Annotated in this window: 52 protein-coding genes (1 of these 52 running past the window's edge); 21 read left to right on the top strand and 31 right to left on the bottom strand. The window is 62.2% G+C overall.

What is annotated here, in order from left to right:
• Position 1, bottom strand: a 1-nt sliver of a protein-coding gene (gene phnG, locus ACFQX9_RS29395) for a phosphonate C-P lyase system protein PhnG (protein ID WP_204514012.1). It extends 464 nt beyond the left edge of the window; only 1 of the gene's 465 nt is visible here; its start codon straddles the left edge of the window (only 1 of its three bases is visible, at position 1); the stop codon falls past the left edge of the window.
• 118 nt (positions 2-119) lie between these two features.
• On the opposite strand from phnG, the gene phnF reads away from it, so the two are divergent.
• Entirely contained in the window at positions 120-851 is a 732-nt protein-coding gene (gene phnF, locus ACFQX9_RS29390; RefSeq protein ID WP_018453077.1) for a phosphonate metabolism transcriptional regulator PhnF, read from the top strand.
• A gap of 164 nt (positions 852-1,015) precedes the next feature.
• On the opposite strand, the gene phnE (ACFQX9_RS29385) is transcribed toward phnF, so the two are convergent.
• The 4 genes from phnE (ACFQX9_RS29385) to phnC all read right to left on the bottom strand — a co-directional run bounded on the left by phnE (ACFQX9_RS29385) (position 1,016) and on the right by phnC (position 4,630).
• On the bottom strand, positions 1,016-1,903 hold the full coding sequence (phnE, locus tag ACFQX9_RS29385; protein WP_377791258.1) for a phosphonate ABC transporter, permease protein PhnE: 888 nt from the start codon (positions 1,901-1,903) through the stop codon (positions 1,016-1,018).
• Complete coding sequence (gene phnE, locus ACFQX9_RS29380; RefSeq protein ID WP_204512550.1) at positions 1,861-2,745, bottom strand: phosphonate ABC transporter, permease protein PhnE; 885 nt, start codon at positions 2,743-2,745, stop codon at positions 1,861-1,863. The genes phnE (ACFQX9_RS29385) and phnE (ACFQX9_RS29380) overlap by 43 nt, the downstream gene beginning before the upstream one ends.
• A gap of 76 nt (positions 2,746-2,821) precedes the next feature.
• Positions 2,822-3,757 carry a phosphonate ABC transporter substrate-binding protein gene (gene phnD, locus ACFQX9_RS29375; RefSeq protein ID WP_085351553.1) on the bottom strand — a complete coding sequence of 312 codons (936 nt, stop codon included), beginning with the start codon at positions 3,755-3,757 and terminating at the stop codon, positions 2,822-2,824.
• Between the two features lie 63 nt (positions 3,758-3,820).
• Complete coding sequence (phnC, locus tag ACFQX9_RS29370) at positions 3,821-4,630, bottom strand: phosphonate ABC transporter ATP-binding protein (RefSeq protein WP_085361140.1); 810 nt, start codon at positions 4,628-4,630, stop codon at positions 3,821-3,823.
• A 183-nt stretch (positions 4,631-4,813) separates the two neighbouring features.
• Between phnC and ACFQX9_RS29365 the strand changes: the two genes are divergently transcribed.
• Genes ACFQX9_RS29365 through ACFQX9_RS29355 form a run of 3 tightly spaced genes read left to right on the top strand, consistent with a single transcriptional unit; the run spans position 4,814 to position 7,380 of the window.
• Positions 4,814-5,473, top strand: a complete 660-nt coding sequence (locus ACFQX9_RS29365; protein WP_377791257.1) for a chloramphenicol acetyltransferase — start codon at positions 4,814-4,816, stop codon at positions 5,471-5,473.
• The gene (locus ACFQX9_RS29360; RefSeq protein WP_018453071.1) at positions 5,470-6,663 is read left to right on the top strand and encodes an alpha-D-ribose 1-methylphosphonate 5-triphosphate diphosphatase; all 1,194 of its coding nucleotides are present in this window, start codon (positions 5,470-5,472) and stop codon (positions 6,661-6,663) included. The genes ACFQX9_RS29365 and ACFQX9_RS29360 overlap by 4 nt, the downstream gene beginning before the upstream one ends.
• A gap of 18 nt (positions 6,664-6,681) precedes the next feature.
• On the top strand, positions 6,682-7,380 hold the full coding sequence (locus tag ACFQX9_RS29355) for a DUF1045 domain-containing protein (protein WP_018453070.1): 699 nt from the start codon (positions 6,682-6,684) through the stop codon (positions 7,378-7,380).
• Between the two features lie 3 nt (positions 7,381-7,383).
• On the opposite strand, the gene ACFQX9_RS29350 is transcribed toward ACFQX9_RS29355, so the two are convergent.
• From ACFQX9_RS29350 to ACFQX9_RS29325, 6 genes are all read right to left on the bottom strand, one after another.
• Positions 7,384-7,977, bottom strand: coding sequence for a hypothetical protein (locus ACFQX9_RS29350; protein WP_018453069.1), 594 nt, complete (start codon positions 7,975-7,977; stop codon positions 7,384-7,386).
• Between the two features lie 77 nt (positions 7,978-8,054).
• Positions 8,055-9,455 (bottom strand): selenium-binding protein SBP56-related protein, encoded by a 1,401-nt coding sequence (locus ACFQX9_RS29345; RefSeq protein WP_085351558.1) that lies wholly within the window; start codon positions 9,453-9,455, stop codon positions 8,055-8,057.
• Positions 9,456-9,713: 258 nt separating this feature from the next.
• Positions 9,714-10,655: a dihydrodipicolinate synthase family protein gene (locus ACFQX9_RS29340; RefSeq protein ID WP_377791256.1), complete on the bottom strand. Its 942-nt coding sequence runs from the start codon at positions 10,653-10,655 to the stop codon at positions 9,714-9,716.
• 124 nt (positions 10,656-10,779) lie between these two features.
• Positions 10,780-12,861 (bottom strand): methyl-accepting chemotaxis protein, encoded by a 2,082-nt coding sequence (locus tag ACFQX9_RS29335; protein WP_377791255.1) that lies wholly within the window; start codon positions 12,859-12,861, stop codon positions 10,780-10,782.
• Positions 12,862-12,994: 133 nt separating this feature from the next.
• Positions 12,995-13,765, bottom strand: a complete 771-nt coding sequence (locus ACFQX9_RS29330; protein ID WP_018453065.1) for an enoyl-CoA hydratase — start codon at positions 13,763-13,765, stop codon at positions 12,995-12,997.
• A 17-nt stretch (positions 13,766-13,782) separates the two neighbouring features.
• Positions 13,783-14,250: a MarR family winged helix-turn-helix transcriptional regulator gene (locus tag ACFQX9_RS29325; protein ID WP_085351560.1), complete on the bottom strand. Its 468-nt coding sequence runs from the start codon at positions 14,248-14,250 to the stop codon at positions 13,783-13,785.
• A 209-nt stretch (positions 14,251-14,459) separates the two neighbouring features.
• Here ACFQX9_RS29325 and ACFQX9_RS29320 point away from each other — a divergent pair, with 209 nt between their 5' ends.
• Positions 14,460-16,178: an ATP-dependent Clp protease adaptor ClpS gene (locus ACFQX9_RS29320; RefSeq protein ID WP_377791263.1), complete on the top strand. Its 1,719-nt coding sequence runs from the start codon at positions 14,460-14,462 to the stop codon at positions 16,176-16,178.
• 21 nt (positions 16,179-16,199) lie between these two features.
• Here ACFQX9_RS29320 and ACFQX9_RS29315 read toward each other — a convergent pair whose 3' ends face one another.
• The 6 genes from ACFQX9_RS29315 to ACFQX9_RS29290 form a co-directional block, all read right to left on the bottom strand.
• Positions 16,200-17,858 (bottom strand): tannase/feruloyl esterase family alpha/beta hydrolase, encoded by a 1,659-nt coding sequence (locus ACFQX9_RS29315; protein WP_377791254.1) that lies wholly within the window; start codon positions 17,856-17,858, stop codon positions 16,200-16,202.
• A gap of 77 nt (positions 17,859-17,935) precedes the next feature.
• Complete coding sequence (gene serA / locus ACFQX9_RS29310; protein ID WP_085351563.1) at positions 17,936-19,180, bottom strand: phosphoglycerate dehydrogenase; 1,245 nt, start codon at positions 19,178-19,180, stop codon at positions 17,936-17,938.
• A gap of 99 nt (positions 19,181-19,279) precedes the next feature.
• Positions 19,280-20,512, bottom strand: a complete 1,233-nt coding sequence (locus tag ACFQX9_RS29305) for a rhodanese-like domain-containing protein (protein WP_085351564.1) — start codon at positions 20,510-20,512, stop codon at positions 19,280-19,282.
• A 78-nt stretch (positions 20,513-20,590) separates the two neighbouring features.
• Positions 20,591-21,784 (bottom strand): PepSY domain-containing protein, encoded by a 1,194-nt coding sequence (locus tag ACFQX9_RS29300; RefSeq protein WP_085351565.1) that lies wholly within the window; start codon positions 21,782-21,784, stop codon positions 20,591-20,593.
• Between the two features lie 63 nt (positions 21,785-21,847).
• Positions 21,848-24,172: a TonB-dependent siderophore receptor gene (locus ACFQX9_RS29295; RefSeq protein ID WP_377791253.1), complete on the bottom strand. Its 2,325-nt coding sequence runs from the start codon at positions 24,170-24,172 to the stop codon at positions 21,848-21,850.
• Between the two features lie 205 nt (positions 24,173-24,377).
• A complete protein-coding gene (locus ACFQX9_RS29290; protein ID WP_377791252.1) occupies positions 24,378-25,262 on the bottom strand; it encodes a dihydrodipicolinate synthase family protein in 885 nt (294 codons plus the stop codon).
• Between the two features lie 178 nt (positions 25,263-25,440).
• Between ACFQX9_RS29290 and ACFQX9_RS29285 the strand changes: the two genes are divergently transcribed.
• Positions 25,441-26,853 carry an FAD-binding oxidoreductase gene (locus ACFQX9_RS29285; protein WP_377791251.1) on the top strand — a complete coding sequence of 471 codons (1,413 nt, stop codon included), beginning with the start codon at positions 25,441-25,443 and terminating at the stop codon, positions 26,851-26,853.
• Positions 26,854-26,861: 8 nt separating this feature from the next.
• Positions 26,862-27,527 (top strand): GntR family transcriptional regulator, encoded by a 666-nt coding sequence (locus ACFQX9_RS29280; RefSeq protein WP_377791250.1) that lies wholly within the window; start codon positions 26,862-26,864, stop codon positions 27,525-27,527.
• Positions 27,528-27,533: 6 nt separating this feature from the next.
• On the opposite strand, the gene ACFQX9_RS29275 is transcribed toward ACFQX9_RS29280, so the two are convergent.
• Entirely contained in the window at positions 27,534-27,698 is a 165-nt protein-coding gene (locus ACFQX9_RS29275; protein ID WP_162847272.1) for a hypothetical protein, read from the bottom strand.
• Positions 27,699-27,964: 266 nt separating this feature from the next.
• Here ACFQX9_RS29275 and ACFQX9_RS29270 point away from each other — a divergent pair, with 266 nt between their 5' ends.
• From ACFQX9_RS29270 to ACFQX9_RS29250, 5 genes are all read left to right on the top strand, one after another.
• The gene (locus ACFQX9_RS29270; protein ID WP_377791249.1) at positions 27,965-29,986 is read left to right on the top strand and encodes a YgiQ family radical SAM protein; all 2,022 of its coding nucleotides are present in this window, start codon (positions 27,965-27,967) and stop codon (positions 29,984-29,986) included.
• Positions 29,987-30,357: 371 nt separating this feature from the next.
• Positions 30,358-31,296: a tetratricopeptide repeat protein gene (locus ACFQX9_RS29265; protein ID WP_085355343.1), complete on the top strand. Its 939-nt coding sequence runs from the start codon at positions 30,358-30,360 to the stop codon at positions 31,294-31,296.
• Between the two features lie 61 nt (positions 31,297-31,357).
• Positions 31,358-31,675, top strand: a complete 318-nt coding sequence (locus tag ACFQX9_RS29260) for a hypothetical protein (protein ID WP_085351573.1) — start codon at positions 31,358-31,360, stop codon at positions 31,673-31,675.
• A gap of 48 nt (positions 31,676-31,723) precedes the next feature.
• The gene (locus tag ACFQX9_RS29255) at positions 31,724-32,182 is read left to right on the top strand and encodes a hypothetical protein (protein ID WP_085351574.1); all 459 of its coding nucleotides are present in this window, start codon (positions 31,724-31,726) and stop codon (positions 32,180-32,182) included.
• Positions 32,183-32,341: 159 nt separating this feature from the next.
• Positions 32,342-33,364: an LLM class flavin-dependent oxidoreductase gene (locus ACFQX9_RS29250; RefSeq protein WP_377791248.1), complete on the top strand. Its 1,023-nt coding sequence runs from the start codon at positions 32,342-32,344 to the stop codon at positions 33,362-33,364.
• Between the two features lie 43 nt (positions 33,365-33,407).
• Here ACFQX9_RS29250 and ACFQX9_RS29245 read toward each other — a convergent pair whose 3' ends face one another.
• The 5 genes from ACFQX9_RS29245 to ACFQX9_RS29225 all read right to left on the bottom strand — a co-directional run bounded on the left by ACFQX9_RS29245 (position 33,408) and on the right by ACFQX9_RS29225 (position 39,908).
• Positions 33,408-34,988, bottom strand: a complete 1,581-nt coding sequence (locus tag ACFQX9_RS29245) for a hypothetical protein (protein WP_018453044.1) — start codon at positions 34,986-34,988, stop codon at positions 33,408-33,410.
• 78 nt (positions 34,989-35,066) lie between these two features.
• Complete coding sequence (locus tag ACFQX9_RS29240) at positions 35,067-36,230, bottom strand: glycoside hydrolase family 5 protein (RefSeq protein WP_377791246.1); 1,164 nt, start codon at positions 36,228-36,230, stop codon at positions 35,067-35,069.
• A gap of 2 nt (positions 36,231-36,232) precedes the next feature.
• Positions 36,233-38,386, bottom strand: coding sequence for a GumC family protein (locus ACFQX9_RS29235; RefSeq protein ID WP_377791245.1), 2,154 nt, complete (start codon positions 38,384-38,386; stop codon positions 36,233-36,235).
• A 256-nt stretch (positions 38,387-38,642) separates the two neighbouring features.
• Entirely contained in the window at positions 38,643-38,801 is a 159-nt protein-coding gene (locus ACFQX9_RS29230) for a hypothetical protein (RefSeq protein WP_018453041.1), read from the bottom strand.
• Positions 38,802-39,497: 696 nt separating this feature from the next.
• Entirely contained in the window at positions 39,498-39,908 is a 411-nt protein-coding gene (locus ACFQX9_RS29225) for a hypothetical protein (protein ID WP_231190860.1), read from the bottom strand.
• A gap of 302 nt (positions 39,909-40,210) precedes the next feature.
• Here ACFQX9_RS29225 and ACFQX9_RS29220 point away from each other — a divergent pair, with 302 nt between their 5' ends.
• Entirely contained in the window at positions 40,211-40,435 is a 225-nt protein-coding gene (locus tag ACFQX9_RS29220; RefSeq protein ID WP_018453038.1) for a hypothetical protein, read from the top strand.
• Between the two features lie 489 nt (positions 40,436-40,924).
• On the opposite strand, the gene ACFQX9_RS29215 is transcribed toward ACFQX9_RS29220, so the two are convergent.
• Positions 40,925-41,326 carry a hypothetical protein gene (locus ACFQX9_RS29215; RefSeq protein WP_377791244.1) on the bottom strand — a complete coding sequence of 134 codons (402 nt, stop codon included), beginning with the start codon at positions 41,324-41,326 and terminating at the stop codon, positions 40,925-40,927.
• A gap of 1,271 nt (positions 41,327-42,597) precedes the next feature.
• On the opposite strand from ACFQX9_RS29215, the gene ACFQX9_RS29210 reads away from it, so the two are divergent.
• Both ACFQX9_RS29210 and ACFQX9_RS29205 read left to right on the top strand, forming a co-directional pair.
• On the top strand, positions 42,598-43,326 hold the full coding sequence (locus tag ACFQX9_RS29210) for a Crp/Fnr family transcriptional regulator (protein ID WP_377791243.1): 729 nt from the start codon (positions 42,598-42,600) through the stop codon (positions 43,324-43,326).
• Between the two features lie 458 nt (positions 43,327-43,784).
• Positions 43,785-43,931 carry a hypothetical protein gene (locus tag ACFQX9_RS29205; protein WP_377791242.1) on the top strand — a complete coding sequence of 49 codons (147 nt, stop codon included), beginning with the start codon at positions 43,785-43,787 and terminating at the stop codon, positions 43,929-43,931.
• Between the two features lie 15 nt (positions 43,932-43,946).
• Here ACFQX9_RS29205 and ACFQX9_RS29200 read toward each other — a convergent pair whose 3' ends face one another.
• Complete coding sequence (locus ACFQX9_RS29200) at positions 43,947-44,216, bottom strand: DUF1488 family protein (RefSeq protein ID WP_204512574.1); 270 nt, start codon at positions 44,214-44,216, stop codon at positions 43,947-43,949.
• Positions 44,217-44,595: 379 nt separating this feature from the next.
• On the opposite strand from ACFQX9_RS29200, the gene ACFQX9_RS29195 reads away from it, so the two are divergent.
• Positions 44,596-44,865 (top strand): hypothetical protein, encoded by a 270-nt coding sequence (locus ACFQX9_RS29195; protein ID WP_204512575.1) that lies wholly within the window; start codon positions 44,596-44,598, stop codon positions 44,863-44,865.
• Between the two features lie 486 nt (positions 44,866-45,351).
• Here ACFQX9_RS29195 and ACFQX9_RS29190 read toward each other — a convergent pair whose 3' ends face one another.
• Together ACFQX9_RS29190 and ACFQX9_RS29185 are read right to left on the bottom strand one after the other, a co-directional pair.
• The gene (locus ACFQX9_RS29190) at positions 45,352-45,597 is read right to left on the bottom strand and encodes a hypothetical protein (protein WP_204512576.1); all 246 of its coding nucleotides are present in this window, start codon (positions 45,595-45,597) and stop codon (positions 45,352-45,354) included.
• A gap of 298 nt (positions 45,598-45,895) precedes the next feature.
• Entirely contained in the window at positions 45,896-46,699 is an 804-nt protein-coding gene (locus ACFQX9_RS29185) for a dienelactone hydrolase family protein (RefSeq protein ID WP_204512577.1), read from the bottom strand.
• A 489-nt stretch (positions 46,700-47,188) separates the two neighbouring features.
• On the opposite strand from ACFQX9_RS29185, the gene ACFQX9_RS29180 reads away from it, so the two are divergent.
• The 3 genes from ACFQX9_RS29180 to ACFQX9_RS29170 all read left to right on the top strand — a co-directional run bounded on the left by ACFQX9_RS29180 (position 47,189) and on the right by ACFQX9_RS29170 (position 50,196).
• Positions 47,189-47,395, top strand: a complete 207-nt coding sequence (locus tag ACFQX9_RS29180; protein ID WP_204512578.1) for an ABC transporter substrate binding protein — start codon at positions 47,189-47,191, stop codon at positions 47,393-47,395.
• Between the two features lie 131 nt (positions 47,396-47,526).
• Positions 47,527-48,501, top strand: coding sequence for an ABC transporter substrate-binding protein (locus tag ACFQX9_RS29175; protein ID WP_204512579.1), 975 nt, complete (start codon positions 47,527-47,529; stop codon positions 48,499-48,501).
• Positions 48,502-48,759: 258 nt separating this feature from the next.
• Positions 48,760-50,196: an alpha/beta fold hydrolase gene (locus ACFQX9_RS29170; RefSeq protein ID WP_204512580.1), complete on the top strand. Its 1,437-nt coding sequence runs from the start codon at positions 48,760-48,762 to the stop codon at positions 50,194-50,196.
• Here the strand turns inward: ACFQX9_RS29170 and ACFQX9_RS29165 are convergent.
• Positions 50,186-50,443, bottom strand: coding sequence for a hypothetical protein (locus ACFQX9_RS29165; protein ID WP_204512581.1), 258 nt, complete (start codon positions 50,441-50,443; stop codon positions 50,186-50,188). The genes ACFQX9_RS29170 and ACFQX9_RS29165 overlap by 11 nt on opposite strands.
• Positions 50,444-50,522: 79 nt before the next feature.
• Positions 50,523-52,118 carry an MASE4 domain-containing protein gene (locus ACFQX9_RS29160; RefSeq protein ID WP_377791241.1) on the bottom strand — a complete coding sequence of 532 codons (1,596 nt, stop codon included), beginning with the start codon at positions 52,116-52,118 and terminating at the stop codon, positions 50,523-50,525.
• A 571-nt stretch (positions 52,119-52,689) separates the two neighbouring features.
• Here ACFQX9_RS29160 and ACFQX9_RS29155 point away from each other — a divergent pair.
• Both ACFQX9_RS29155 and ACFQX9_RS29150 read left to right on the top strand, forming a co-directional pair.
• Positions 52,690-53,316, top strand: coding sequence for an NYN domain-containing protein (locus ACFQX9_RS29155; protein WP_204512583.1), 627 nt, complete (start codon positions 52,690-52,692; stop codon positions 53,314-53,316).
• A gap of 1,439 nt (positions 53,317-54,755) precedes the next feature.
• The gene (locus ACFQX9_RS29150) at positions 54,756-54,980 is read left to right on the top strand and encodes a hypothetical protein (protein WP_204512584.1); all 225 of its coding nucleotides are present in this window, start codon (positions 54,756-54,758) and stop codon (positions 54,978-54,980) included.
• A 463-nt stretch (positions 54,981-55,443) separates the two neighbouring features.
• On the opposite strand, the gene ACFQX9_RS29145 is transcribed toward ACFQX9_RS29150, so the two are convergent.
• Together ACFQX9_RS29145 and ACFQX9_RS29140 are read right to left on the bottom strand one after the other, a co-directional pair.
• Positions 55,444-56,130: a DUF3800 domain-containing protein gene (locus ACFQX9_RS29145; RefSeq protein WP_204512585.1), complete on the bottom strand. Its 687-nt coding sequence runs from the start codon at positions 56,128-56,130 to the stop codon at positions 55,444-55,446.
• 238 nt (positions 56,131-56,368) lie between these two features.
• Positions 56,369-56,978, bottom strand: a 610-nt coding sequence (locus ACFQX9_RS29140) for an efflux RND transporter permease subunit (RefSeq protein WP_377791240.1), incomplete at its 5' end; no start/stop codon positions are given.

Here is a 56,978-nt window from a genome sequence, read left to right as displayed (position 1 = left end):
CCGACTTCTCTGCAGAACTTGCCGAATCTAAGTTGTCTATGATACTAGACAACTTGATAGCGGAGCGCCATGACTGTTTCGTGACAAAGGCGTGATTTCTGGAGTAGCTTCCCGGCCACATGAGCATGCAGGACACAGCCTCCTCCGGCGTCGCGTTGTGGCGTCTCGTTGCCGACGGCATCGAGCGCGGCATCGCCGACGGCCGCTTTGCGGCGGGCGACAAGCTGCCGGGCGAGGTGGAGATCGCCGAAACCTATCGCGTCAACCGCCACACCGTGCGACGCGCGCTGGCCGCGCTTGCCGAGCGCGGCATCGTGCGGGCAGAACGCGGCAGCGGAACCTATGTCGAGGCGCAGAAGCTCGCTTATCCACTGCGCTCGCGGACCCGTTTCTCCGAGATCGTCGGCGCGGACGGCCGCGAACCGCATGGCCGGCTGATCGAGGCGTCCGCTGACGTTGCGACCCGCGAACTCGCGCGGGAGCTTGGCCTCAAGACCGGCGCACCGCTGGTTCGGATCGAGGCGATGCGCCTCGCCGACCGCACGCCGATCTGTGTCTCCACGACGTGGCTGTCGGCGCAGCTATTCCCGGCTGCGGGCGACGTCTTTGCCGCGACCCGCTCGATGACGAAATTGCTCGAGCATTACGGCGTCCGGGACTATCGCCGCGGCGCGACCCGGATCACCGCCGGTATCGTCGACGCAACCGACGCCGCACGGCTCGATCTGGCGCTGGGACGGCCGATCCTGGTGGTCGACGCCACCGATCACGATCTCGACGGCAAGCCGCTGGTGACCAAGCATTCGCGCTTTGCCGCGGAGCGGGTGGAATTTCTGGTGGAGAACGGGTAAACTGGCTGCCCTCTGCCCCTCTCCCCTTGCGGGAGAGGGTGGCTCGCCGCGCTAGCGGCGAGACGGGTGAGGGGTTGCCTCCGCGCACTGATCTGAATTGAGGATGCAGACTCCTCATCCGGCGCTTCGCGCCACCTTCTCCCACAAGGGGAGAAGGAAGAAGGTTACGCCACCGCCCGCCGCCCGATAATCGCAAAACGCAATTTGCCCGAAACGAAATCGATCGCGGCGACTGCGACCAGGATCATCAGGATCAGGAACGACACCTTCTGCCATTCCAGCACGCGGATCTGCTCGGCGAGCTGGAGGCCGATGCCGCCGGCGCCGACGATGCCGATGATGGTGGCCGAGCGCGTATTCGACTCGATGAAATAGAGCACCTGCCCGGCAATCACGGGCAGGACCTGCGGCAGCAGGCCGAAGCGAATCTCGTGCAGCGCGCTGCCGCCGGAGGCGCGGATGCCCTCGACCTGCTTCTGATCGGCGCCCTCGATCGCCTCCGAGAACAGTTTTCCGAAGGCGCCGAAATCCGACACGGCGATGGCGAGCACGCCGGCAAACGGGCCGAGCCCGACCACGTTGATCCACACCAGCGCCCAGATCAACGTGTCGACGCCGCGAATCGAATCCAGGAAACGTCGGACCGGAAAGCGCAGCAGCTTTGATGGCACGACATTACGCGCCGCAAGAAGACTGACCGGCAGTGCGAACAGCGCGGCGAGCGTTGTGCCGAGCAGCGCGATCGACAGCGTCTCGCCCAGCGCCTTCAGATAGACCGGCAGCGACGAGCCGGGATCCGGCGGGATCATCATCAGGCTGATCCAGCCGAGCTGGTTGAGGCCCGCGACGAACCGCGACGGCGAGAAGTCGAGATCGACGAGGCCGTAAATCAGGATCGCGAGCGTCGCGACGCTCATCGTCGGCATGGCGAGCCGCGCCGAGGCCGGCCGGTCGAACACGTCAGGATAGCGCGCGCGAAGCGCCGCAGTGTCGGTCTCCTGCGGTCCCGTCACGTCCGCGCCTCCTTGCCGAACAGACGGCCGCGCAGCCATCCGGTGCTGATGTCGATGATGAAGACCGTGACGATGATGGTGAGCAGGATGGCGCTGACGTCGGAGTAATAGAACTTGCGGATGGCGACGACGAGCTCCTGGCCGATGCCGCCGGCACCGACGAAGCCCATCACGGAGGCCTCGCGGACGTTGATCTCGAACCGCAGCAGCGCGTAGCTGGCATAGCCTGCCGTGACCTGCGGCAGGATGGCGAAGCGCATGCAGGAGAGCCAGCTTGCGCCGGTCGAGCGGACGCCTTCGACCGGCTTCATGTCGGCATTCTCGACGATCTCCGAGAACAGCTTGCCGAGCGCGCCGGTGGAGTGGATCGCGATCGCAAGCACGCCGGCCATCGGACCGAGCCCGAAGGCGATCACGAAGATCAGCGCAAACACGATGCCGGGCACCGTGCGCGCGAATTCGAGCAGGCGCCGCACCATGAAACGCAGCCAGGGCGCGGGCGAGGTGTTTTCAGCGGCGAAGAAGTTCAGGCAGAACGCAAGAGTCGCGCCGATCAGCGTGCCGACATAGGAGATCAGCAGGGTCTCGCCCAGCATCCTCAGCCATTTGCGCCAGCCCCAGAGCCACTCGCCGACATCGGTCCAGACCCGCTGGCCGGTGTCGAGTGTGAGGATGCGGTCGAAATAGCTGATGAAGTTGCCAAAGTGGGCGAACAGCGTGCGCAGATTCACTTCAGCGCCGATCGCGGCCAGACACAGTGCTGCGGCGAAGATCACGGCTCCAGACAGGATTCGGAGCCGCTTGCGCGCCACCGCCTGGCGATAGGCGGCGTTGAGCACGGCGAGCTGCTGCTCGGGGAGAATCGAAACCGCGACGGTCATCTGATCAGGAAAGGTGGTCGATCAAAGAGAAAGAGCCGGGTCCATCGACCCGGCTCCAGTGGCATCGTCCCGAAACTCAGGACGCCTTCTTCTTACGCAGCGCATCGACGAACTTGATCAGCTCGATCGTGCCATCCCAATCCTTGCTGGTCGCGGGATGAAAACCTTTCTTCTGGCCGTCCTGTAGGCGGTCGAAGGCAGCCTTGTCCTTGGCCGGCGCGTCGAAGAACGCCTTCGCGATGGCGGCCTTGGCCTCTTCCGGCAGGTCGGAATTGTAGGCATACGGACCGTTGATGATCGGCGCCGACTTGTGGATGATGCGGAAATCGTCCTTTTTCATCGCCGAGCCGTCGGCATTCTTCAGCATGCCCTTGGTCAACATCTGCGCCAATGTCGAATCGTCGTCGCTGGTCCACTGGTTGGCGGCGACGTCGACGGTGCCCTGCGCCAGTGCCAGGATCGCGTTCTCATGGCTGCCGGTGAAGACGACCTTGCTGAAATAGGTGTCGGCGTCCGCGATGCCCATCTTGTCGAGCTCGAAGCGCGGCACGTTGTTGCCGGAGGTCGAGTTCGGATCGACCAGGCCGAGGTTCTTGCCCTTGAGCTGATCGATGCTCTTGTAGGGGCTGCTCGCCTTGACGAAGAACACCGAGTAATAACCGGTGGAGCCGTCGGAGTTGATGTCGTTGGCGAAGGCGTCGGTCTTGACGCCGGTCAGGCGGGCGCGAGCGAACGAAGCCGAGCCATAGCTCGCGATGTGGATGTTGCCGGCACGCTGGCCTTCGATCACGGCAGCGTAGTCGTTGGCGATGCGCAGCGTGACTTTCACGCCCAATTCCCTGGAGAGATAGCTCATGAACGGCGCCCAGCGCTCGGTCACGCCCGAGGCGTTTTCCGCCGGAATGACCGCGAAGGTCAGCTCGGGATATTTGGCTTTCCAGTCTTCGGCGGAGGCCGAAGTCGTCAACGCGAGCGCGGCGGCGCCGGCGAGAATCAATCTGCGAGTAATCATGATAGCCTCTTCATTGGTTGAGGTCGGTTGACGCAAAATTGGTAAGTCCTGATGCGGCGCAGCTCAGGCGGCGGCCGCCGTTCCAAGCGCCGGAATGCCCTGTCGCACCGGTGCAGGCGTGCCGCCCATGACTTCGGCGGCTTCGAGATCGTAGAGCTCGCGCGCAACGTGCTCGGTCAACTCGGCCGGCGCGCCGTCGAACACCACGCGACCCTGCGCCATGCCGATCAGGCGGTCGCAATAGCTGCGCGCCAGGTCGAGCGAATGCAGATTGCAGAGCACGGTGATGCCGAAATGCTTGTTGATGCGCAAAAGCGCATCCATCACGATCTTGGTGTTGCGCGGATCGAGCGAGGCGATCGGCTCGTCGGCAAGGATGATGTCGGGCTGCTGCACCAGCGCGCGGGCGATCGCGACACGCTGCTGCTGGCCGCCGGAGAGCTGGTCGGCGCGCTGGGCTGCGAGTGGGGCGATGTCGAACTGCTCGAGCGCGGACATCGCCAGCGCCTTGTCCTGCTCGGGCCAGCTCTGCGACAGCGAGCGCCAGGCCGGCATCGTCGCGAGCCGTCCCATAAGAACGTTGGTGAGAGCATCGAGCCGGCCGACCAGATTGAACTGCTGAAAGATCATCGCCGAGCGCGCCCGCCACTGCCGCAGCTCCTTGCCGCGTAGCGCGGTGACGTCGAGACCGTCGAACAGGATGCGACCCTGCGAAGGGGTCGCGAGACGGTTGATGGTCCGCAGCAGGGTCGACTTGCCGGCGCCGGACCGTCCGATCACGCCGACGAAGCCGCCGGGAGAGACTTGAAACGAGGCGTCGTCCACCGCGGCTTTCACGCCGAAGCGACACGTCAGACCTTCAACCACCAGCATGCAGGGCTCCAGAGTAGCTGGGACCCACCGCTAACGCCGGCGCTTGACACTTGTGTGACACGGACGTTGCGATGCGGCGATCCTACACACCTCATCCCCTGTTCATCCCCTGTCATCGCGCCGTCATGACATTGTCATCAAGCCGCTCGAAGAGAAACACTCGCCCTCTCGTTCGGATACAACATGGCCGCCAAAGCTCTTTCGCTCCAGCCGACTGTCGATTCCTCGGCGAAGCTGCACGACACCAGGCTTGGGGCCTACACAGAGGTCGGCGCCCGCACGATGCTGCACGAAGTGACGATGGGCGATTACTCCTATGTCGTGAACGACGCCCAGATCACCTACACCACCATCGGAAAATTCTGCTCGATCGCGGCGATGACGCGGATCAATCCGGGCAATCACCCGATGCACCGCGCCACGCAGGCGCATTTCACCTATCGTTCGAGCGCCTATTTCGAAGGCGAGAGCGACGACACCGAGTTCTTCGACTGGCGGCGCCAGCATCACGTCCATATCGGCCATGACGTCTGGATCGGCCATGGCGCGATCGTGCTGCCGGGCCGCAACGTCGGCACCGGCGCGGTGATCGCGGCCGGCGCCATCGTCACCAAGGACGTGCCGGCCTACACCATCGTTGCCGGCAATCCGGCGCGCATCGTTCGCCGGCGGTTCTCGGAAGAGGTTGCGGGGCGGCTTGCGAGGCTCGCTTGGTGGGACTGGGATCACGACAAGTTGCGTGAAGCCCTGCCCAATTTCCGCAAGCTCGGGATTGAGGATTTCCTCACGGCATACGAAGCAGGGGCACCCTCTTCTGCCAGCAAACGAAGCGCGGTCGCGTGACAGACATATTCCTCGAGGGCGGGCGGGCCCTGATCGGCTCCGAGTTCGCCGAAACGTCGCTTCTCGTGTCCGGAACGGACATCGCAGAGATCAATGCCTCGCGCAGCCGGGCGCGGCTGGCGATCAAGGCGCGCGATCTGCTGGTCCTGCCGGGCATCGTCGATCTGCATGGCGATGCCTTCGAGCGACAGATGATGCCGCGCGCCGGGGTCGATTTCCCGATCGACGTCGCGCTCGCCGACAGCGACCGCCAGGCGATCAGCAACGGCATCACCACGGTTTTTCACGCCACGACCTGTTCGTGGGAGCCGGGCCTGCGCAGCGCCGGCAATGCGCGCAGCCTGATGGAGGCGATCGAACGGCAGCGCCCGCAATTCGCCGCCGACACCCGCTTTCACCTGCGCCACGAGACCTACAATCTCGACGCCGAAACCGAGATCAGCCAATGGCTCACTGAGGGCCGCGTCGACCTGTTCGCCTTCAACGACCACATGGACGGCACGGTTGGGGACATGGCCAAGCCGCGCAAGCGCAATCGCATGGTGGAGCGCACCGGCCTGTCGAGCGAGGAATTCGACCGGCTGGTCGGACACATAATGTCCCGCGCCGCGGATGTGCCGGCTTCCGTGTCACGGCTGGCCGCGACGGCCCGCGCCGCCGACGTGCGGATGCTCTCGCACGATGATGCGACGCCGGCGATGCGCGAAGGCTTTCGCGCCATGGGCGTGGCGATTGCGGAGTTTCCGATCAACGAGGAGACAGCGCGGGCGGCAGCAAGCCACGGTGACGCCATCGTCTACGGCGCGCCGAACGTCGTGCGCGGAGGCAGCCACACGGGCTGGACCAGGGCATCCGACATGATCGCCAAAGGGCTCTGCTCGGTTCTGGCCTCGGACTACTACTATCCCGCGCAGCTGCTCGCTGCGTTCCGGCTCGCCGCCGATGGCGTGCTGCCGCTGACCGAGGCCTGGAATCTGGTCTCCGCCGCGCCCGCGCGCGCGACCGGTCTTGCAGATCGCGGCGTGCTCGCGGAAGGCCGGCGCGCGGACATTCTGCTGGTCGACGACAGCATGCCGCTGCGGCCGCGGCTGATCGCCGTGATATCAGGCGGCAAGCTCGTGCATCTCACCGAGGCGACGCGGTTGCTTGGCATGCCAGCTACCCCGCGCCAAGCTGTCGCCGCGGCATAAACCCGCTATGCTCGGACGATGACGAGTTTCCCCCGCTACGCGATCTATTTTGCCGCAGGCAGCGACAGCGCGCTCACCCGCTTCGGCGCGGAGTTGCTCGGCTACGATGCCTATACCGGCAACGAGCTGCCGTTTCCCGCCGACGCATCGCGTCTCGCGCCGGACTGGCGTGATGTTACCGCCGATCCCCGCAAATACGGCTTTCACGCCACGCTGAAGGCGCCGATGGCGCTGGCGTCCGACAGGCGCGAGGTCGAGCTTGTTGCGGCCTGCGCGACATTCGCCGGCAGGGCACGCGCAATTCCGGTGATCCGCCCGGTCGTCGATTCCATCAGCGGCTTCATCGCCGTCATTCCCGGGGAGCCGGTCGGCGAACTCCAGCAGCTCGCCGCCGATTGCGCGCGCGACTTCGACTCCTTCCGCGCGCCGCTGAGCGCGGAAGACCGTGCGCGGCGCAAGCCGGAGAAGCTGAGCGAACGGCAGCGCCACTATCTCGACCGCTGGGGCTATCCTTACGTGATGGAGGAATTCCGTTTCCACATGACGTTGACGGGCCGGCTCGACGTGGAGCGGCGCGGGCCGATTCTGGAAATGCTGCAGGGAAGGTTTGCTGCGCTCGGCCTCAAGACGCTTGCGATCGATCGCGTCGCGCTGTTCAAACAGGACCACGCCAAGGCTCGCTTCCGCATCATCGGCGAGTGGGCTTTGACCCAGTAAGCGTCAGTGCCAGCTCGCGAGATTGAAGCCGAAGGCCACAACGCCAACCAGAATGAGGCTGGTGGCCCAGATTACATCCAGATTGAACCAGCTTCGCGAGACGAACCTCAATCCCAGATGGCGGTAGACCAGCCACGCCAGACATCCGCCGGCGCTGACCATGGCAGCGACGTGCACCAAAGACACCAGAACCGCCATCCCGAGACTCGCCTTCATCAGCGCGCCGGCGGCCTCATGGCCGGCATCGAGTTCGAAGGCCTGGCAGAGCCCGAGATAGATCGGCACGAGCATCAAGGCGGCGCCGTGAGCAATGGCAACGGCAAATGACCAGAGCGCCAATTGCGTCGGCGGAATTCGTGCCAGCGCGCGCGGATGGCGCCGCTCGACCAGCCGATAGACGCCGAAGCCGATGACGAAAAGGCTCGCGCCGAGCTGGATCGAACGCTGCCACTCGGCCAGCACGAGCAGGAACGCGAATGGCAGCAGCACGAGAAGCGTTGCCAGGAGATGTCCGGCGGCCAGAGCCCACAACGCACGAAAGAGCGCGCGCGGGCTCTTGTCCATGAGCCCGGCCGAAACGGCGAGCGGCCAGCCCATTCCCGGATTGACCCCGTGATAGAGACCGCTCGCAACAAGAGCGAGCCACAGCCAGCCGAGGCTCGCGTGTGCCCAATCTAGGCCGACGGGTAGCAAAAGGAGTCCGTCGAACAATCGCCGCCCTCCAGCCTGATCTGGTGCGCACGATATCCGTCGGGGAAGCTCACGAAGTAGTTCTTGTCGAGCTCGAGGCCACCATTGCGACCGACATTGGCCATGACTTCCAAACCCGGAACGCCATCGGGATAGAACTGGTCATCCCAGGTGGAATAGAGCGAATTGGTCCAGTACACCCGCCTGCCGTCCCGGCTGATCTCGACCATCTGCGGACCGGCCGCAAATGCCTTGCCGTTCGGATGGGGGGTGCGGCGCGCGATGCCGCCGATGTGAACCGAGCCCGCAAGCTTCGGCTTTCGCGGATCACTCACGTCGTACTGGCGCATTTCACCCGTGCCCCAGCACGAGACATAGAGAAAACGATCATCCATCGACAGGTCGATGTCGGTCACCAGCGGCGGCACGGCGCCAAAGCCCTGAAGCAGCGGCGGGAGCTTCTCCTTTGGCGCAGGCTCGGGCGGGATCGTCGCCGTCTTCTCCGCATGGAATTTTCCGCCTTCGCGCCACCAGGTCCAGATCGAGGCTTCGAGATTCGTGGTGTCGACCACAACGCCTACAAAGCCGTATTCGCGAACCGGATCGTGCGCCGGCCGTACCTCCAGCGCCATCTGATGATTGGCGCCGAGGTCGATGGTCTGCACGTTGCGACGGGCGCGGAGATCCCAGAAGTGGAGACGATGGCCATATTTGTTCGCCAGCAGATCTTCCGGGACGATCCCGTTCTCGAACTGCGGCGGCAATGCCCATTCGCTCGTCACCATGTAGTCGCGCGGCAGGTTCCACCAGAAATCATAGTGCAGCGTCTGCGGACCGCGGTCGATCTCCCATCGTCCAAGGACCTCGAACGTCTCGCAATCCATGATGAAGACGCCTGGAGGCCCGTTGGTGCCGTCCTTGCCGCCGCCGCCGAGCGTGCTCACATAGACGCCGTCCGGCCCGCAATGGATGGTGTGCGGCCGCGAATAGCCGGTCTTTTTGAAGACTTCCTCGGGCTCGATGATCTTGTGGATTTTGGCTTTGGTCGGATCGGGCTTGGTATCGATGATGTAAATCCGCGACGAGCGCAGCCCGGGGATGATGAGATAGCGCCGCTCGATGAAGGCATGCCCAGTGAGCGGCGACAAGGCGGAGGAGCAGGCATTCCAGCCGAAGTGATGAAACTCATCGCCCTTGTTGGGCATCGTCACGGTGTGGACGATCTGGCTGTAGGTCGGCGATCCCGGCTTGGCGTCGATCACCGCGAGAGCATCCGGTTTCGAGAAATCCGGACTGAGCAGCAACGTGTAGGCAAAGTTCTCCGCAGGAGCTTCCATCGCAAGCTTGGGCGATGCGTGAAAGGTGGGATCCGGCCTCATCGTCATGGCACTGCCTCCCTGTTTCGTTGGTTCGCACCAACCTGGTTCGGAATAGCGGCATAATGAAGAGCTGTTGCGCGATGTCTTGAGTTGCTCCGCGGGCCAGGTTGGCGAGCGTACAATATGTCATCGCCGGGCTGCGGGAAACCGCCCGAACCGCGTTAATTCGACGCCTTCAGCCAGATGGAAGCTGGCGGGATCAGGCCAGGGTGCGCACCTCACACTCAGCGTCGTCCCGGCCTTCGCCGGGACGACAGCGTTGCGCTACTTCCCCCACCTCAACGCCAGCGCATCGCGCTCCTTGGCCAACTCCAGCAGCCCGGCCCGCGTCGCCGGGTGCAACGGCTGGAGCGGATGCCGCACCGTGTCCGACTTGATCACGCCGCCGGCCTGCATCATCGCCTTGCAGGCGATCAGGCCGCATTGGCGGTTTTCGTAGTTGATCAGCGGCAGCCAGCGTTCGTAGGCGGCTTTGGCCTCTTCACGCTTGCCGGCGAAATAGGGATCGACGATCTGGCGGATGCCGTCGGGATAGCCGCCGCCGGTCATCGCGCCGGTGGCGCCGGCATCGAGATCGGCGAGCAGCGTGATCGCTTCCTCGCCGTCCCAGGGACCCTCGATATCGCTGCCGCCGGCGTCGATCAGGCTGCGCAGCTTTGCAGCCGCGCCCGGCACCTCGATCTTGAAATAGCGGATGTTGGCGAAATCGCGCGCCAGCCGCGCGAGCAGTTCGACCGACAGGGGGGTGCCGGCGACAGGCGCATCCTGGATCATGATCGGAATCTTGATCGCGCCCGACAGCACCTTGAAGAATTCGACGACGCCTTTTTCGGGCACGCGGAAGGTGGCGCCGTGATAGGGCGGCATCACCATGACCATGGCGGCACCGGCCGCCTCGGCCTGCCGGCTGCGCGCGGCGCAGACGGCCGAGCTGAAATGCGTGGTGGTGACGATCACGGGAACGCGGCCCGCGACATGCTCCAGCACCGCATGCATCACGGTCTCGCGCTCGGCATCCGTGAGCACGAACTGCTCGGAGAAATTGGCGAGAATGCACAGACCGTTCGAGCCTGCGTCGATCATGAAATCGATGCAGCGGCGCTGTCCCTCAAGGTCGAGTTCGCCGCGCTCGTCGAAGATGGTGGGCGCGACCGGGAACACGCCGCGATAGGGGCGCTGGGCCTTGTGTTGGGGCGTGACCGGCATCGAACTCTCCATCCCTGATATCTCTTACATCTGCCGCGACGCTCGCGCAGCGCCACAGATGTACCCGCCGCGCGCATCGGCGGCAATGCCGATCGCACGACGTAAGGACGGAAGATTGTCGAAGCTATGCGGTCCTCACCGCGCCCAAAAAGCCCTCGACCGCGACGCGGAGACGATCGGCGTCGGCGGACATTTTCGTCACGGACACCGACAGGACCGAACCGGCATTGCCCGTCTCCTGGTTCAGCCTGGCGACGCTGCCGATGGTGTCGGTGACCTCGCGGGTTCCCTGCGCGGCCTGCTGGAAGTTGCGGGAGATCTCGGTGGTGGCCGCACGCTGCTGTTCGACCGCTGCCGCGATCGCCGTCATCTTTTCGTCGATGCCGCTGATCGCGCCGCCGATCGCGCGGATGGCCGCGACCGCCTGGCCCGTCGCGCCCTGGATCTCCGCGACCTGGCGGGAGATTTCTTCCGTCGCCGTCGCCGTCTGCGAAGCGAGGCTCTTGACCTCGCCGGCGACCACGGCGAAGCCGCGGCCGGCCTCGCCCGCGCGCGCGGCTTCGATGGTGGCGTTCAACGCCAGGAGATTGGTCTGCCCTGCGATGGCGTTGATCATCTTCACGACCTCGCCTATGCGGCCAGCGGTCTGATCGAGGATTTCGACCGTCGCATTGGTCTGCGCTGCCTGCGACACGGCTTCGCGGGCCTCGCGGGCGCTGGCCTGCACCTGCGCGGAGATCTCGCCGACGGACGCCGAGAGTTCTTCGGTCGCCGCTGCGATGGTCTCGAGATTGTTGGTGGCCTGCTCGGCGGAGGAGGAGACCGCCGCGGTCTGGCTGCTCGATTCCGAAACCAGTGAGCGGACGTCGGTCGCGGTGGCATCGAGCTCCTTGGTCGACGCCGCAACGCTGTGAATGACGGCTTGCACGGTGTCGTCGAAACTGCGGCAGGCCGCATCGACGGTGCCGGAGCGGGCGAGCTGGAGCGCCTGCTGCGATTCGCGCTCCTGGCCCAGGCGTTCCGCGGTCGCCGCGCTCTCGCGCAGGCTTTCGAGTGCGGCCGCCATGGTGCCGAACTCGTCGGGATACCTGGATTGCGGGACGGGCGTCGCGTAGTCGCGGGCGCTGATCTTGGCGATCGCGTCCAGGATGGCGCGCACCGGGCGCATCAGGCGATTGCGCACCACGTACACGCCGGTCAGGGTCACGGCGAGCGCGAGCAGGAACGCGAGCGACTGCACGACGAGATTGGTGAGCGCCTTGGCCTGCACCGTTTCCGCCCGGACGATTGACTGGTCGAGCGCCTTGTTGGCCACCGCGACGATGGACGCAAAGGGTGACTGACACAGCGTATTCCACTCCGCGGCGGGCATCGCGGGCTTACCGCTGCCGTCGAAATTCTTGGTGAGGTCGCCGATCTGCTTGAGGGCACCGTCGGTCTTGGCCTTCGCGTCCGCCGCTGCCGTCACCAGCTCCGCCGCCACGCCGGGCGCGGCCAGCAACTCGGCCATGCCCGCCCAACCGGAGGCGATCGTGCCATCCCATTGCGCCACTGACCGCTTCTGAGCGTCGTCGAGCGGCTTGCTGCTGTTGACGTTGGAGCGAAGCGACGAACAATGGATCCCATAACGGTCGCGCACCTGCCAGGCGAAGCGCCGGACCTGGATCATGCGGGCGATGAAGGGGTCGTCCATCCAGGCGCGGTTCGACACCGCGGTGGAAGCGAGGTTGGCCGTTTCGATCACCTTGGTGACGCCATCATACCAGGAGTTGGTGCGCTCGATCTTGCGCTCCGCGCGCGGGCGCTTGGCCTCGTCGTAGAACAGCTGGAACTGCGGCGCGGCGGCGCTCCAGCCCTGCTTCAATGTGCCGGCGAGTTCGTCGCGGCGGGCGAAATCGACGGTGGCGAGCGCGGCGCCGATGGCGTCATAGCCGCCCTGCTCGGCCTTCTCCGCCGCCTCGAGTTTTGCTCGCGGATCATCCTCGCCGAGGATCGCGCTCTGGGCATCGCCGCGATTGTTGCGCAGCGCCAGCACGCCATGGAAGATCGCCTTGTCGGCCGCGGCAAGCCGCGCGGTCTCGAGGCTGTCGCTATAGCGGCCGAACGCCCCAACCATCTGGATCGCCGTGGAGGCCAGCGCACCCGCAGCCAGCAGGGCCATCAAGGTCAGAAGGAGCGAACTTACCGATTTCTTAAACATTGCCATGGTGTCGGGGGCCTGGGTCGGGGGCCTATTCTTTCGAGCGCCACCTTGCCCGCGACATGCCAATGTTCCGTTAAGGTTTTAATCGAATGGGCGTGAGTTTCCGGCCCGACGAGCCTCAGCGCAGTCCCGGATATCACGCAACCTTGGTGAAATCCGGCGGGCGGCGTTCCGCGAACGCCGTGAAGGCCTCGCGCGCCTCAGCGGTGCGCAGGCGCAGCCCGAACTGCTCGCCTTCGGCATTCATCTGCGCGACCAGCGTCTCGCCGTTGCGCATCAGCTTCTTGGTGGCGGTGAGTGCGCCGGCCGGCTGACGGGCAAGACGCTGCGCCAGCGCGAGCGCCTCGGCATCGAGCTTGTCGAGCGGCACGACGCGGTTGGCGAGCCCCCATTCCAGCGCGGATTTGGCCGGCACCGTCTCGCCCAGCGCGAACATCTCGTAGGCCCGCGCATAGCCGATGCGCGCCGGCATCAGCAGGCTGGAAGCTGCTTCCGGCACCAGTGCGAGGCTGACGAAGGGCGTCGACAATTGCGCGTTGGCGGCAAGCACGACGAGGTCGCAATGCAGCAGCATCGTGGTGCCGACGCCGACGGCGCGGCCCTGCACCGCGGCCACCAAGGGCCGGGAGCAGCGCGCCAGCGACTGGATGAAGCGCACGACGTTGCGGCTTCCTTCCGACTTGCCCGCCGCGACCGCCGCGAACTCGCCGACATCGTTGCCGGCGGTAAACATGTCGCCTTCGCCGCGGATCAGGATCACGCGGACCGACGGATCGTGCTCGGCTGATTCGATGGCATCGGCGAGCTTGCCGTACATCGCATCCGTCAGCGCATTCTTCTTGTCGGGGCGTGCCAGCGTGAGCGTGAGAATTCCGCCGTCGTTCCGGATCCGGACGTGCTCGGTCATGGGTCTCTCCTCTATTCCTATGGATCTCTAGAAAGCTCTGTTGAAAGCTGTCTTGGAAACTTGTCCTGAATGCTGGTCAGCCAGCGCGCGACGATATCGATCTCCGCACTGGTGAATCCGTCCGTCAACGCCGCGTTGACCTGTGCCGCGCTGGCCTTCGCCTGCGCCAGTGCCGTCCGCCCCTTCGGCGTCAGCCAGACGCGCCAGGCGCGACCATCCTCGTGATCCGCGCGCCGCTCGACCAGTTTAGCCGCCGCCGTACGGTCGACCAGCCCCGAGATGCCGGCCGGCCCCATGTCGAGCGCCGCGCCCACCTCACCCATCAGGACGCCGTTCTGCTTGCCGAGGATGAACAGCAGCCCCGCTTGCGCCGGCGTGACCTCGCTCGAAGGCTGCGCCGCCATCCAGCGCTGCACGCGCCGCTGCGCCACGCTCAACAGGTAGATCAACCGATGGTGTCTCGCGCCCGCGTCTTTATTTCGCATGCGAAATAGATAATCGAGGCGGATCAGATTGTCAAAGGACGGCAGCTGGACATGTGCCGCGGCAGTCGTCGAGGAACAGGGCCGCCCCGGCGCACCAGGACCTCACCCACCAATCGCAATTAGCCGCCGCCGTCACGCTTGACGGCCGCTTCCTTTTGTGTTCTCTATTCGTTCTATTCAATCATAGATTGTCCCGGAGACCTTTCGTGATGAACAGTATGCGTGGCGAGAACCAGCCGACCCAGCTCGTAATTCATAATGACGATGATACGCCGGACCAATTCGTGATGGATCTGCTTCGGCAGGTTTTCGGCAAATCAGACCGTGAAGCGACCGCGCTGATCACCCAGATCGAGCAGAAGGAAAAAGCGGTTTGCGGACCTTACCCGCAATCGGTTGCCGAAGCCCTTTTCAAATCTGCGCAACAATCCATCGAATTGGCCGGCCACCAACTGCAGGTCACGCTAGAGGCGGTCAAGACTCCTTGCGAACTCTGTGGCAAGCCTGAGGGACAGACCGACGTTCGTATCGGCGACCGAACGGTCTGGCTGTGCAGCGACTGCATGCGTGCGGCGGATGAACCCTCGAACGAACAAGAGGAAGATTTCGACTTTGCTTGCGACGTTCTCGATTGGCACCTTGCCAGCACCGCGCGCAGCAAACTCGTGACCACGATCCGCCAGTTTCCTGGCCACATGCGGGTCGATCTCCAGGCCGCCGTCGACCGGCTCTTCGGCAAGGCCATCCGGCTGGTGGGACTGAACGAGGAGCAGCGCTACGAAACGCTGTCGATTCCACGACTGCTCAAGGAGGGCCGCTATGCGATCGCGATTGCCCCGCTGCAATATTCCGACGTCGACGTAGGCGAGAAGAGCCCGGTCAAGTGTCTGGATAACGGGCTGTGGCTGTGTGAGCAGGATCATCTCCGCTATGCGGTTTTGCTCTGCGCACACCGCGAATACAGTCGCGAGCCCGGAATTCGGATCGAAATCCTGGTACCCTCAGGTTCCGCAGGCGCGGCTCTCGTCCAGCAATGCTTCAGTGAATTGGAAGAAGCCGTACAGGCTGCGCGGACCTATCGCGGCAAGATCCTGTCGCTCGATGCCGATTCCGACTATCGCGGTCGCTCGCGCGGCATCACGGTGCATCGCTTGCCGCAGGTCACGCGCGACGAGGTGATCCTGCCGGAGCAGACCCTGCGGCTGCTCGATCGCAACGTTCTGACCTTCGTCAACACCCGAGACCAATTGCGCCGGCTGGGCCAATCGACACGCAAAGGCATCTTGCTGTACGGGCCGCCGGGCACCGGCAAGACCCACACGATCCGCTATCTGGCAACGCATTTGCCCGGGCATACGACGCTGATCATCACGGCCGAGCAGATCGGTTTGCTCGGCGCCTATATGAGCCTGGCACGGCTGCTCCAGCCGTCGATGGTGGTGATCGAGGATGTCGATCTCATCGCCCGTGACCGCGATGACATGGGGCCGTGTGAGGAATCCATGCTGAACAAGCTGCTCAACGAGATGGACGGGCTGAAGGAAGATGCCGACATCCTGTTCGTCCTGACCACCAATCGGCCGGAGGACCTCGAGGGAGCTCTCGCGGGTCGTCCCGGCCGCATCGATCAGGCCATCGAAGTGCCGCTGCCCGACGAGACCGGCCGCGGCAAGCTGGTCCGGCTCTACGGCAAGGGACTGCCCCTCGATGGGGCGGTGATCGCAGAGGCTGCCCGGCGCAGCGCGGGCACAAATTGCGCCTTCATCAAGGAATTGATGCGACGACTGGCGCAAGGAAGCATCGCGCGGGACGGCGGCAACACCGTGATCTCGGCCGATATCGACGAGGCGCTTGACGACATGCTGTTCTCCGGCGGCCGGCTTAACGCGCAGCTGCTCGGCGGCGCGCAGGCAATGGCCACCGGGTGACGCTCCGAAGTGGCGCGCCTGCTACGGCGTGCACATGAAGCTCGACGCCTCCGTCACTGGGCCGCTCTTGTAGTGCGGCCAGGCCGGCCAGCGGCACAGCGGCAGCGCGCGAAGCGTCGCAAACGACGGCGCCTCGACCTTCTGCTCGGTAACTTCCAGATCGCCGGGCGCCCTGCCCTTTTCGACCCAGTCGACCAGCACGCTCAGCATGTCGACATTGGCCGGCGCGCCGGAGCCGACATGGTCGACCCCTGGCGCGGTGTAGAGCCGCGCGAACTCGGCCGTCTCGGCTTTGCCGACCTTGCGTTCGACGTTCTCGAAATAGCGGATGCCGGCATAGGGGCTTTGCGCGTAGTCCGCCATATGTTCGAGCATGATCAGCCGGCCGCCGCGAGCGCGGAAGCGGCTGAGGTCGGGGTCGGTGGAATCCATCAGGCTGGAGACCTCGAGCAGCCGCGCCTTGTGCGCTTCGGGCTTATACGTCGTCACGTCGAGCTTGGGATCGCGCGCGAACACGTATTGGATGCCGCCGGCGCCGTAGATCCAGGCGATGCCATTATTGGGCGCGGGCGGCTGCGCGGGAGGCGCCGTGCCAAGCCACCACGCGACCCAGCCGCCGGTCGGGCCGACCGCCGGCGTGTCCTCGCCCGACACGCCCCAGCCCGGATAATCGTCGAGGCCATTGGCGAGCGCGAACGGGAATTTGTAGGTCGCATGCAAGGTCTCGATCGCCTTGATCTGTGCGTCGGTGAGGCACTGATCGCCCGTCTTGCCGCTCTCGCAACGCAGCGTCTCCGCCTTGAAGGCCGCCTTGCAGGAAACGGGATCTTGCACCAGCGCGTCATCGGAGCCGTCGGCCTTGTCGCAAGCGGCCCGCACGGCATCGCCGACTAGCTTCACCTGCGCCGGATTGATCCAGCCGTCACCCATGGTCACGAGCCCCGAACGCGTGCCGGCATGCTGCAGGCCGACCCAGTTGATGACGGGCACGCGGGCAAAGATGCCGTCGAAATCATCAGGGTAGCGCTGCGCCATGGTGAGGCCTTCGCGGCCGCCTTCGGACGCCCCCATGAAGTACATTTTCTCCGGCGCCTTGCCGTAAGCGCGCTGCATCAGCGCGACGGCGGCATCGCGCACCTTCTTGTAGGCGCGATGGGCGAAATTCTCGAAGGCTTCGTCGTTGAGCGCGAACAGCTGCGGCGGCTCGCCCGGCTTGGACTCGTGACCGGAATCGGTGCCGTAGGTGACGAAGCCGCGCGCGAGCGGCGACGGCTTGTCGAAGGGATAGGCCGGCGGCAGCGCCAGGCCCGTGATCAGCACGCCATTGAATCCGCCGCCGCCATATTGCAGCGAACGGCCGTTCCATTCGACGGGCAAATTGACCTGAAACTTGATCGGCGGCGCCTTGGGATCGGTGGGATCGATGTGGCCGAGCACCTTGCAGAAGCCGGGATTGGCGGGCGTGACGCGCCCCGACGGCGTCGGGCCGCGTTCGGCGACGGCCAGTTGCGAGGGCGCCAGCAACGTCGCCGAATCGATCACGGCGTCGGCGCCGCCGACGAGGCCGTTGCAGACAGTGTCCGCATCCTCAGTCAGCGTCACCGCTGAAGCGGAATTCGCGCCCAGCGCGCCCGCTGCGCCCACCAGCAATGCGCACAGCTTCACATGGATTTGCGCCATCGTTTCCCCCTGAGTTTCTGTTCGTTCTGCCAGCAGGCCGCATTCAAGGCGCCCTGCGGCCGCTCGTCAATGCAGTGCTAGTGCTCAAACACCAGCCGCGCGCCGACGGTGCCCTCGAGGCTGCGGATCTGCTGCAGCAGCGCGCCTGAATCCTGGCCGCCGAGGTCGGCATCGAGCACGACGTAACCGAGGTCGCCGGAGGTCTCCAGATATTGCGCGGCGATATTGATGTCGCGCTGGAGGAAGACCTCGTTGAGCCGGCGCAGCATGCCGGGCACGTTGCGATGGACGTGGCTGAAGCGCGCGCCGGAGGGACGCAGATGCAGCTGCACTTCCGGAAAATTCACCGCGCCCGTGGTCGATCCGGTGATGAAAAAGTCGACCAGCTTGCGCGCCACCTCGCCGCCGATGCGCTCCTGCGCCTCCTCGGTCGAGCCGCCGATATGCGGCGTGAGGATGACATTGCCGAGGCCCTGCACCGGGCTGTTGAAGCGGTCCGAATTCGAGGACGGCTCGACCGGAAACACGTCGATGGCGGCACCCGCGAGATGGCCGTCGCGCAGAGCCCCCGCCAACGCATCGAGATCGACGACGGTGCCGCGGCTGTTGTTGATCAGGAGCGAGCCGGGCTTCATCGCCCGCAGCTCCTTCTCGCCGATCATCCCTGATGTCTCCGGCGTCTCCGGCACGTGCAGGCTGACGACGTCGCTCTGCGCGAGCAGCTCCTCCAGCTTCTCGACTGGCTCGGTGTTGCCGTGGCGGAGCTTGTCGGTGCGGTCGAAATAGATCACGCGCATGCCGATCGCCTCGGCCAGGGTCGAGAGCTGCGAGCCGATATTGCCGTAGCCGATGATGCCGAGGGTGCGGCCGCGCACCTCGCGGCTGCCGGTCGCCGACTTGTCCCAGCCGCCCTCATGGGCCGACACCGAGCGCGGGAAAATGCGCCGCAGCAGCATCACGATCTCGCCGATCACGAGCTCGGCGACGCTGCGCGTGTTGGAGAACGGCGCGTTGAACACCGGAATGCCGCGCTTGCGCGCCGCCAGCAGATCGACCTGGTTGGTGCCGACGCTGAAGCAGCCGACGGCGAGAAGCTGGTCGGCGGCCTCCAGCACCTCATCGGTGATCTGGGTGCGCGAGCGGATGCCCAGCAATGACACGCCCTTGAGCGCCCGCCGCAAATCCTCGCCGTCCAGCGCCTTGGTCAGGCGCTCGACATTGGTGAAACCCGCCGTTCTGAACAGGTCCACGGCGCTGTCATTGACGCCTTCGAGCAGCAGCGCCTTCGCGCTCCGCTCAGGGCTTCGGCCTGGGACTGACATGAAATCTCCGTGGGTCACAGCTTCGCCGCAGCTCATAGACCGCGGGGGATGCGCAGCACAATAGGGTTCGGATACGGGGAGAAGATGGCGGAGCGGTCGTCAGATCACGTAAAACCCGTGCGTCCCGTCCAGACGCAATTGTTCGACCAGGCCATATTCCCAGTCGAGATAGGCCTGCATCGCGCGTTCGTCGACGCCGGTGCCTTCATAGGGGCGGCGGTAGCGGTGAGCGGGGTCCGGCTTGGGGAAGACGTGCGGCGGCCCGATTTCGAGCGCGCCGTCGTAGCCGCCTTCCTGTACATAGACCTCCCAGCCCATCTGCGCGAGCCAGGACGCCGTCATGTCGGCGCGGACGCCCTTGTCGTCGGTCAGCGCGATGCGCGCGCCGCGTACCGGTGCGGCCATGTCGGTTTCCTGGACGAGCTGGCCGCCGGGATAATGGCGAAAGCCCGGGAGATGGCCGGCTGCATATTCCTCGGCGTCACGCACGTCGAAGCGATAGAGCGTGCGATCGGTCTGCGCGACAAGCGCAGCCATCTCGCTCGCACCGATGTGGCGCACGCCGGCGCGATAGGCGACATCGCGCGCATTGGCCGGACCGCCCTCGAACGGCCCGATCGCGCCACGCCTGTTAGCACCGTGGTCGAGCGTATGCCGCGCCAGCGTCCAGCCGATAGTGCCGTTGCGCAGCGCCCGGACCTTGTTCGGCACGCCGGCATTGATCAGCGATTGGGTGCCGATGATCGAGCGGGTGCGGCCGGCGCAATTGACGATGATGGTGGTGTCGGCATCGGGTGCCGCCTGTCCTGCCCGCAGCACCAGCTCCGCGCCGGGCACGCTGACCGAGCCCGGAATGTTCATGGTAGCATATTCGTCGAAGCGGCGGACGTCGAGGATGGCAATGTTGGCCTTGTCCGCGATGAGTTTTGCCACCTCGTCGGCACTGAACGAGGGCGTGTGCCTACGCGACTCGACCAGCTCGCCAAAGGCTTTGGAGTAGGAGTTGACGTCCTCGAACATTTGATAGCCCGCGTCGCGCCAGGCCTTCAGTCCGCCATCGAGCGCGCGGACGTTGGTATAGCCGAGCGCGGCCAGCCGCTCGGCACCCGCGGTGACGAGCCCTTCGCCGTCATCATAGAGCACGATCGGCACATTCTTGCGCGGCAGCCTGACGTCCGCTTCGATCGCAATCCGATCGGCAGCCATGTTGGCGGCGAACAGCGGATGTCCCGTCGCGAAACCAGCCTCGTGCCTGAGATCAAGCAACGCGATCTCCTCGCGGAGCAGCAGTGCACGGCGGATGTCGGCGGGAGTGACGGTGGTGATCTTCATGGCGTAAACCCTGACGAGGATTGGCCATGGGCTTTTGAACGATTGCAGAAGTGTTGGCTAGCCTTTGCGGCAGCCCGTTCATTCGCCGGGAACAAGCCGCCCGAGCCGTGGCTGCGCCAGCCGCCTCAGCTTTCGACGCGACAAATAAAGCAAAACGCCGGTGACCGCGAACAGCGGCATCAGCACAGCCGCGAGCATGAACGCGAGCTTGCCGGGCCAGCCCAGAAATGCGCCGCGGTGGATATCGAGCACGTTCGCGATGGTCTTCTCGCCGAGGGTCTTATCGGAATAACGCTCCGCAGACACGAATTGGCCTGTGATGGCATCGACGCGGAATTCGTCACGGGTGGTGTCGAGGGTCGAGTCTTTCCCCCAGGAGCGGATCCGTATCACCGTGCCCGGACCGGCGGGCAGCGTCAGCAACGCCTTGGAGAAACGGCCGCCCTCTTCGTGCAGGAAGGCGGCCCACGCGCGATCAAAGCCGATCGGCTGTGCCGTCTCGCTGACACCGGCAGCACGCGACGCCTTTGTGGGCATCTTGGGCTGCATCTTCGCCGCGGCGATCTGCGGGCGCGACAGCAACCAGACGACGCCATCCTTGTACCAGTCGAACGAGTACCAGAGCCCGGTGAACGTCATCACCAGATAGACCGGCAGGACCCAGGTGCCGATCACCGCATGCAGCGACCGATGCAGACCGCGGCCACTGAGCCCGAGATTCGGCTTCAGCCACATCTTCACGCTGCCTGCACGACGCGGCCAGCGCAGCACGAGGCCCGAGATCAGCATCACGATCAGGCCGAGCGCGGCCACGCCCGTGATCTGGCGCCCCCAGCCCTTGGCGTCGCCGGGAATCAACAGCCAGCGATGCAGCTTGCGCACGGTCGCGAAAAACTCTTCGCCGTCCGGTGTGCCCAACACGCGCGCGTCATAGGGATCGACATAGAGCGAGGACGGCCGCGCGCCTCGTTCGTCGCGGGCGAAGCGCACATGCACCGCGGCGGACGGATCACTCGCCAGCGTCACGGCGGAGATTTTGCCGACGTCCTGCGCCGCAGTCAGGCGCGCAACCAGTTCGTCCGGCATCAGCGCCGGTGCCTGGCGCGGCGCGACCTGCATGATGCCGGCGTTGAGATGATCGACGATCTCGTCCTCAAAACTCATGATCGCACCGGTCAGTGCGATCACGGCGAGCAGCAGCGCCAGCACGAGGCCCGCGATGGAATGGACATGAAGCAGAGCGGCCTTGATCGTGCGCCAGGACTCACGCATCGGCGCGAGCCCTCCTGCTCGGCGCGATCATCCGAAGGGCGTCCCTGCGCGACATGCCCATCGCTAAAACTTCACCGTCGCCGACAGCGAGACCCGCCGCGCGTCGCCGAGGGCGACGTTCAGATTATTGACGGCGGAGGGATAGTAGACAGTGTCGAACAGGTTCTTGACGTTGAGCTGGTAGATCACCGGCGTGTTCTGGTATTTCATCTCATAGGTCGCGAAAATATCGGCGACCACATAAGGGGGCAGGAAGAAGGAGTTGATCGAATCGCCGGGACGATCACCGACATAACGCGCGCCGCCGCCGAGGCGGAGCTGACCCGGCAGGGCTGTGCCGAAGTCATAGACCAGATAGAGCGAGGCCGTGTTCAGCGCGACGTTCTGCAGCTTCCTGTCGAGCAGCGTGACATCCTCGGATGCCGTCACGCGGGCATCGGTGTAGCCGTAACTGCCGATCAAGGCCCAGCTGTCGGTGAGCCTGCCGGTGACATCCAGCTCGACGCCGCGCGAATGAGCACGGCCCACGGTGTGGAGTTCCACGACGCCTGCGCTGTTCGTCTTGGTCGTCTGCACGTTCTTCTTGTCGAGATCGTAGAGCGCCAGCGTTCCGGAGATGCGCTTGTTCAAATCGAACTTGACGCCGGTCTCGTATGACACGCCTTCTTCCGGCGCGACGTTGGAGCCGATCGTGACGCCGATCGGCGCAATGGTCGAATTCGGCTTCAACGATTCAGTATAGCTCGCATAGAGCGATATCTGGTCGGTGAGCTTGAAAATGGCGCCGCCGAGCGGAAGCACCTTGTCCTGGGACACATTGGTGTTGGTGAAAAACGGCTTCCCGCGCCCGGCGATCTGGTCGTAGTCCATGTAGCGCACGCCGCCGACCAAGGCGAACCGCTCTGTCAGATGCAACGTGTCCTGGACGAATATCGACCACTGGCCAAGCTTGTCGGTCTGCGCACTGTCTGGATTGGACACCGTCGTTCCCGGCCCGATCAGGCCGTAAACGGGATTGTAGACATTGAAGGCGGGCGTTGTCTGCCGGATCAGATTGTCCCGGTAGATGGTGCGATACTGGCCGTCGCCACCGAACACCACGTCATTGCGCATCTCGCCGAGCCAGAAGCCGCCAGAAACGTAGGACGTTCCGTAGCTTGCGTTGCTGAGCGAACCCTGCGTGCCGTCGTTGCTGCGGGTCTCGGCGCCTGTCGTGAAGTTGATGCCGGTGATACGAAGCTGGTTGGCGCTGAAGGTCTCGGTGTTGTAGCTGTAGCCGGCGTAGAGCTTCCAATCCTGATTGAAACGGTGCTCGACAGACGCCTGGATCAGGTCCGACGTGCCCCACGTGTTATTGAAGGGCTCGTCGAGCCGGCGCGTCTTGGGCACCGCCAGCGGCGCCTTCGTCACCGGATTGAACGCCGTGCCGCGATCGAACGGATAGATGAACTCGCGATGCTCGTAGTTGAGCTGCACCGTGGTGTCCTGGCCGTACCAGGCCAGTGACGGCGCGACCAGCATCTCGCGATGGCGGCCGAAATTGCGCCAATAATCCTCGCTGACGCCGTAGCCGATGAAGCGATAGGCCAGGCCTTGGTCACCGATCGGACCGGTGACGTCGAGCAAACCGTCGGCGCCGTTGCGATTGTTCGCGAAAGCTGAGCCGAGCAGCGTGACCGAGCCATGCTGGTACAGCTCCGGCCGCTTGCTGATGGTGTTGACGATGCCGCCGGGATCCATGATGCCATAGAGCAGCGAGGCCGGCCCCTTCAGCACCTCGACGCTTTCGACTGCGGGATTGAAGCTGCGCCCCTGCACCAGCGGCATGCCGTTGCGCATGATCGAGCCGTCGCGGTTGTCGCCGAAGCCGCGGCGGATGACCGCGTCCTGGCTGCCGGCGAGCGTGTTTGTCTGGGTGATGCCGCTGACATTGATCAGCGCGTCGTCGATGTTGCGCGGGAGCTGGTCCTTCAGCACCTGCCCCGGCACCACGTTGACGGCCTGCGACGTATCGAGCGGCGAAGCGCCACTGCGCAGCGTGGTCGCGCTCGGCATCGCGCGGTAGCCGAGCTTGGCGGCCTGTTGCGCGGCGGCTTCAGCCGCGGCGCGCTCCGAGAGCGTCGGCGCTGCGGGTGCGGGATTGTGATTGCGCTGGCGCGCGGCGGTTTGCGTGCGGGGCGGAGACTGGTCCGATGCACGCGCCGCTTTCGGCCGCGGTGCCGGCGCCTCGACCGTCACCGGCGGCAGAGCCGATTGCGCTTGGGCGGCCGTCGCGCTGAAGAAAGGTGCGCCGAGCAGAACGGCTGCTCCAATGAGGAGGACTGCGCAGCTCGTGCCGGCAGGAGTTCGACGGCCGCTGACGCGCTGGCCATCCAGATGAGCACGCACTTTCGATTCACTTCCAAGTCAGACGCAGAAGCTGGCGCGTCTAACAGCCGTTGTTCGTGAAGAGAACCGCAAGCGGCCTTGAATCGCTCTAGTGTTGAATGGTTCTAGGCTTTGATCGCGCTATTTCCTATCCTCGATGGATTGCGCAGCGACCGCGACACGCAGCGCGCGAATTCGCGGCAACGTGTCGCGGCTTCGCGCGATCTCACGCGATCGCGGGAGCCATCAGCTCGTCGAGCTTGCGCTTGAGCGCGGTGCCGTCGGACAAGGCCCGGAGCGGCGGCCGCACGCGTAGCCAGCTCGCGTCGCCCGTCTGTGCCGCGAGGATGGCTTTCAGCGTCGTGAGGAAGGATGGTGATTTCACCACGATGTCCACGGCAGCCTGCATGCGTGCTTCGACATCCTTGCCGTCGATCATTGCCTTGACCAGCTCCGGCGCGATGTTGGCCATGCCGCAGATGGTGCCGGCACCGCCGGCGGCGATCGCGCGGGCGATGTCAACTTCGTTGCCGACGGTGATGGCGAGCTCGGGAGCGGCGGCACGGAACGCCTGGAACTGCTTGAAGTCGCCGCTGGAGTCTTTCAGGCCTGCAACGACCTTGCCGTAGCGCTTGCGCAAATTCGCGGCGACGCCGGTCGGGATCGCGACACCCGAGATCTGCGGGATATGATAGAGGTAGGCACGCAGGCGATCGTCGGCGACGCCGTCGAGGATCGCCGCAAAGGCATCCTCGATGCCTTCAGGGCTGACGCTTCGGTCAAAGTAAGGCGGCAGATACAGCACGTGGCGCAGGCCGAGACCGAGCACGGCACGCGTCAATGCGATGCTGTCGCCGATCGCGGGGAAGCCGCCGCCGATTCCAATTCGGTCCGGCGCAACGCCGGCCTTGAGCACGGCTTCGATGGTCGCGACGCGTTCGGCGACATTGAACGAGGTGCCCTCGCCGGTGGTGCCGAACAGCACGACACCGTCGATGCCCTTACCGAAGAGTTGCTTGGCGTGGGCGGCGAGCTTGGCGGAGTCCACGCTGCCGTCCGTCGCCAGCGGCGTCGCCGAAGCCACCCAGAACCCGCGAATTGCCTCCGTCATCGCACCATCCGTTGCTGTGGCTTCGCACCACGTCTGATCTCGGACGATCAAACCCAGAGCTTGGCAAGCCTTGTTTTTGCTTTACTTTGCGGCTTGTACCTTACATACAACAAAGGCGCAAATCCTTTCCGCCGTCATGGCGCGCATAACACGCAGCCAGATTCCGAGGAGGTCTCGCATGGACATGGTGACCCCGGTCGAGCGGCCCACCCAGTTGCTCGGCGCCTTGCGCGACAGGCTCGGCGCGGCTGCCGTGCTTGTCGGCACCGACGTGCCCGCGCGCAATTGCAACGACTGGAGCGCGAGCCTGCCGCAAACGCCGCTCGCGGTGATCCGCCCGGTCGATGCGCAAGGCGTGGCCGACGCGATTCTGACCTGCCGGCAGGCGCATCTGCCGTTCGTGCCGCAGGGCGGATTGACCGGGCTGTGCCGCGGCGCATCGCCTGAAGCAGGCTGGGTCGCGATCTCGCTCGAGCGCATGAGCGGGATCGAGGAGATCGATCACGCCTCGATGACGATGACGGTGAAAGCAGGCACGCCGCTGCAGACGATTCAGATGGCAGCCGACGAAGCCGGCTTCTTCTTTCCGCTCGATCTCGGCTCGCGCGGCTCCTGCGCCATCGGCGGCAACCTCTCGAGCAATGCCGGCGGCAATCGCGTGATCCGCTATGGCATGACGCGCGAGCTGGTGCTCGGGCTCGAAGTCGTGCTGCCCGACGGCACCATCATCACTAGCCTCAACAAGCTGATGAAGAACAATGCCGGCTATGATCTGAAGCATCTGTTCATCGGCTCGGAAGGCACGCTCGGCATCATCACCCGCGTGGTGCTGCGGCTGTTTCCAAAACCGCGTTCGACCATGGCCGCGCTCTGCGCGCTCGAGGACTATGCCGCGGTGATCGCGCTGCTCGGCGCCGCGCGAAGCGGGCTCGGCCCGCTGCTGTCGGCGTTCGAGGTGATGTGGCCGGATTACTGGGACGTGATCACGTCGCGCGCAGGCGTCAAGCCGCCGGTCGCCGCAGGCCATGGCCTCTACGTGCTGGTGGAAGCGCAGGGCACCGACGAGAGCCTCGACGCACCGCGCTTCCAAAGCTGGCTCGAAGAGCTGATGGAGCGCGGGCTTCTCGCCGACGCCGCCGTGGCGCAATCGCTGGCGCAGACGCAAAGCTTCTGGCGCGTGCGCGACATCTGTGCCGAGTTCGGCCAGGTGCTGGGGCCGCACATCTCCTACGACATCGGCCTCGCCGTGGCGCGGATGGACGAGTTCGTCACGCGCTGCAAGGCGGCGCTGGCTGATGGCGTCGAGGGATGCGAAAGCGTCTATTACGGCCATATCGGCGACGGAAATCTGCATCTCGTCTCCTGGGTCACCGGCCTTGCCGTCGAGCAGCAGCCGAAGGAAGAGATGGACGCGATCATTTACGGTCTCGTGCGCGAGATGGGCGGCAGCGTCTCGGCCGAGCACGGCATCGGCACGTTGAAGAAGAAGTGGCTGGGTCATGCCCGCAGCGAGGCCGAGATCGCGCTGATGCGAACGCTGAAGGCCGCACTCGATCCCGATCATCTGCTCAACCCCGGCAAGGTGATCTGAGAGAGCCGATGCGATCGCTGAAGCTCGATGCACCGAAATCGCTGTCGCAACGGGTCGTGCAGCGGCTGCGCCAGGCCATCATCGACGGCGAGTTCGCGCTCGGCGCCGCCATCTCCGAGGAGATGGTGGCAAACTCCTTCGGCGTCAGCCGCACCCCGGTGCGCGAGGCGATGGGTCAGCTGCAGGCGCAGGGCCTCGTCGTGATCCGGCCGCAGGTCGGCAGTTTTGTCTTTACGCCAAGCGCGGAAGACATCACCGCGCTCTGCACGTTCAGGATCGCGCTGGAGCCCAAGGCCGCTGAGCTCGCCTTCCGCCATGATCGCGCCGGTGCGATCGCGACGATGAGCGAGGCGATCGCGGCGATGGAGCCGGCGATTGCAGCCAGGGACAACATCGCCTATGGCCGCGCCGACGCTGCCTTTCACGAAGCGCTGTTCAGCCATTGCGGCAACCACTATCTCGCCGAATCCTATCAGCTCGCATCCAGCCGCGTCGCGGCACTGCGCACCAATTTGACTTCGCCGATCGACGTGCGCACCCGCACGTCCTTCGACGAGCATCGCAAGCTGCTCGATCTGTTCGCGCGCGGCGAGTTCGCCGCCTTCGCGACGCTGATGACCACGCACGTCACCAATTCTGGCGTGGTCTACGCCAAAGCGCTGCAGGTCGATTGAGCGCTGCTACCGCGCATTTTTCGTGCCGGGCCTGTCCAGAAAATCCAGCGCGGTGTTGATCTGTTCGAGCTGGTGTTCGATTTTGTCGCGGTCCTCGGCCGTGGGCGCCTTCTCGAGCTGCTCAACCAGCTTCTGCTTTCGGAGCAGCAAGTTCTCTATGACTGTACTCACGGCTCCCCCATCCGCCAGGGGCGAACATCGAGGCAATATTACACCCCGGAGGCGAGCGCGCGCCAGCCGGGCCCAGCGCAACCCTGCATCAGAATGTTCGCGAGGGCAGTTGGTTCCTGCGCGTGACCCGAGAAGGTGCAGACAGCTGATGGCGGCGCTCGCGAACGGTTAACGCGGTCGCACGCCCGGGCTGCCGGTCGCGGAACCGGATCTTTCACCTGCCCGTCGGTTGTATTCGGAGGCCCGGAGTCCTATGCGTATGCGCCATGGACATCCAGATCATCGCCGCCGAAAAACCCCTGATGGCGCAGGCACGCCCGCACAAGCCGGCGCCGTTCCTGCCGATGAGCCGCGCCGAGATGGATGCGCTCGGCTGGGACGCCTGCGACATCGTGCTGGTGACGGGCGATGCCTATGTCGACCATCCCAGCTTCGGCATGGCCATCATCGGCCGCCTGCTGGAGGCGCAGGGCTTTCGGGTCGGCATCATCTCGCAGCCGGACTGGCATTCGGCCGAGCCGTTCAAGGCACTGGGCAAGCCAAAAGTCTTCTTCGGCGTCACCGGGGGCAACATGGACTCCATGGTGAACCGCTACACCGCGGACCGCCGCATACGCAGCGACGATGCCTATACCGCGGGCGGCGAAGGCGGTAAGCGGCCGGACCGCTGCACCGTGGTCTACGCGCAGCGATGCCGCGAGGCGTTCAAGGGTGTGCCGGTCGTACTCGGCGGCATCGAGGCCTCGCTGCGCCGGATCGCGCACTACGATTACTGGTCCGACAAAGTGCGCCGCTCGGTGCTGGCCGACGCCAAGGCGGATCTGCTGCTCTACGGCAATGCCGAGCGCGCCGTCGTCGAAGTGGCGAACCGTCTTGCCGCCGGCGAGGCGCCGCGCGAGCTCGGCGACATCAGGGGCGTCGCGCTGTTCCGCCACGTGCCCGACGATTACACCGAGCTGCACGCCGACGATCTCGACTCCGCCGACGAGGGCGCATCGCGGACGAAAGGCTTGACCGTGATCCGGCTGCCCGCTTTGGAGCAGGTCGAGCAGGACAAGGAAGCCTATGCGCGCGCGTCCCGCGTGCTGCACCGGGAGAGCAATCCCGGCAATGCGCGGCCGCTGGTGCAGCGCCACGGCGATCGCGATCTCTGGCTCAACCCGCCGCCGATTCCGCTGACCAGCGAGGAGATGGACGCCGTCTACGATCTTCCTTACGCGCGCGCCCCGCATCCGTCCTACGGTGACGCGAAGATCCCGGCGTGGGACATGATCAAGTTCTCGGTGACGATCATGCGCGGCTGTTTTGGCGGCTGCACCTTCTGCTCGATCACCGAGCACGAGGGCCGCATCATCCAGAACCGGTCCGAGGGCTCGATCCTGCGCGAGATCGAGAAGATCCGCGACAAGACGCCGGGCTTCACCGGCGTGATCTCGGACATCGGCGGTCCCACCGCCAACATGTACCGGATGGCGTGCAAGGACCCGAAGGTCGAGGCCGCGTGCCGGCGGCCGTCCTGCGTCTTCCCCGAGATCTGCCCGAATCTCAACACCTCGCATGACGATCTGATCCGGCTCTATCGCAAGGTGCGCGAGACCAAGGGCATCAAGAAGGTGATGGTCGCCTCCGGCGTGCGCTACGACCTCGCGGTCGAGAGCCCCGAATACATCAAGGAGCTCGTCACCCATCACGTCGGCGGTTATCTCAAGATCGCGCCCGAACATACCGAGCGCGGGCCGCTCGACAAGATGATGAAGCCCGGCATCGGCGCCTACAACCAGTTCAAGCGGATGTTCGATGCCGCGGCCGAACAGGCCGGCAAGAAATACTATTTGATCCCGTATTTCATCGCGGCACATCCGGGCACGACCGACGAGGACATGATGAACCTGGCGCTATGGCTGAAGAAGAACCGCTACCGCGCGGATCAAGTGCAGACCTTCCTGCCCTCGCCGATGGCGACCGCAACGGCGATGTACCACACCGGCGTCAACCCGCTGCGCGGCGTGCGGCGCGGTGGCAGCGGCAAGGTCGAGGCGATCAAGGGCCTGCGCCAGCGCCGCTTGCACAAGGCGTTCCTGCGCTACCACGACCCCGACAATTGGCCGGTGCTGCGTGAAGCCCTGAAAGAGATGGGCCGCGCCGATCTGATCGGTTCGCGCCCCGACCAGCTGGTCCCCGCGCACCAGCCGCCCGGCACCGGAAAGGCCGCCGGCACGCCGCGGCCGGTTCGCCCCGGCGACAAAACCCAGCGGTTCACGACCAAGAACCTGCGGGTGATGAAGTAGCAGACAAGCCGGACCAGGTCCGGTTCAGCTTCGCATTGTCGCCCTCAAAACAAAAACCTCGAAAACAACCCCATGCACAGTAGCCGGCATGAGCGGGATCAATGACTTAGGCGATTGCCGAATCCGTTGAATCCGCGGGGTGAGATAACGGAAAAACCGAAATTATGTTTTGACGAAATATTGACTCGTCGGGCAAAACAGGCGCAAGATGCCATTGTCGCGGCACGCGTGATAGGGCGAGCGCCAACCGCTACTCCGTATCGATATCCTCGAGCTTCATGCGGAGGCCACGCTGCACTTGCTTCGCAATGGCGAATAGCCCTTCTCGCTTGACGATTGTTTAACCGCAATCAGCATTGCAGTTGCATTGTTTGAAACTCTCTATTCTCGATTGCGCTAACTTCGGGCAAGAGCGATTTCTCGGCCCGGAGAAGCAAATGAAAATAGGCCTGGCACAGAGGCGGGTGATGCGCGGGACTGCCTTCCTGTCCGTGCTCTGGTGGTTCTGTTCTGCGGCAATTGCGTCTGACGCCCAGACTTACCAGACGGCTGCTGCCGTTGCCGTAAGCAAGCTGGACTTTGAGCGAGCCATTCAAATCTACTCCAAAGGGCTCGAACAGCAATTCAGTCTTGAGGACCGGGCGGAACTGCTGCGGATGAGGGGTGTAACGGCTCAGCTGGCAAAAAGATGGGATCAAGCCGAGGCCGATTTCACGGCGGCCGTCGAAATGGTCGGCTCTACCGACCCGCGCGCTTATATAGGCCGCGGCTTTTTCTATCACCACCAAGGTCGCTTTGAGCTTGCGCTGGCCGACTACACCGCCGGGGCGAAGCTGTTCCCGGATAACGGGGCTTTCCCCAATGGCCAGGGGCTGGCGCTTGTGGAACAAGGCAAGTTCAAGGAAGCAATCAATCGATTTGACGAGGCAATAAGACTTGATCCGACGTCGGGCGCCTTCATGTTCGGACGGGCCGAGGCCTACAATCGTTCGGACCGACCGCAAACCGCGCTGGACGATTACGACAAGGCGCTGGCACTCGGATATCTTACGCAAGACGATACCTATCGACTTCGCGTGGGCGTTGGAGACGCACATCTCAAACTGAAGAATGAGAGGGCCGCGGTCGAAAGCTTGAATAAGGCTGTCGAACTCAGCCCCAACTCCACTACGGCCCTGAGGTATCGAGGACTGGCCCATGAACGGGCAGGCGAGCTTGATCGTGCGTATCGCGACTACGAGGCTGTCTTAATACTGAATCCTGGCGACGAATTCGCCGTGAAGCGGCTGCAGAGACTCCGCTCGAAGTAGGGATCAACGGTCGCCTGATCTACAGCTGTTACCTCGGATATAGCATTGGAAGGCGCCAAGCATGGTACCAGCAGACTACGTCTTTGGCTTCGCTATCGCGTTGGTCGTCGGGTTAAACCTTTATCTTGGCCCACGTATCGAAACCGAGCGCGTTGCTATGCAATGGGGCCCCAACGGCGAGCCAATTTGGTACGCCCCAAAATGGCTTGCTATGTGGGGGATGATTGCCTTCATGGCCGTGGTCCGGTTCTTCATCTGGTTCGCTTCGACATATTCCCCGCGGCATGTGCACGGTACTGAATTAGGGATAGTCATTTTCTCGCTGATCGCTGCCGGTTCTCACCTGTTCGTTTTAATGAAGGCGAGAACGACCCTCTGAAACCAGCTCAAGGGCAAATCGGCTTTGGACTGCTAAGAGAGGCGTTCAATGAAGCTCCCAGCTATTCTGAGATATCTAGCAATTTTGACAGCCGTTTCTTCAGGCGGAACTTGGGCCGACGACTGCAAGCCAATTGTGGAGGCTTTGGCGAAGCAGGCGAACACGTCGTTTCGCGTTCTCTACCATGGGACCGAGTGGGACAAGAATGGTCTATGCAGGTCGTACGCAGGCATATCCCGACACAACGCGAATGAACCCGCTTACGCTCCCTATAAGGAAATTGAGGCTTTCCCCAAGGTCTCGGCCTGTCGCATGTTGGGTGCAACAACAACAAAGGGGATCACTACCGAGCATTTTTACGCCACTCTGGAAGGAGATGCGGCTGGAAAGCAGCTCTCGGAATTTTGGATTTCGCCTGAGACGGGTCTGGTCCGCAGGCGAGAAGATCGCCTCGATAAGACGACGATCATCGAGTACGACTACAACAATCTCGATAGCATCTTCTAAAATGTCCGCTTCGGGTCAAAAGGCGCGCTTGCAACATTGTCTGCTTAGGTCTGCTTTCCCACGGAGGAGCGTCACCTAGGCACACGCGCCTTTCCATGCTGCCATCTTTCCTCCGGCCGAGATGTCGCAAATTCCTCCGGTCATCCATATGTTGCCTCCATGAAAAAAATCGGATTCCTCTCCTTCGGGCACTGGACGCCCTCGCCGCAATCGCAGACCCGCTCGGCTGCGGACACGCTGCTGCAATCCATCGAGCTTGCGGTTGCGGCGGAAGAGCTCGGCGCCGATGGCGCCTATTTCCGCGTGCACCATTTCGCGCGCCAGCTCGCCTCGCCCTTTCCGCTGCTGGCCGCGGTCGGCGCCAGGACCAGCAAGATCGAGATCGGCACGGCCGTGATCGACATGCGCTACGAGAACCCGCTGTATATGGCGGAGGACGCAGGCTCCGCCGATCTCATCGCAGGCGGGCGCCTCCAGCTCGGCATCAGCCGCGGCTCGCCCGAGCAGGTGATCGATGGCTGGCGCTATTTCGGCTACCAGCCGGCCGAGGGCGAGAGCGACGCTGACATGGGCCGGCGTCATGCCGAGGTCTTTCTCGACATCTTGCGCGGCGAAGGTTTTGCAAAGCCCAACCCGCAGCCGATGTTCCCAAATCCACCGGGGCTCCTGCGGCTCGAGCCGCATGCGGAAGGCCTGCGCGAGAGGATCTGGTGGGGCGCCGGCTCGAATGCGACGGCGGTCTGGGCCGCCAAGCACGGCATGAATTTGCAGAGCTCGACGCTGAAGAACGACGAGACCGGCGAAGCCTTCCATGTGCAGCAGGCCGCGCAGATCCGTACCTATCGCGCAGCCTGGAAAGAGGCCGGCCACCCCCGCGAGCCGCGCGTGTCCGTCAGCCGCAGCATCTTCGCGCTGATCGACGATCGCGACCGCGCCTATTTCGGCGGCGAGCGCGGCAGCGAGGACCAGGTCGGCTTCATCGACCCGCGCACCCGCGCGATCTTCGGCCGCTCCTATGCGGCGGAGCCGGATGCGCTGATCGAGCAGCTCCGAGCGGACGAGGCGATCGCCGAGGCCGACACGCTGCTGTTGACAATCCCTAACCAGCTCGGTGTCGGCTATTGCGCGCACGCGATCGAGGCGATCCTCACGCATGTGGCGCCGGCGCTCGGGTGGCGGTGACGCCTGGACTGCGCGCAATTTTTGAGGTTACGGCTTTTAAAGGCTACGTCGCGGGCTGGTAGTGTGCCAGCCGCTCCGGGTCAGCATCCGGAACGGAGACCGTCTGCGCCCTGATCTGGCTGCCGATGACCAGTCCGGTGAGCGAGAGCATGAGCCCCAGCGCCAGCGGCGCGAACAAGGCCTCTTCCTGAAACAATCCATTCAGCAGCACGACCATGACGCCGAAGCCCGCGAGCCCCTGCGTCAGATATCCGGAGAACGCATAAAGACGCCAGGCCTTCAGCGCCACCGCGAAATGAAACGCCAGCGGAACGAGGGCGGCGATGCCCATCTGGTACAGCAGGACCCCGATCGCACTCTCGACGGCGCCGTTGGTCGTTCCGGCGGCCTGCGCGGCGCTCCAGTCGATCGAGAAATAATCGTCCGACAGATTTCCGCCGACGCCCAGGCCGCGGCCAAACGGCTTTTCGAGAAATCCGTTCAAGCCGCCCATGAGGCCGAGGACGTGATAGTCGCCGATCTGCAAGCCGACGCGGATCGCGACAATTGCAAACACGATCAAGGCCACGAAGCCGAGCCATAGCGTCACCACGGCGCCGAGCAGACGGGTCGATATCCAGGCCGTGGCGACGAACACCACCACGATGAGCGCTCCCTTCACGCTGCAAACGATCAGCAGCGGCAACGCCACGAGGGCCAGAACCGGACGCCCTACCGAAAACAGGAAAAGCCCGAAAAACGCGATCCCGTACGCGAAGCTGATCGGGTGCATATTCGGTCCGTGGATGCGGAGGATCTTCGACACGCCGAACCCTTCGAGCAGGGGCGTATTGAGAAAGTCGAAGCTGAAGCGATCCTTCAGATCGACCGGCACGTTGCCGGTGGCGCGCATCTCGGCTTCCCAAGCGCCGGAGCGGGCCGCCTTGAGCTCGTCGAAACCCCAGAACGTGTAGCCGTTGGTGACGGCCAGCCAGAAATCCCGAAACGCAAACTCGACGTATCCGCACAGGATCAGAATGACTCCAAGCGTCACCAGGAACGGCGTGGCGCGAACCTCATAGGTCGCGGCCGTCAGCAGCGAGAGCTGAAACAGGAACAGCGGCAGCACGATGTTGCGCAGATAGACCGTTGCCGCCTGGCCGTCCTGGACGAAGCCGATCGCGAAATACAACGACACCACGGCGAGGGTCACGACGCCCCAGCGCATGATCTGATTGACCTCAGTCGACCGGTTCCTTTGGCCGGCGACGTAGAGCCCAAATGTCGTCAGCCACATCACGGAGCAGACGAGAAAATTATAGCCTTTGATGAAGTCCAGATCGGACGGCGCCGAAATCAGCGGCGACAGGATCGAGACGAACAGGTTCTGGAAGAACAGGACGAAGATCGCGATCGCCGGCGCGTAGGTTGGAGCCGCAACCACGATGGCGATGGCGACGAGAACTTCGACGGTCAGGGACAGGACCGGGCTCGCCCCGTGCAGGACCGGCACAAAGCCGATCGTTGCGATGGCGATGCAGAGCGTCGGGATCAGCTCGCGCCAAGGCGAACGTGAAGGCGAACGCGAAGGCTCGGGACAGCCCGCCTGCACGGCTTGAAGATGCGGTGAGGTCCCGCCACTCATGACTCGTCCTTTGGCGCAGCGCGGCGGCCACGATAGCGGCAGGATGCGTAAGGATTCGTTAACGATGACGGACCGGCTTCAGCGGCGGCCCGGCTTCGCGGCGCCGAACAGCGCGCGCATGACGTCGGGATCGGGCTTGCCGGTCCCGTTTTCGAGCAGGCCGAATCCCTGCGCCAGCTCCCAATGCGCCCAGCCCCAGCAATGCGCCCGCGCATATGCGGTCACGGCCGCGAGCCAGCGTACGCGGCTGTCCCGGGGCGCCGCGGCTTTCAACACGCCAAATTCGTTGATGATGATCGGCCGCGAAAATTGCTGCTGCCACGCGACCGCGGGCGCGAGCCAGCGGCTGACATCCGGCTTGTCCCTGGCGGCGGCAATCGCCGTGTCGAGCATGAGGAGCGCCTTCGTCGCGCCTCTGTCCTGCAAATCCCGGCGGAGCGCCTGAACCCCGGGATCGCCGGCGCTGATCGGATAACGCAGATCCGTGATGTCGTGCAGCGGATCCTGCACGTCCCAGTGGCCCTGGTGTGTGAACACCATGGGATCGTAGAAATGGATGGCGTAGACGACGTTTGGATCCGGCAACGGGCGAAACCGCGGCAGCGAGTCCGCGCGTTGCCAGTCGACCGGGCCGACGATCAGCGTGGTCGCGGGAAGCAATTGGCGAACGAAGGCGGCGAGCGTTTCGACCTGCTTTTGCCATCTGTCGGCTTCGATGTCGGGCTCATTGAGCAGCTCGGCGAACACGCGGTCGGCCGGAAACGATTGAATGACCCGGGCGAGCGTGCCCCACGCATCCTCCAGCTCGCGCAGCGAGGCGTCGGCGTCGTCCTTGTGCAGGCGATTGAAACGATCGCCGGGATGAAGATCGACGGAGATTGAATAGCCGAGCGAGATGAGCTGCTTCAATGCCTTGTCGAGCGCACGCAGCGTCTCATCGCGTTCCGCTTTCGAAGCGAAGCGCAGCATCACGCGCTCGGCCGGCACCGGCAAGCGGACATGGCCCATCCCGGCCTTGCGAAGCTGCTGCAGCAATTCGCGAGTTGGAGGCGCGGATTTTTCGCCATTGATCCAGCCGTCGGCATTGAACCCGCGCGACAGTGCGGCGAGCCTGTCCGGCGCGACGGTCTGCGAGGCAGGTACGCAAGTTTTGGCCGATGTCGCGGAGGCGAGCGACGTTGGCATCAAGATCGTGGATAGCAAGATCGTGGCAAGGAGCAGACGACGGCACGGCGTCGCCATCGTCAAACCGCCCTGCTAAGCGCACCGCCGTCAGGGTGAGGCGCGGCAGAGCCGGCGGGCGCATGATTGACGACGAGACCGGTCGGCACGGTGTCGTACTTCGACAGCGCGGCGGTCACCCGTCGCATCGCCGCCGAACCGAGCTCGCCGGCGCGCACCACCGGGATGATCAGGTCCGCGTGCGCGGCGAGCGCGATCGCATCTGGCTGCAAGGCAAGATTGTTCGCATGGACGATGATCAGGTCGAACTCCGAGCGAATGTCGTCCTCCGGCCGCGCATCGGCCTTCCTGCCGGCGCTCAGCAGTTCGTCGATCGACTGGAGTCCTGCCGTGGTCGAGCCGTCCTGCCATTCGGTCACCGGCGGTTGGGCGCCCGCGAATTCCGGCTGCAGCCGGATCAGCACGCTCATCATGCCGCGATTGACGGCCGCGCGGTTGAGCGAGCGCGCAACGGTGTTGCCGCCGGCGCTCTTGCCGACCGACAGCACGAGGGCGACCTTGCAGCCACGCACTGGGGCACGATCGATACGCTCGAGCAGCGGACGCAGGTAAGCGCCGAGATCGACCTCGGCTGGGGCGGCAATCGGTCGTTGCCAGACAGTGTTGGGCGCCGCTCCCGACATCAGTTCGGGAATGCGGGACCAGACCGGAAGGTTCGGCATCGCCTCGGGTTGCTGCACGGCCGGAGCCGGACGTTGGGCTTGCCGCTTGGGCGTCTCCCTCGCCTCCGCCCGCGCGGGCGTTCGAGCCGGAGCCTCGGCAGGATCGGACTTGTCGGACATGCTCGTCATCGCCGCAACCGTAGCGGTTGACGTCAGCAGCGAGCCGATCGCGAGCGCGGCGAGCAGCAAGGCGAGCGGCGGACGCGTCGAGCGCAGCGGCGGGATCGCGGGCGAAGCGATCTTGGTCTGCGAGCTCTGAAGCTGACGCTGCTCGTTGGTCGTCTTGAACCGCGACAAAAACTGCTCGTAGATGTTCTTGTTGGCATCGGCATCGCGCTGCAGCTCCTGCAGCTTCACGAGCGCCTGGCCGTCCACCAGCATCTGCGTCTCGACCGCCTTGAGCTGCTTTTCCAGCGCGGCCTGCTGCTCGAGCTGGGCCTCGTATTCGGACTTCGCGGTGTCGATGTTCTTCTTCCGCTCGACCTCGATCTGCCTGTTGATGTCAGCCAACTGGCTGTAGGAGATCGCAAGATCAGGATGGCGGTCGCCGTAGACCGCCTTCTTCTGTGCGATCTGGTCGTTCAGGGTCGAGCGCTGCGCGCGCAGCATGCTCAGGAGATCCTGCTTCACCGGACCTTCGACATTGGCCTTGAGATCGCGCTGCACCTGCTCGTAACGCGCCTTGGCTTCCTCGGTGCGCGCACGAGCCGCGGAGACCTGCTGGTTCAGGTCGGTCACCCGCAATTGCTGGGTGGTGGAATCCTTGCCGGCATTGAGGATCTTGTGCTCGAGCCGGAAGGCTGCGACGGCGTCTTCCGAGACGCGCAGGCGCTCGCTGAGCGTCTTCAGCCGGTCCTTGAGCCAGTCGGCCGCCTCGTCCGTCGCATCGCTGCGGACGCGGCTCTGGGTCGCGACGAACGCCTCTGCGATGGCATTGGCATAATACGCTGCCCGCTCCGCACTGTTCGAGGTGAACGAGATGGCGATGACGTAAGTCAGGCCGCGACGCGAGATATCGAGGCGGCTGCGGAGTTTTTCGAGCAGGCGCGTCATGTCGGTATGACCGCCTGCGATATCCTCGTCGTCGGCGATCTTGAGCTTCTCGATCAGGGGCCGGAGAAAGCCGTCCGATTTGGCGATCTCGATCTGGCTCTGAAGCGCAGCGGCGTCCTGGCCGATGCCAGGCAGCACGTCCTGATCCGTGGTCACGCGCAGCTCGCGGGGATCGACCACGACGAGCGCCGTCGCGGCATAGCGGACCGGCAGCACCATCAGCACGGCGATGCCGAGCGCGAAGAGTGCCAGCGCCAGCATCAGGATGCGCCGGCCGTTCTCACGCAGGAAAGAGAACGCGCCGGTGAGGGTCAGCGATCCCTTGATCAGCGCGGGGGCGGTGTTGTCGGGCGTCGCCGCCGCAGCCCGCGGCGCTTCCCACGAAGCAGCGGGCTCCGTCGGGGCGATGCTTCGCGGAGATGCGCTTCTACCGAACGCCATGGGGTTGGACTCGAAATCAACTAACAGGCACAGCCTAGAGACTTGCTACACCGTAAATATCCATGGTTAACCCGCGGTTACGGCTGCCGCGAAGCTCGGTAAACGGTTCGTTAAGGAGACGACGCACGGCCCTGCGCGGAGAGGGGTTCCGTGCGTCCGGATACCGGGCGACACCGAATGCATAAAGTCCGCTATTGGTTGGCGCGGACGCTTGCGGAAGACTTCCTTGCGCTTCGACGACCCGGCGCGCCGGATCTCAAAACAAAGCGGCGTTGCCAGCCTGCCCGTAGATCATTGCGGCCACGAGAGAGAGCAGCAAGCCCGCGCCCGAAAAGATCACGAGGACTTTCAGAGTTTCGACATCAACGTTGGTTCTCGTCGCGCGGGATATCGCCTTTGCCAGTGCAGCCATCATCGCCAGCTCCGAACAGGCCGCGCGAAGGCGCGACCTGTTTTGTCTAGCGTCATTGGGCGTGTTTGCGTGTGAAGCAGATTACAAGTGATGTTGCGTGCTGCACCTCGCACCGCCGGCCGAGCGTGCCTGGATCTTACCATTCATAGCACACCGCGCCCTTGCCTGCGCAGCAGCTGTGACGTGCCCTCGCGTATTACGGGCGGTCGCGCGATATACATCTTTTGCGGGAACCCGCCGACTTGCCAGCACTTTGCGGTGCAGGCTCGCGGCCGGCATTATTCTCAACTGATTCTCGTCTGACGAGGTACGGATGCCGCGGCCGATCATCGGCGCGGTCCCTGTCAGGCGGAAACGATCTTGGTGCCGAGGATGATTCGGCGTCGTCAGGGGAGGACAATTTGCCATGCCTGGGATGACTGGACTGCAGCTGGCCGGCGCTGTCGCCGCGGAGCGCCCCGGGACGGTCATCCTCCTGAGCCCGGGATACGCAGAGATTCCCAGCAACGAACGATCCAGCCTGCCGCGTTTATCAAAGCCATTCGACCAGGCTGCGTTGGCGAAGGCTATCGAGGCGGCAATGCGCGAAGACGAGCCAAGCGGATCCATCGTCGCTTTTCGGCCGAAGAGCGCGTGAAAGCCGGATGATGAATGGCGCACCGTCTGGTGCGGTCCCGATTCGGAAGCGCCAATGGTCCATCAAATCCCGCCGGGAAGCTCAACGCCCGCTTCCGTCAGGTCACGGAGGAATTTCCGCACCAGGAGCATGTTAGTTCTCTGCAACTCGTGATTATTGCCGAACTTGAACTGGTTGGCTTCGGTTACGATCAGACCCTGGTCGGTCTCGCGGAAAATGCCTTGCTTCTTCAAGCGATCGGCGCGCCGCCGAACGGTTTCGATCGGCAGACCGAAAAAGCGGGACAGGGCGGCACGGGAAACGCCCTGCTTGATCTTGTCCGGCTCCACCGCCTGGATACTGCCAAATTGCCGGTCGAGTTCGGGGGTCTTCATGATCTTGAGAACGTTGGCGTTCAGGACCGCATGAATGATCATCAAGTCCAGCGGATCGAAATCGTAGTGGCGGAACATCTCGCTGGCTGCGCACAGCATGTAGGCCAACGAGTGGCGGGAGACGGTTCGGATCAAATCCGATGCGATGTCCTCGCCTTCAGTCGTACCAACCATCACCAGTCCCCGCTTCTACGGATGTCCGGTCCGACGCCCACAGCCGGTTCTATGTATCCGTGGCGCACCGCGCGTGAGGCAGGACCGGTCTGCTGTTTCCCCCAATATGGGTATGGTTGCGGTTCAATCGGGTCAATAGCCGGCTTGTCGGCAATATCATTTTCACCGATACGGGATTGAGTGGCCGGGCGCGCAATTGGCGCGTGCCAACGGTGGTCGTGGGCCAAATGACATTCATCATCGAAGCTGTAAAAGACGACTGCCGCACCGTGGATTTCCGTGACAGCGCGATCGTTGCGGTGATCCTGGCCCGCAAGCATGCGGTGAATGGTTTTGTGGTGTCGATCACGGCTCCGGACGGGCAGCTTTTTTCCGCCGATCAGTTCAACCGTTTGCTGACGAGCAAGGGGCTTGGTTCGGATCCGGCGGCGCAAGATGTAGGGCGGCGCTAAAGCGGGCTTTGTCGGCGGTACGCAGAATCCCGAACAGTGCAATTGATTGTCATCGCGCCGAAACGGGTGCGCCGCCTGCGGACGAAACGAATGGATGCGGCAAATCGGCGTCGATCGCGTATTCGAAAATGGCGCGCCCGGAACGATTCGAACGTCCGACCCTCAGATTCGTAGTCTGATCCGGAGCATTGAAACAACTAGCGTTTGTTACCGTAAGCGCAAGCAAGAATCGCGAAATAGCGCCGTTTCGCCGCCCCTGAAGGCCGGGCAGTTACCATAAATCCATGAATGACGCTTGGAGGTGGCGAGGGAGGGACTCTCGGACCAATTTACGCCTATCCGCCGATTTCCTCGAAAAACAACCGAGCCGGCGGGTTACGGACTATACTGACGACTACATTGTGGACTACTGCAGGGATCAGGTCGTAGAATCGCGTACTTGTCCGCCGCAGTCAACGCCTGAGGAACCATGCGGCTTGGGAAGTTGATTCAAAGTTGACGCCGTGTTGCCGGCCGGCGCTCCAAAGCAGAGCCGAGCGAAGCTTCACCCCGGTCTGCGAATTCAGCGATGCGGACCGTATTGCGACGGCATGCACATGAGCTGACGCATCGAATTGTTGGCGTACCTCTCGACTGGTTCGCAGCCTTCTCGAGCAGGCCGCCGCGACCGGCAATTGGAGGTTGGGGGGCGCCCTCCTCCCCCTCGGCGTCGATTTCGCGGATCACGATTTCGGCGCCATTGAGCGGAAGGCAGTCGACTTTGTGGTTAAAACCCTTGCCGTCGCCATGCGGCCACAGAGCACCGATCGATCGCCAGATCTTTTTGTTGCCGGTCCTGGTGACGGCGTAGATGCGGTGCGTCGGGCGGGATGAAGTGGCTTGGTTGGTCATGCAAAGCTCCTTATCGTTTTCCGAGGCTCGCCCTTATGGCGACCTCGATGGCCGCTCTCGATCGAGGCGATCAAGCGGAGCTGTCAAAGCGGACGGTAGGCCCGCGAAGGGCGCGAGCTGCACACGCAAAGCACGGAAGCGAACGGCTTTTACAGCGACGCGCGCCGCGACAGAAACGGCCAATTGAGAGGTTAGCTCTAGTGGCGGACTTCGGTTGAGTTCGATATGGAGTCTGACCAACACGCCCGCAGCGGTGCGGACCGCGGCGTGCTCACAGATCTCGCCGATCGATCGAGACTATCGAACTGCACTGCCGGAAGCGGCCCGGTTCAGCCACAGACGCGATCTGGAAGGACGTCGGCCGGCGGCAGCTAAGGGGCAGCAGCCGTCTTCCTCGTGGCGTCCGATGCGGGTCCACGCCTCGACGTTGCGATAGGGCACTGTTGCACTGGTTTCTGACACATCCTTGATGGTGCATGAGCGTCGCCAAGTGCCGTCGATCGCCATCATATGCGCGGGGAGCGCATGCTCGAAGGTGACGCGTCGTCCCTCCTGTTCCGTTTCTTTTGTCATTGCCGGTACTCAGATCGTTTTCGTAGCTCTTAATATGAAATCGACTAAGGCCTCGTAACCGAGTTTGGGAAAAAGCAGCAAAGACCGCCGCCCAACCGGAGCATCTCAGTAAAGTCTTAATTGCTTTCATCCCGCTTCCGAACTGTTGCGCCGACAGCTCCCTAAGGCTGCTCGGGGAATAGGTAAGCCCGCGGCGGGAAAAGTTGTCGCGGGAACAAGTTGCAATTTGGGGCGTTAACGGGCGTTGCTGGGGGGAATCATCGTGCCGACCTCTGAGTACTATTTGAAGCAAGCCGAAATCGCGTCCCGGATGGCACTGTCAGAACCCGACTGTCAAAAAGCGAGAGCCATGCATATCCTCGCCTTGGACTATTTCGACAAGGCCTACCGTGCGAAGGTCCGAGAAGCGCCGCCACCGCATCCAACCAGCTCATCCAACATCATCCAGTTGAGAAGGTCATAGTTGGCGGTTCAGATGTCACCGCTTGGACGGCGGCGAATTCTTAACTTGGATCAATACGCTCGCGCTTAACTCACCACGACCGACGATTTGGGACTTACAGGACCGGTTTCATCCCTGGTAAGTTATATTCCATCCCCGGCAGATACCATTGGGCGCCGGCGCTGAGAGTTCAATCGACTCCCGCCTATCAGGCCGGAGTGGCGTGTCGTCATTTAGGTCGCATGAGAGTGATCCGATGCCGGCAAATCTTGCGTCAGCGCTCATTACGAAACTCGCTGTGTCAAACCACCTGGATGGCGAAGACATCCGCGCCATTCAGGGCCTGCGGATTCGCGAACGGCATCTCGGCGCCCGTGAAAACATAGTCGCTGATGGCGTTCGTCCCGGCGAGTGCTGCCTGATCGTTGAGGGGTTTGCCTTCCGCTCGAAAACGACCGCCGACGGAGAGCGACAGGTCCTGTCCTTGCATATTCCCGGCGACATACCTGACCTTCAAAGCCTTCACCTCGGGATCATGGACCATGATCTGGTCAGCCTTTCGCCTTGCACGCTTGGGTTCATTTCGCACGCCGAGCTGACGGAGGTGACGGCGCGACACCCGCACCTGGCCGCGGCGTTGTGGCGAGAGACGCTGATCGATGGTTCTATCTTCCGAGAATGGATCGTGAATGTCGGGCGGCGGGCCGCGCTGCAGCGACTGGCTCACCTGTTGATCGAAATGCACGAGCGACTTCAAGCAATCGGGCGCACTCGCGGCGGCGAGTTTAGCTTGCCCATCACTCAAGTTGATCTTGGCGATTGTTTGGGACTTTCAGTGGTCCATACGAACCGTACACTTCAAGCTCTGCGCGGGGAACGGTTGGTTGAGACGGACAAATCCGGCTTCAACTTGCTCGACCAGGAACGCTTGGAAGAGCTGGCAGGGTTCGATCGCACCTATCTCCATCTGACGCCAAGCCGTTAGAAACTCAGAGCCTCACAGTCTATCAGGCCAATCAGGAAAGTAAGGCCGTCCTCAGTGGGCGACCTCTTCGAAAACTAAAACAGCGCCGCTCGTGATCGGGTCGGTTGGCGCACTGCAACGGCACGTCCTGAGCTGAGTTGGAGGCGCTAATTTGCTGTTATGCATCGTTGATACTTCGCGCTGCGGCTGCTGACGCCGCGAGGACCTGCTGACGCTCCATTAGGAACCTGCCCTCAGTACTTGGTTTGTTGTCTCGCTCGGTCATCCGAGCTGGCGGAGCGGGCCCTCGGCCTATAACCTCCAGCCCCCTGAAGCCGGGGCCGTTTCTCCGCCGTCCGGGTGGGCCTGCCTACGGCCACAGTGGCCTATGAGTGGAGCGCGGTGCCCTGAAGAACCATCTTGTTGACCCCGGACGCTTGCAGGACTGCGATGAGGTCGCTTGTCCAGAAAGCACGATCATGGCCTTGGCTGCCGAGGACGAGCTAGAAGCTTTGCGGATTGGGAAAAAAATGGCGGCCATGCTCAACAAGGCAATTACCGTCAGAGCTGCCGACGGCAGGATTGGCGAGGCTGCAGCCGCCAAGATCGACCCTTCGCTGACCTAGACGGGAAGCTGAGCGCTACCGCGGCGTAAGCTGATGCGTTCGCACAACGGGCATCGACGCGCCAGTGTCGTACTGTTCACTTGCGATCCGCTCAACCGTCGAGCGATGCCTCTTGAAGGTCTCAATAACGTCGCTTGGGCTGGTTCCGTCTGCTGCAGCGCGATCCCGCAGGGCGGCTATATCCACTCGGCAATCGATGCGGTCGTCGCCCGCGAACATCGCAAAGAGCAACACTTCATTGTTCGCGGCATCGAACTCGCCAGATGGATCAGAGGTAAGGGGCATCTCGGGAAGTCCGTTGCGTCAGTCTTCGATAAATCGCGGCCAGCTGGGATGAAGTCTCACCGTCGTCCCAGCGCTCAGCCTTCAGCCTAAAGAACGGCCCCAGGCCAAGGTGGCACGACCTAGGGCTGAGGCCGCTCCCGGCTACCGAACCGATAGCCTCATGCGTCTGAAACGCATGCAGAACCAAGAGCGGCTAATGGGCATCGTTCCTATCGCCGCTTCTCCATCGCTCCGGCTGATCCGACGGGGCGCTGGCCTGATCCCGAAGTGGCCTAGTTTGATTTGAGCAGCGGCCGGTCTTGCTGTCTAACGTGCATCCGGGAACCAGCGCACTTAAGCTGCATTAAAAAACTGAACGGCCCAATTGAGGGATTGGCCTATGGGCGCGGAGCGTATGCACCCACCGAAATATTGGCTTGTGCGTGCGGAGGAGTTCCACACTAAAGCGGATAACTGCCAATATCCGGGGACCAGAGACTCGCTCCATCAAGCTGCGAAGAACTTCGAGGAGTTGGCTCGTCAACCGCAGATGATCCTCAATCTCACCACCCAATCCGATGAGCGCGGTCTAGAAGCCCGCCGGGTGGCACAAGAACACGCGGACGATCAGCGCGCTATCATGGACCAGCTACGGCAACGGATGGACTAAGGCCGCCGCACCGGGCGACCTCTTTCTTTGCCCGCAAGCATCTTCCACACATGGCCCATCAGCGAAGTGGCGATTGAGGTGCGCTTGGTGGGGTAGAGTAGCGGACATACCTATAGAACAGCCGACTGAATTCGTTCTCGCCATCAACCTCAAAGCGGCCCAAACTCTTGGTGTGTCCATCCCCCCAACGCTGCTCAGCCGAGCCGTTAAAGTGATAGATTGAGGTCCGGTTGTGTGAAGGGTTTCCGATGCCGGCCCCATGACGGTGTTGCCGCGCACACGGGGGCCGGCGTTCGAAAGCCTCCAAAAGGAGCAAACCGCGCTGGGGGGACGTAGGACGATGCCGCGTGATCGAGCTAGTCGCGTCAAACAACCTTCAGACGATCAGGACGATCGCCTATGGGAATTTATGTTTGGCGGCACCTGTACTTTCAATGGCTTGGCTATAGCAAAAATACCACACCACACAATCTAAACGTGAGCTCCTCATATTTGAAGGCCATGAGGCAAACTGATCTCCGGCGGCTGGAAAGCCCCCGGAGCTATCAGAGCCGAAACGGTTTCGAGCTGCTCGTTGAGCATCACCGCATTTGTAAGTCTGCTTACGTAAAGGCCTGTACAGGGGCCAACTAGCGCGACGTTGCACACAATCGCGATCGAGGATTCGAGCTGGCTCTTGTGCAATGGTTGGTGCTCCGCCACGAACTTCCAGATCAGCACGTCCTCGATCATCGGATCGTCGCCAGCTACGCACCAATTGCCCCGCTCGTCACAATGAGCTGTCGCCTATTGCTTCGCCGTGTCGCCAGCCGCGGCGTTCTACCGCGCGAGCGGTTTAGTCCTCTGACCCCGGAACGGACATTGGCCTTGTCGTAATCACCCCAATGAGCCCGCAAAGATACGAACTCTCGAAAAGTTTGTAACAAAAAAGCCCCGGACGATGCCGGGGCCTTTCGGTGCGAATTTCAGATATGAATAGTTGTGCTGCTATCGCGAGAGCGTCGTCGACCTCAGGCGCACTATGGCAAGGTTAGCTCCCGAAAATGCTTTTCAGGAAGCTTTTCACGTCTTCGTGCGCCTTCTTCGTAGCACCTTCGCTGTAGGCAGCGGTGACTCCTTTTTCGTAACATGGATCATTCGGCCCAGTCGGCTGCTGGGTTTCGACGTTCACAATATTCCCGCCGCCTGCTTCTGCAAAATGACAATTTCGCAGAGAATTAATCTGAGCAAATTTCGCTTCTTGTCTGAACAGAGGTGCGTCGAATACGTGATGCGCCTCCGGATACTCGATATATTTAACGTTCTTGCCGGCTTTCGAGAGACGATCCGAATATTCCCTGCAATTCTTCGACGGAACCCAGTCGTCCGCCGAGCCATGCAGCAAAAGAAGCGGACTCGTGATTTCGGCATCCTCGTTGTAGGCGACGTTGCAGATCGGGTAGACGCCAATATGCGCAACAAACTTCGCCTCAGTGTTCAACATATTCTGGAAGCGTTGCAGATCAGAGTAGATGGCGGACGGCCCGCCATGGGAAAATCCCATGACGGCAATCTTCGACGCGTCGACCTGCGGGTGTTTCGCGAGAATATTCAGCGCACCGTAGGCATCGGCAACTCTCACGATCGGCGAAATCTTGCCGAGATCCGCAAAAGAGTAAACGCCGCGGCTACTGAAACTATCGACGACAAAGGCACCGATCCCTGCTTCGTTGAGTGCACGAGCCCAGGTATCGACTTGACCTTCACTTCCACCGACCGCAGGAGCGCCGTGCATCAAGACGACGACCGGCTGTCTACCTTCCATTTTTGGCAGCCTCAGCTGCCCAGCGATCATGACAGGTGTCCCCCTGCTTCCCTTGAAGAAAGTCGGAGGCGGAAACGTTGCTCGACTCGAACGCGAGCATCGCTTGTCGAGCATATTGGGCTTCTGCAGTCGACGTTGCTGTAATCACGCTCGCAAACAAACACGCAATGAAACGGTTTTTCATGACAATACCCTTCACAGCACGGGGAACGCGTAAAATGACTTAAGTGATCTGCTGGCCTCTCCCCGACCGTCAGCATTATCCTGCCTTTCGAGGGTTATGGCTGACCATAGACATACTTTTGTTGGGGCCAGTTACTCACACGAACTTACAAAGCAATTGGCGCGACCGTCAACAAGACAACTGTGCAGCGCACGTGAATTGCTGCTCGTTGTTTGTTCTCGCCGATAGTACAAGAGGTGAGATTTTCTCCTTGGCAGCCGGGGCAGCGCTGCCGACGATCTATCAAACCCAAGCGTATGTGCGTTTAGAGGCTTGCTTCCTATTCCGCCAACCTCATGCCGGTGTTTCGCAGGGCAGCTCACTACGTCGACAATATTTTCAAGGGAACTGCCCTTCGTCAAATTCCAGTCGAACAGCCAGTAACTTTCGACCTCGCTATAAACCTGAAAACGGCGGCGTCGCTCGGCCTGACCTTTCCTGACAGCCTGATTGCTCGGGCTGACACGGAAATAAGGGAGAGTCAGCTTAGCTGCCGTAGCTGACCTGCGGCGCGCAAGCCGTGAGGCCCGCTTGTGACAGATGTTAGGAGGCTTACCGAACATAAAAATACTTGATTCTGCCCGCTCGACACCTTCTAAAGTCGGAGGCTGCACCACTGGTATGGAGCTTTGTCATGCGGCGTCGCGAGTTCACGCGGCTGGTTGGCGGTGCAATAGTTTTAGCCGTGAGTGATATTTCCTTTGCAGTAGCACAGGATCGCGTTCGCCGTATCGGAGCCCTTATTACGACCCCCTTGGCAAAAGCGGTTCTCGAGAAAGTTCTCGGCGAACGGGGGTGGACCTTGGGCCGAAACCTGCTGATCGATTATCGGATTACCGGGGGCGAGACCGAACGGTCGCGGCAGGGAGCCCGTGAATTGCTTGCTGCAAATCCTGACGTGATATTTGCCACAACGAATACGTCGATGGCTGCTCTCCAAGCCGAAGGATCCCGCGTTCCCACGGTGTTTGCCATGGTGAGCGATCCTGTCGGGATGCATTACGTCGCAAGCTTCGCCCGTCCCGGCGGAAACGTGACAGGATTTACCCCATTTGAGCCTACACTTGGCGGCAAGTGGATATCTCTGTTGAAGGAAGTTGCGCCAGACTTGGTCAGAGTAGGGGTGATCTATAACCCAGAGCCGGGAAACAACTCGGCCGCATTCCGACAGTCGATCGATGAGGTTGCGAACCGGACCGGGATAGCTTCGATTGAGACACCCAAGAGAGATGTCGCTGGGATCGAAGAGCTTATCTTTTCATTCAGGGAGAAGCCCAACAGCGGATTGATCTTCTTGCCCGACGCGGTCACTGCGGTTCAAAAAGATCGGATGGTTGCAATTGTCACGGAGTGTCGACTTCCGGCCGTTTATTCGCTTCGGCTCTTTTGCGACGCGGGCGGATTGATTTCTTACGGGCCCGATCTGAAAAAAATGTACGCTGGCGCCGCCTCATACGTCGATCGAATATTACGAGGCGCGAAGCCTGCCGAGATGCCCGTACAAGCTCCGACAGAGTTTGAGTTGATCATAAACCAGAAAGCGGCAAGGCAAGTTGGAGTGCGGCTACCCAGCGCTCTCATTGCGCGCGCTGATGATGTTATCGAATAGCTCGGCGACGTTGCGCTATCCTCTCAGCCGTCCTGCCGGCTGTCGCCCTACCGCGCGAGCGGTTTAGTCCTTTGGCCCGTAGCTGCCTCTCTGCGTCGAAGCCTGCTCGTCCGCTTGCTGGGTGCCAGCGGGCCAAGGAGGGGCATTGCCGCGACGCCCGCGTGTGACCCGTTCCGGACTTGCACGACCAGTCCGCATCGGCCTTGTCGCGGCCAGGTATTGCGGGCAGACTAACCGCGGCATGAAAGGGCAGATGTCATGCAGCGCCGGCTTGCAGCCATTCTAGCGGCGGATGTGGTCGGCTACAGCCGGCTGATGGGCGTCGACGAGGTGGGGACCCTTAATTCCCTCAAATCTCGCCGCCGGGAACTGGTCGACTGCGGCATTTCCGAGCACCACGGCCGCATCGTCAAAACCACCGGCGATGGGATGCTGGTGGAATTCGCGAGCGTCGTGGATGCGGTGGCCTGCGCGGTCAAGATTCAGCGCAGCATGGTTGGGCGCAACGCAGGCATCCCTGCAGAGCGGCAGATCGTGTTCCGGATCGGGATCAACGTCGGCGACATCATCATCGACGGTGATGATATTTTCGGTGATGGCGTCAACATCGCGGCGCGCTTGGAAACGCTCTGCGAGCCGGGCGGCGTATGCATATCAAGGGCGGCGAACGACCAGATCCGCGACAAGCTGTCGATGGCTTTTGCAGATCTGGGCGAGCAGGCTGTGAAGAACATCTCGCGCGCGGTCGGCGTGTTCGGGCTCACTGCCAAGGACATCGAGGCAATTCCAGACGCCGCGATTCCCTCGTCTGCGGAAGACACGGTGGCGGCGTCAACCGTCCAACACAAGCAGGAGATTCACTTCTGCCAGGCCGGGGACGGCGTGCAGCTGGCCTACGCCCGGATGGGCCAAGGGCATCCGCTGGTGAAGACAGGGCACTGGATGACCCACATTGAATTCGACTTCGAAAGTCCGATCTGGCGGCATCTCTACCAGGAATTGTGCCGCGAGCACGATTTTGTCCGTTACGACGCAAGGGGAAATGGGCTTTCGGATCGCGAGGTCCCGGACATTACATTCGAGCGGTTCGTGGACGACCTCGAAGCGGTCGTTGACGCCGCAGGCATCGAGCGGTTCGCGTTGCTCGGCATATCGCAGGGGTGCGCGGTTTCGGTCGCTTACGCGGTCCGGCATCCGGAGCGGGTTTCACATCTGGTTCTCTACGGAGGTTACGTCGTCGGCTGGAAGAAGCGCGCCAAGACCGAGGCGGAAAAAGCAGCCGGAGACGCGATGTTGACGCTGATGCGGCTGGGATGGGGGCAGGAAAATCCGGCCTTCAGGCAGATGTTCACGTCCCAGTTCATTCCGGACGCCAGCAAGGAGCAGGCCGACTGGTTCAACGAGTTCCAACGCATCTCGAGCTCGGCCGAAGACGCCGCACGCAATCTTCTGGCGAATGGCGAAGTGGAAATCAGTTCGCTGCTGCCGCAGGTGAAGGTGCCGGCCCTCGTCATGCATTGCCGCAATGACGCGAGGGTACCATTCGAGGCCGGTCGCCGGCTGGCCGCGGGAATTCCCGGCGCCCGCTTCGTCCCGCTCGAGGGTCGGAACCACATCATGCTGGAAGGCGAACCGGCTTTGGCTCGCTTTCTGGACGAGCTACGAACATTTGTAGCGTCCGATATCAAACACTGAATACATTTTGGGATGGGTACGGCGGGTCTGCTTTTTGCCGACCAGTATGCGCCAAGGGTTTCCCTTGATATCCGCTCTTGACCGATTCTGTTGAAAAAGTCGAAAATAACGCCGATGCGAAAATCTCGCAAAAGCTTGCCTCCTTCTGATTTCTTCCGAGAACACGTTCTTCAGGCGAGGAAGAAGTTCGCTGAATGATTTTGATGACGTTGATGTGGTCCGCCGCGCTTGACAGCGCAAAACGCACCAGCGGCTCTTAAAAATTGGAGCCCGACGGCAACGAGGACTTTTTCAACAGAATCGACCCTGAGCCGACGTCGACCAAATTACGATTTGCGCAACGGCAGTCGAATACGGAAAACCGCGCCCCCTTCGGCCGGATTGTGCGCCGATATCGTTCCGTTGTGGGCCTCGATAACTGTTCGCGCGATTGACAATCCCATCCCCATGCCGTGCGTCTTAGTCGTGACAAACGGTTCAAACACGCCTTGGAGCTTGTCAGGCGGGATGCCCCGACCAGTATCGGCAATTGCTACTTCGGCAGATTCGTCGCAAAGCGCAGTCTGGATTGTCAGCCTGCGGTCAGAGGCCGGACATTCGGACATCGCATCCATCGCGTTGACGATGACGTTCACCAGGACCTGCTGAATTTGAACCCGGTCTCCGCTGATCGGCAGCAATGGGACTCCAATGGCAGTTCTCACATCGACCTGCCGCGCAGCAGCTTGGCCGGAAAGCAGTGCAACCGCCTGCCGGACATTCTCGTTGAGGTCGATGGGGTTTACCTCGAATGGCATCTTCTTGATCAGGGTCCGAATGCGTCGAAGGACTTCACTCGCCCGCACATCGTCGCGGTTGATGTCGGCAGCGATTTCCCGAATTTCACTGATGTCCGGCGTCGAGGACTGGAGCATCGACTGGATCGTTTCAACGTTAATCAGAATGGACCCGAGGGGTTGGCTTACCTCGTGCGCGATCAAGGCGGCCATTGCTTCCATGCTCGCGAACTTTTCGTGTCGCTCACGCCGCAGCACATCGTTTGACCGAGCCAAGTGGACATAAAGCCACGTCGTTTCCGCAAGCAGTATGATCAGGACAATGCTCGAGGTAATAAGCGAGAATACTCGCCCCGCGTAGAAGCCGACACTGAAGCGAACGGTTGGCAGCAGGCCGCTGAAGGCCAGTTCCGCAATAAACACTGCAGCCACCACAATTAGCCAAAGGTCGAGCACTGAACGCCGCCGGATTAACAAAACGGTGAGGCCGGCGGCGGTGATCACTATTGTGAACCCGATTGGATATGTCACGAAGGGACTCAGCCGGGAGCCGTCAACAATGATTAGAGGTAGCAGCGTCTCACCGCCGGTCGTTAGCCAGGTGATCCCGATCACCAACGCGACCACAGTTGCCACGCACCAGCCGATCTCACGTCCGACCGGTGCTTCGGAGGCGGGCCCGTCGAGCTTCACGTCCTTCGATATCGCGTAACCCAACAGAGCCGCGGCGAAGCCAAGATGCCAGAAGATGAAAAGCCATGACCCCGTCTGCAGGCCGGCACCGAAGAGTCCTGTTGGCGAGAACGCGCCCGAAAAGGTAAGTGCGTGAGGAATGACGATGAATGCCGTGAACAAGTAGCCGCTCGCCAACACAAGGAGCGAGCGCGAACGGGAAATCGAAAACTGGGCGTACAACAGAACAGCGGTAATCAGGTCAGTGACCAGAACAATGGCATCGAGTGAGGGAAAAAGGGTGTTGAGTGCCGCGCCCGGCCTATCGGAGAACTGAACCACGGCCGCAAAGCCAATCAATGTAACTAATAACACAGCGACCGCCGCTCGCGTCTGACGCCTTGTCGGCGGCAAGTCCGTAAGCAATATCTCGGAAACAGATGTATGGTCTTCCGTAACCATCGTCGGTGCCATATCGGAACAGCATTCCGGCGCCAAAGCAAGCCGGTGGCAACCCGAGAGTGAGCACTGATCAGGCGACCAAGGTGATCAGACCCGACGGGTTAGCCGAGTGCTTTGAGCCGGGCCTCCGTTGGACGGTTTCGATCTCGTCGATCAGTACGGAGCCGAGAGCAGAATGAGGAAAAGCGCTCTAGCCGCCTTGTATCTGGCCGCGGCTTGGCTTTCGCCCAACCAGAGATCGCGATCGCGCCTTCGCTGGCGCACACGCGCCAGCTCCATCGTCGACCCCGGCTCTTAAGCCGATGTCAAAGCTTGCGAAACGATCTGGCATTGCACTGCACAAGATCTGCGGGCGCCGAGAGTGGGCGATAGCCGTGAGCCGATCCATGGAGATGCCCCTCTGCGGCGACGAATATTCGCGGCGTGAGGTGTCACCGAATTAATTTGCGGCTGCAGGAAATTGTTTGAATACTAATGAGCCGCGGTATAGCATTGTTCTCGCTCAAGTTTTCTTGGCGCCACTTCATTGGCGGGTTCACTTGCACGGATCCGCAACGCGGCACTGTGCGGCTCAGAGACTATCATGTCAGCCTCCAACAGGATTGCGCTCTTCGTCGACGGAGCAAATCTGTACGCCACAGCGAAAACGCTCGGCTTCGATATCGACTACAAGCGCCTTCTGACCGAATTCCAGAGCCGCGGTACGCTTCTGCGCGCGTTCTATTACACGGCCATTATCGAGGACCAAGAGTTCTCCTCGATCCGTCCGCTGATCGATTGGCTCGACTATAACGGCTACACCGTCGTCACCAAGCCGATCAAGGAATTCATCGACGCCGTCGGCCGGCGCAAGGTCAAGGGCAACATGGACATTGAGCTCGCCGTCAATGCCATGGAGCTCGCCGAGCATATCGATGAGATGGTGCTGTTCTCGGGTGACGGCGACTTCCGGTCCCTGGTCGAGGCGGTGCAGCGCCACGGCGTTCGGGTCACCGTCATTTCCACGATCGCCAGCCAGCCGCCGATGATCGCCGACGAGCTGCGCCGCCAGGCCGATGTGTTCACCGATCTTATCGAGCTCCAAGCCAAGATCGGCCGAAATCCATCCGAACGCCCCGTCCAGCGCGAGTCGCGCTATCGCCCGCAGCAGAGCGCAGAGCGTCAGACCATCGCGGGACCGAAGGGAAATGATAGCGTTCTCGAAGAGTAATCCTGAGCGAGACCGCTGGTCCAGCCTCTGACCGCACTTGATCGTTCGTTCAAGTTATATCCGCGGGATGAGCTTGACGAATGAGCCCGGCATTTGCGCCGGGCTGATCGCTAGTAAGGTTCAGGTGCTGAGCAACGACCAAATAGAGAAGATCGTTCGTGATCCGTCGGTTCGGATTCCGACGTTGCATGCCCCCTCAAGTGCTTCGCATGCATCTTGCTGCACGACCTCGCACTGTGCTCGATAGCATCGAGCTGCGAAATCCGCGCGCGAGAATGCGCACCAAATTGCATTCGAAACTAATATGAACCCTAAAGCGAAAGTAGTTCCGCTTTGATGCTCTGACGGAACTAAACTCGCTGCCGTGAAGGACAAATTTAGTTATGTCTAATAATCATGATGACTCCTTCGCAAAATTGAAAAATAAGTTTGGGGAAAACACGGGAGGTTGGAAATGGAAACTGTCCGCCGCCTTCGGGCAATGGCGTCGCTTTGCCGACAGACTGCCGCGCTTCATCCTGAGAGAAGCTGGAAGCTGCTCGCAGAGGCAGAGTACTGGGACCATCTGGCGGCTACAGTTGTAGCTCACTAAGCCCACCAAGTAGCGATTGCTCAATTATCCTGTTTTACGTGGCTCATTAATTTCAGTCATATTCCGGGGCAGGTAATGACGAATATTCGCCAAATTTACAGCTGTGCTGTTCTGCACGCACGTCTCCAAGCGCTCATCGCCGAGCTTAGAGAGGTGGAGAAGCTTCGAAATCGGCTTCTAAACACCCAGGCAAGAACGGCGGGCAGAAGACGGCGAGCAGGCAGCAGAGCAAGAGCTGTTCGGACACGACGGTAGATTGCACCCGAGCATTAATCCCATCAGCTCATCCGCGGCATGTGTCCAGGCACGGATCGTCGGGGCCCAGGTACGGTAAGCTGGGGCTGTTATAAATTCGAGGCAAGGCAAGTGCCTCGGTTCTCTACGGGCAATCGCACGTGCCTTCGTTCCGGCCATCCAGTCTCTTGGCCATCCTCTGTCTTCCTTGAGAAGCCCGCCGGGAGATCTCGAGTGTCTCGCCGAGATGGCAGGGCTTTGAGGGCATTCGAGATGGGGCCGTTCTTCGTCAACGGCGCAGATGGGGGCAGGAGCAGGTCCGGTTGATGTCGGCACCTGCGGGATCTCCGAGCAAGCTTTTGTCCATCGCTCGAAAACAAGGCTCATGTAAGTTTCGGATTCAGCGGGAGCGCCAGCCCGGTCAAAACAAGTCCATTATTAATGTCGTGCACAAACAGGACGAGTGCATCCTCCAACTGACAAAAACGGTGTCGTTAGGTGCGACTCCACCGCGCGGTGCCCGCGCTGCCGATCTGTTCTCTTGCCACTCACTGGCGCTGTCTTTTTACCCTTGCTGGCCCAAGTCGAATGGGAGCGGCCTAGGAGCCGACCAATGAGATACGTCAAAGAACTTAACTATAAAGAACAGACCAAGTCCGCCTCTCAGCTGCCAGCAATGGAAGTTGAGGCGCCGCCGAAAGAGATCGCAGATTGCGTTCTCGTGACACTAGCTGCTGCTTGGGTCGTGGCATTCAGCGCGGCAATTAATGTCGCGCCTCTCGGACCGAACAAGCAAAGGAGAGTCCGCCCCAGCATGTTTAAACCGCTGGCACCATGAGAGTAGGACTGGCAGCTCTGGCTCGCGAAGGTTTCGAAGGCATCATGATTCCGAATGGCTTCGTTTCCGCAAAGGCAGCCAGCCTTAGGGCCGGGTAACTCAGAAGCGGATTCAGAGTTACGGGGTTGCCGCCGCCACGAACGTGGCGGTTGGACTCGACGCAAGCAGTTCAGCCTTCCTCTACGAAGGGAAAATGGGCCCGCACGGTGCCAACAGGGAGAGGGCGGTAGCCGCTTGCCAAGATCGAGCGGCGCATGGAACAGATTAAAGTGGCGCTAATGTTCCGGGGAGGAACCAGTAATTTCGGCTGATTTAGAATAATTCTAAACTTGACGAACCCGGAAGCGCACACTACGTTAACCGGCGTTGGGTAATTCCCGAGGTAGCGTCTTTTAGGAGATAAGCCCCGTTTGACGTGGCCGCCCGAGGGTTCTAGCAAATATAAGGTCCGTTCGCACGGGCCTTATTTTTTTGTCGAGTACCAGTCATCACAGTAGCCGACATTATTTTTCAGCAGATCGGAGAACTTGGACTCTCCGCTCTCATACCTCCTAAATAACGCCCAAGAGAGAAAATCGACCGCCTGTAATCCCGGGACGTCGTGCGACTCTGCATGTGAGATCGTAAGATCTAGTTCGTGGCAGCAGTCACCCACCAATCTAGTTTCGACGTATCCATCGAACTTCATCTTGGAATGCGTTTCTTTGCTGCGTTGATCGACGACGATCTCGAGCGGCCCCGCGAAGTGCTTAGCGTAAGCGCGGCACAGGAGGGTCCCGCATAGGAAATTGTAGGCGATTCCGTATTCAGCTTTCATGATGTGGCTAGAAAGGTGTTTCTTTTTCGCAATGGAATAGTGGACCTTATTAGGCCCGGCGCAGATGGACTGAAGGATCTCGCCAATTATGTCTTCTCGCTTTGCGCTGATCTTCTCCGGTATACGCGGATTATGTGGCGAACCCCAAATCGACGTGCCCTTGATCTCAACGTCTTTGGGCCAGCCATCGTTGATTAATTTTGCCTTCTCTTTCCAAACTCGCTTTTCCAGAGCTTTCAGGTTTTCGGTGCAGAGCGCTGCAATGAGAAAGAATTCGCTTGACCTCTCATGCAGGCCAAGCTCGCCGGACTCGTCTATGAATAGGTAATGCATCGGATATGGTGCCCAGTTTCTTTGTGACTGAATTCGATTTTCCGTTACAATTCAACCCTTGATCGCCCGGCGGCAGGGTTCGCCATGCTCCGCCGGCGCGCGGAGCCGAAGCGCTGGACGCTTTATCGTATCGAGCATTGACAACCAAGGTGAGTTGCTCGGCCTCTAGCAAGGTCGTGGGGACACGTGCACGGACGAGAGAGGCAGTGTCGCACCTTCCCAGGCCGTAGAGTCGATCTCATTCAGCGGGCTGCAGCACTCGCTCCTGCACGGGCCGCTTTCTCTGGTCAACCGATTGGGCCCTGTCCGGGTCACCGGGCGGGAGTCCGAAGCCCTTCACCAGGCCGAAGATCGCCGGGATGACGATCAGCGTCAGCAGCGTGGATGAGATCATGCCGCCGATCATCGGCACCGCGATGCGCTGCATGATCTCGGACCCCGTCCCAGTGCTCCACATGATCGGTAGCAGGCCCGCCATGATCGCGACGACTGTCATCATCTTGGGCCGTACGCGCTCCACCGCGCCCTCCATGATGGCGTCATAGAGGTCGCCGCGGGTCAGGGCTCGCCCCTCGGCGGCGCGCCTCGCCGCGGTCTCCGCCAGCGCCTGGTTGAGATAGATCAGCATCACGACGCCGGTCTCGGCGGCGACGCCGGCGAGCGCGATGAAGCCAACCGCCACCGCGACGGAAAGGTTGAACCCCAACCACCACATTAGCCAGAGCCCCCCGACCAGCGCGAACGGCAGCGAGAGCATCACGATCATCGTCTCACTGATCGAACGGAAGTTCAGGTACAGCAGCAGGAAGATGATCAGCAGCGTCACGGGCACGACGATCTTCAGCCGT

This window comes from Bradyrhizobium sp. GCM10028915 (assembly GCF_042666195.1).
Taxonomy (GTDB): domain Bacteria; phylum Pseudomonadota; class Alphaproteobacteria; order Rhizobiales; family Xanthobacteraceae; genus Bradyrhizobium; species Bradyrhizobium canariense_D.
This window is presented reverse-complemented; position numbering and strand designations above follow the sequence as displayed.

Coding starts and splice junctions, on each gene's coding strand:
- serA (WP_085351563.1), bottom strand. CDS start 19,180: ATGTCAGTCCCAGGCCGAAGCCCTGAGCGGAGCGCGAAGGCGCTGCTG.
- ACFQX9_RS29270 (WP_377791249.1), top strand. CDS start 27,965: ATGGACATCCAGATCATCGCCGCCGAAAAACCCCTGATGGCGCAGGCA.
- ACFQX9_RS29250 (WP_377791248.1), top strand. CDS start 32,342: ATGAAAAAAATCGGATTCCTCTCCTTCGGGCACTGGACGCCCTCGCCG.
- ACFQX9_RS29230 (WP_018453041.1), bottom strand. CDS start 38,801: ATGATGGCTGCACTGGCAAAGGCGATATCCCGCGCGACGAGAACCAAC.
- ACFQX9_RS29325 (WP_085351560.1), bottom strand. CDS start 14,250: ATGCGAAATAAAGACGCGGGCGCGAGACACCATCGGTTGATCTACCTG.
- ACFQX9_RS29185 (WP_204512577.1), bottom strand. CDS start 46,699: ATGATCGCTGGGCAGCTGAGGCTGCCAAAAATGGAAGGTAGACAGCCG.
- ACFQX9_RS29205 (WP_377791242.1), top strand. CDS start 43,785: ATGGCCTTGGCTGCCGAGGACGAGCTAGAAGCTTTGCGGATTGGGAAA.
- ACFQX9_RS29160 (WP_377791241.1), bottom strand. CDS start 52,118: ATGGCACCGACGATGGTTACGGAAGACCATACATCTGTTTCCGAGATA.
- ACFQX9_RS29290 (WP_377791252.1), bottom strand. CDS start 25,262: ATGACGGAGGCAATTCGCGGGTTCTGGGTGGCTTCGGCGACGCCGCTG.
- ACFQX9_RS29285 (WP_377791251.1), top strand. CDS start 25,441: ATGGACATGGTGACCCCGGTCGAGCGGCCCACCCAGTTGCTCGGCGCC.
- ACFQX9_RS29175 (WP_204512579.1), top strand. CDS start 47,527: ATGCGGCGTCGCGAGTTCACGCGGCTGGTTGGCGGTGCAATAGTTTTA.
- ACFQX9_RS29330 (WP_018453065.1), bottom strand. CDS start 13,765: ATGACCGAGCACGTCCGGATCCGGAACGACGGCGGAATTCTCACGCTC.
- ACFQX9_RS29235 (WP_377791245.1), bottom strand. CDS start 38,386: ATGGCGTTCGGTAGAAGCGCATCTCCGCGAAGCATCGCCCCGACGGAG.
- ACFQX9_RS29300 (WP_085351565.1), bottom strand. CDS start 21,784: ATGCGTGAGTCCTGGCGCACGATCAAGGCCGCTCTGCTTCATGTCCAT.
- ACFQX9_RS29335 (WP_377791255.1), bottom strand. CDS start 12,861: ATGGCAATGTTTAAGAAATCGGTAAGTTCGCTCCTTCTGACCTTGATG.
- phnF (WP_018453077.1), top strand. CDS start 120: ATGAGCATGCAGGACACAGCCTCCTCCGGCGTCGCGTTGTGGCGTCTC.
- ACFQX9_RS29305 (WP_085351564.1), bottom strand. CDS start 20,512: ATGAAGATCACCACCGTCACTCCCGCCGACATCCGCCGTGCACTGCTG.
- ACFQX9_RS29150 (WP_204512584.1), top strand. CDS start 54,756: ATGAGATACGTCAAAGAACTTAACTATAAAGAACAGACCAAGTCCGCC.
- phnE (WP_377791258.1), bottom strand. CDS start 1,903: ATGGCTGCGCGGCCGTCTGTTCGGCAAGGAGGCGCGGACGTGACGGGA.
- ACFQX9_RS29245 (WP_018453044.1), bottom strand. CDS start 34,988: ATGAGTGGCGGGACCTCACCGCATCTTCAAGCCGTGCAGGCGGGCTGT.
- phnE (WP_204512550.1), bottom strand. CDS start 2,745: ATGACCGTCGCGGTTTCGATTCTCCCCGAGCAGCAGCTCGCCGTGCTC.
- ACFQX9_RS29155 (WP_204512583.1), top strand. CDS start 52,690: ATGTCAGCCTCCAACAGGATTGCGCTCTTCGTCGACGGAGCAAATCTG.
- ACFQX9_RS29240 (WP_377791246.1), bottom strand. CDS start 36,230: ATGGCGACGCCGTGCCGTCGTCTGCTCCTTGCCACGATCTTGCTATCC.
- ACFQX9_RS29215 (WP_377791244.1), bottom strand. CDS start 41,326: ATGACCAACCAAGCCACTTCATCCCGCCCGACGCACCGCATCTACGCC.
- ACFQX9_RS29355 (WP_018453070.1), top strand. CDS start 6,682: ATGACGAGTTTCCCCCGCTACGCGATCTATTTTGCCGCAGGCAGCGAC.
- ACFQX9_RS29345 (WP_085351558.1), bottom strand. CDS start 9,455: ATGACGATGAGGCCGGATCCCACCTTTCACGCATCGCCCAAGCTTGCG.
- ACFQX9_RS29220 (WP_018453038.1), top strand. CDS start 40,211: ATGACATTCATCATCGAAGCTGTAAAAGACGACTGCCGCACCGTGGAT.
- phnC (WP_085361140.1), bottom strand. CDS start 4,630: ATGCTGGTGGTTGAAGGTCTGACGTGTCGCTTCGGCGTGAAAGCCGCG.
- ACFQX9_RS29350 (WP_018453069.1), bottom strand. CDS start 7,977: ATGGGCTGGCCGCTCGCCGTTTCGGCCGGGCTCATGGACAAGAGCCCG.
- ACFQX9_RS29145 (WP_204512585.1), bottom strand. CDS start 56,130: ATGCATTACCTATTCATAGACGAGTCCGGCGAGCTTGGCCTGCATGAG.
- ACFQX9_RS29225 (WP_231190860.1), bottom strand. CDS start 39,908: ATGCTGTGCGCAGCCAGCGAGATGTTCCGCCACTACGATTTCGATCCG.
- ACFQX9_RS29320 (WP_377791263.1), top strand. CDS start 14,460: ATGAACAGTATGCGTGGCGAGAACCAGCCGACCCAGCTCGTAATTCAT.
- ACFQX9_RS29200 (WP_204512574.1), bottom strand. CDS start 44,216: ATGCCCCTTACCTCTGATCCATCTGGCGAGTTCGATGCCGCGAACAAT.
- ACFQX9_RS29260 (WP_085351573.1), top strand. CDS start 31,358: ATGGTACCAGCAGACTACGTCTTTGGCTTCGCTATCGCGTTGGTCGTC.
- ACFQX9_RS29190 (WP_204512576.1), bottom strand. CDS start 45,597: ATGATCGAGGACGTGCTGATCTGGAAGTTCGTGGCGGAGCACCAACCA.
- ACFQX9_RS29280 (WP_377791250.1), top strand. CDS start 26,862: ATGCGATCGCTGAAGCTCGATGCACCGAAATCGCTGTCGCAACGGGTC.
- ACFQX9_RS29170 (WP_204512580.1), top strand. CDS start 48,760: ATGCAGCGCCGGCTTGCAGCCATTCTAGCGGCGGATGTGGTCGGCTAC.
- phnD (WP_085351553.1), bottom strand. CDS start 3,757: ATGATTACTCGCAGATTGATTCTCGCCGGCGCCGCCGCGCTCGCGTTG.
- ACFQX9_RS29365 (WP_377791257.1), top strand. CDS start 4,814: ATGGCCGCCAAAGCTCTTTCGCTCCAGCCGACTGTCGATTCCTCGGCG.
- ACFQX9_RS29255 (WP_085351574.1), top strand. CDS start 31,724: ATGAAGCTCCCAGCTATTCTGAGATATCTAGCAATTTTGACAGCCGTT.
- ACFQX9_RS29180 (WP_204512578.1), top strand. CDS start 47,189: ATGCCGGTGTTTCGCAGGGCAGCTCACTACGTCGACAATATTTTCAAG.
- ACFQX9_RS29210 (WP_377791243.1), top strand. CDS start 42,598: ATGCCGGCAAATCTTGCGTCAGCGCTCATTACGAAACTCGCTGTGTCA.
- ACFQX9_RS29340 (WP_377791256.1), bottom strand. CDS start 10,655: ATGCCGGTCACGCCCCAACACAAGGCCCAGCGCCCCTATCGCGGCGTG.
- ACFQX9_RS29195 (WP_204512575.1), top strand. CDS start 44,596: ATGGGCGCGGAGCGTATGCACCCACCGAAATATTGGCTTGTGCGTGCG.
- ACFQX9_RS29315 (WP_377791254.1), bottom strand. CDS start 17,858: ATGGCGCAAATCCATGTGAAGCTGTGCGCATTGCTGGTGGGCGCAGCG.